51 protein-coding genes (2 of these 51 cut by a window edge) are annotated in these 57671 nt (G+C 60.6%); 45 read left to right on the plus strand and 6 right to left on the minus strand.

The genetic code is table 11. The annotated features are described in order from the left end of the window. The 9 genes from L7A20_RS05585 to L7A20_RS05625 form a co-directional block, all read left to right on the plus strand. Positions 1 to 667 carry the 3' portion of a type 1 glutamine amidotransferase gene (locus L7A20_RS05585; protein WP_272878546.1) on the plus strand. The gene continues 113 nt to the left of window position 1, outside the view, so 667 of the gene's 780 nt are visible here — the last part of the coding sequence; its start codon lies off the left edge, out of view; it ends in the stop codon at positions 665 to 667. Between the two features lie 61 nt (positions 668 to 728). After that, entirely contained in the window at positions 729 to 1487 is a 759-nt protein-coding gene (locus tag L7A20_RS05590; protein ID WP_237210490.1) for a YebC/PmpR family DNA-binding transcriptional regulator, read from the plus strand. Positions 1488 to 1509: 22 nt separating this feature from the next. Beyond that, entirely contained in the window at positions 1510 to 2181 is a 672-nt protein-coding gene (ruvC, locus tag L7A20_RS05595) for a crossover junction endodeoxyribonuclease RuvC (protein ID WP_237222705.1), read from the plus strand. A gap of 238 nt (positions 2182 to 2419) precedes the next feature. Next, on the plus strand, positions 2420 to 3037 hold the full coding sequence (gene ruvA, locus L7A20_RS05600) for a Holliday junction branch migration protein RuvA (protein ID WP_237193875.1): 618 nt from the start codon (positions 2420 to 2422) through the stop codon (positions 3035 to 3037). Between the two features lie 7 nt (positions 3038 to 3044). Beyond that, on the plus strand, positions 3045 to 4082 hold the full coding sequence (gene ruvB / locus L7A20_RS05605) for a Holliday junction branch migration DNA helicase RuvB (protein ID WP_185174666.1): 1038 nt from the start codon (positions 3045 to 3047) through the stop codon (positions 4080 to 4082). A gap of 108 nt (positions 4083 to 4190) precedes the next feature. Continuing rightward, positions 4191 to 4538, plus strand: coding sequence for a preprotein translocase subunit YajC (locus L7A20_RS05610; protein ID WP_237206584.1), 348 nt, complete (start codon positions 4191 to 4193; stop codon positions 4536 to 4538). 86 nt (positions 4539 to 4624) lie between these two features. Then, on the plus strand, positions 4625 to 6370 hold the full coding sequence (gene secD / locus L7A20_RS05615) for a protein translocase subunit SecD (RefSeq protein WP_237222706.1): 1746 nt from the start codon (positions 4625 to 4627) through the stop codon (positions 6368 to 6370). Then, a complete protein-coding gene (gene secF, locus L7A20_RS05620) occupies positions 6363 to 7439 on the plus strand; it encodes a protein translocase subunit SecF (RefSeq protein WP_237222707.1) in 1077 nt (358 codons plus the stop codon). Before secD ends, secF begins: the two co-directional genes overlap by 8 nt. A gap of 130 nt (positions 7440 to 7569) precedes the next feature. Continuing rightward, a complete protein-coding gene (locus L7A20_RS05625) occupies positions 7570 to 9948 on the plus strand; it encodes a RelA/SpoT family protein (protein WP_237222708.1) in 2379 nt (792 codons plus the stop codon). Here the strand turns inward: L7A20_RS05625 and L7A20_RS05630 are convergent. Continuing rightward, positions 9945 to 10703 (minus strand): type IV toxin-antitoxin system AbiEi family antitoxin, encoded by a 759-nt coding sequence (locus tag L7A20_RS05630; RefSeq protein ID WP_237222709.1) that lies wholly within the window; start codon positions 10701 to 10703, stop codon positions 9945 to 9947. The two genes, L7A20_RS05625 and L7A20_RS05630, sit on opposite strands and share 4 nt — an antisense overlap. 159 nt (positions 10704 to 10862) lie before the next feature. Then, positions 10863 to 12152: a DUF349 domain-containing protein gene (locus L7A20_RS05635; protein WP_237222710.1), complete on the minus strand. Its 1290-nt coding sequence runs from the start codon at positions 12150 to 12152 to the stop codon at positions 10863 to 10865. Between the two features lie 299 nt (positions 12153 to 12451). On the opposite strand from L7A20_RS05635, the gene hisS reads away from it, so the two are divergent. From hisS to L7A20_RS05785, 30 genes are all read left to right on the plus strand, one after another. Beyond that, positions 12452 to 13804, plus strand: coding sequence for a histidine--tRNA ligase (gene hisS, locus L7A20_RS05640; protein WP_237210497.1), 1353 nt, complete (start codon positions 12452 to 12454; stop codon positions 13802 to 13804). Between the two features lie 108 nt (positions 13805 to 13912). Then, a complete protein-coding gene (gene aspS / locus L7A20_RS05645; protein WP_237193856.1) occupies positions 13913 to 15685 on the plus strand; it encodes an aspartate--tRNA ligase in 1773 nt (590 codons plus the stop codon). A 134-nt stretch (positions 15686 to 15819) separates the two neighbouring features. Beyond that, positions 15820 to 16254 carry a D-aminoacyl-tRNA deacylase gene (gene dtd, locus L7A20_RS05650; protein WP_237222711.1) on the plus strand — a complete coding sequence of 145 codons (435 nt, stop codon included), beginning with the start codon at positions 15820 to 15822 and terminating at the stop codon, positions 16252 to 16254. 69 nt (positions 16255 to 16323) lie between these two features. Next, a complete protein-coding gene (locus L7A20_RS05655) occupies positions 16324 to 17673 on the plus strand; it encodes a replication-associated recombination protein A (protein WP_237222826.1) in 1350 nt (449 codons plus the stop codon). Between the two features lie 376 nt (positions 17674 to 18049). Further along, entirely contained in the window at positions 18050 to 19159 is a 1110-nt protein-coding gene (locus tag L7A20_RS05660) for a hypothetical protein (RefSeq protein WP_237193849.1), read from the plus strand. Positions 19160 to 19559: 400 nt separating this feature from the next. Then, positions 19560 to 20192 (plus strand): 30S ribosomal protein S4, encoded by a 633-nt coding sequence (gene rpsD / locus L7A20_RS05665; RefSeq protein ID WP_083091092.1) that lies wholly within the window; start codon positions 19560 to 19562, stop codon positions 20190 to 20192. 143 nt (positions 20193 to 20335) lie between these two features. Beyond that, complete coding sequence (locus L7A20_RS05670) at positions 20336 to 20761, plus strand: DUF948 domain-containing protein (RefSeq protein WP_237222712.1); 426 nt, start codon at positions 20336 to 20338, stop codon at positions 20759 to 20761. Next, positions 20762 to 21232: a peptide chain release factor 4 gene (locus tag L7A20_RS05675; RefSeq protein WP_237222713.1), complete on the plus strand. Its 471-nt coding sequence runs from the start codon at positions 20762 to 20764 to the stop codon at positions 21230 to 21232. 46 nt (positions 21233 to 21278) lie between these two features. Next, complete coding sequence (gene alaS, locus L7A20_RS05680; RefSeq protein WP_237222714.1) at positions 21279 to 23966, plus strand: alanine--tRNA ligase; 2688 nt, start codon at positions 21279 to 21281, stop codon at positions 23964 to 23966. Between the two features lie 28 nt (positions 23967 to 23994). After that, entirely contained in the window at positions 23995 to 24513 is a 519-nt protein-coding gene (gene ruvX / locus L7A20_RS05685) for a Holliday junction resolvase RuvX (protein WP_237222827.1), read from the plus strand. Beyond that, positions 24506 to 25723 carry an endolytic transglycosylase MltG gene (gene mltG / locus L7A20_RS05690; protein ID WP_237222715.1) on the plus strand — a complete coding sequence of 406 codons (1218 nt, stop codon included), beginning with the start codon at positions 24506 to 24508 and terminating at the stop codon, positions 25721 to 25723. Before ruvX ends, mltG begins: the two co-directional genes overlap by 8 nt. Further along, on the plus strand, positions 25723 to 26652 hold the full coding sequence (locus L7A20_RS05695; protein ID WP_237222716.1) for a shikimate dehydrogenase: 930 nt from the start codon (positions 25723 to 25725) through the stop codon (positions 26650 to 26652). The genes mltG and L7A20_RS05695 overlap by 1 nt, the downstream gene beginning before the upstream one ends. A gap of 101 nt (positions 26653 to 26753) precedes the next feature. Then, entirely contained in the window at positions 26754 to 27968 is a 1215-nt protein-coding gene (gene aroC / locus L7A20_RS05700) for a chorismate synthase (protein WP_237222717.1), read from the plus strand. A gap of 2 nt (positions 27969 to 27970) precedes the next feature. Continuing rightward, the gene (locus L7A20_RS05705; protein WP_237222718.1) at positions 27971 to 28591 is read left to right on the plus strand and encodes a shikimate kinase; all 621 of its coding nucleotides are present in this window, start codon (positions 27971 to 27973) and stop codon (positions 28589 to 28591) included. Next, positions 28588 to 29682 carry a 3-dehydroquinate synthase gene (gene aroB, locus L7A20_RS05710; protein WP_237222719.1) on the plus strand — a complete coding sequence of 365 codons (1095 nt, stop codon included), beginning with the start codon at positions 28588 to 28590 and terminating at the stop codon, positions 29680 to 29682. The genes L7A20_RS05705 and aroB overlap by 4 nt, the downstream gene beginning before the upstream one ends. Positions 29683 to 29789: 107 nt before the next feature. Then, complete coding sequence (gene efp, locus L7A20_RS05715) at positions 29790 to 30353, plus strand: elongation factor P (RefSeq protein ID WP_237193834.1); 564 nt, start codon at positions 29790 to 29792, stop codon at positions 30351 to 30353. A 5-nt stretch (positions 30354 to 30358) separates the two neighbouring features. Then, a complete protein-coding gene (gene nusB, locus L7A20_RS05720; protein ID WP_237222720.1) occupies positions 30359 to 30769 on the plus strand; it encodes a transcription antitermination factor NusB in 411 nt (136 codons plus the stop codon). A gap of 176 nt (positions 30770 to 30945) precedes the next feature. Further along, on the plus strand, positions 30946 to 31566 hold the full coding sequence (gene pyrR / locus L7A20_RS05725) for a bifunctional pyr operon transcriptional regulator/uracil phosphoribosyltransferase PyrR (RefSeq protein ID WP_237222721.1): 621 nt from the start codon (positions 30946 to 30948) through the stop codon (positions 31564 to 31566). A gap of 2 nt (positions 31567 to 31568) precedes the next feature. Then, positions 31569 to 32552, plus strand: coding sequence for an aspartate carbamoyltransferase catalytic subunit (locus L7A20_RS05730; RefSeq protein ID WP_237222722.1), 984 nt, complete (start codon positions 31569 to 31571; stop codon positions 32550 to 32552). 21 nt (positions 32553 to 32573) lie between these two features. Beyond that, positions 32574 to 33881: a dihydroorotase gene (locus L7A20_RS05735; protein WP_237206597.1), complete on the plus strand. Its 1308-nt coding sequence runs from the start codon at positions 32574 to 32576 to the stop codon at positions 33879 to 33881. A 15-nt stretch (positions 33882 to 33896) separates the two neighbouring features. Further along, positions 33897 to 34427 (plus strand): hypothetical protein, encoded by a 531-nt coding sequence (locus tag L7A20_RS05740; RefSeq protein WP_237206598.1) that lies wholly within the window; start codon positions 33897 to 33899, stop codon positions 34425 to 34427. Positions 34428 to 34479: 52 nt separating this feature from the next. Further along, entirely contained in the window at positions 34480 to 35643 is a 1164-nt protein-coding gene (gene carA, locus L7A20_RS05745) for a glutamine-hydrolyzing carbamoyl-phosphate synthase small subunit (protein WP_237222723.1), read from the plus strand. A 12-nt stretch (positions 35644 to 35655) separates the two neighbouring features. Further along, the gene (carB, locus tag L7A20_RS05750) at positions 35656 to 38961 is read left to right on the plus strand and encodes a carbamoyl-phosphate synthase large subunit (RefSeq protein WP_237222724.1); all 3306 of its coding nucleotides are present in this window, start codon (positions 35656 to 35658) and stop codon (positions 38959 to 38961) included. Then, a complete protein-coding gene (gene pyrF / locus L7A20_RS05755; RefSeq protein ID WP_237222725.1) occupies positions 38961 to 39803 on the plus strand; it encodes an orotidine-5'-phosphate decarboxylase in 843 nt (280 codons plus the stop codon). Before carB ends, pyrF begins: the two co-directional genes overlap by 1 nt. 242 nt (positions 39804 to 40045) lie before the next feature. Continuing rightward, positions 40046 to 40360, plus strand: a complete 315-nt coding sequence (gene mihF, locus L7A20_RS05760; RefSeq protein ID WP_237205257.1) for an integration host factor, actinobacterial type — start codon at positions 40046 to 40048, stop codon at positions 40358 to 40360. Positions 40361 to 40368: 8 nt separating this feature from the next. Then, entirely contained in the window at positions 40369 to 40944 is a 576-nt protein-coding gene (gmk, locus tag L7A20_RS05765) for a guanylate kinase (RefSeq protein ID WP_237222726.1), read from the plus strand. Positions 40945 to 41099: 155 nt separating this feature from the next. Beyond that, entirely contained in the window at positions 41100 to 41486 is a 387-nt protein-coding gene (rpoZ, locus tag L7A20_RS05770) for a DNA-directed RNA polymerase subunit omega (RefSeq protein ID WP_423817080.1), read from the plus strand. Positions 41487 to 41499: 13 nt separating this feature from the next. Beyond that, the gene (gene coaBC / locus L7A20_RS05775) at positions 41500 to 42798 is read left to right on the plus strand and encodes a bifunctional phosphopantothenoylcysteine decarboxylase/phosphopantothenate--cysteine ligase CoaBC (protein WP_237222727.1); all 1299 of its coding nucleotides are present in this window, start codon (positions 41500 to 41502) and stop codon (positions 42796 to 42798) included. Positions 42799 to 42803: 5 nt separating this feature from the next. Continuing rightward, complete coding sequence (metK, locus tag L7A20_RS05780; RefSeq protein ID WP_237222728.1) at positions 42804 to 44009, plus strand: methionine adenosyltransferase; 1206 nt, start codon at positions 42804 to 42806, stop codon at positions 44007 to 44009. A 14-nt stretch (positions 44010 to 44023) separates the two neighbouring features. Next, positions 44024 to 46108 carry a primosomal protein N' gene (locus L7A20_RS05785; protein ID WP_237222729.1) on the plus strand — a complete coding sequence of 695 codons (2085 nt, stop codon included), beginning with the start codon at positions 44024 to 44026 and terminating at the stop codon, positions 46106 to 46108. A 52-nt stretch (positions 46109 to 46160) separates the two neighbouring features. Here L7A20_RS05785 and L7A20_RS05790 read toward each other — a convergent pair whose 3' ends face one another. Both L7A20_RS05790 and L7A20_RS05795 read right to left on the minus strand, forming a co-directional pair. Further along, positions 46161 to 47273 (minus strand): glycosyltransferase family 4 protein, encoded by a 1113-nt coding sequence (locus L7A20_RS05790; protein ID WP_237222730.1) that lies wholly within the window; start codon positions 47271 to 47273, stop codon positions 46161 to 46163. 1 nt (position 47274) lies between these two features. Then, positions 47275 to 48192 (minus strand): alpha/beta fold hydrolase, encoded by a 918-nt coding sequence (locus tag L7A20_RS05795; protein ID WP_237222731.1) that lies wholly within the window; start codon positions 48190 to 48192, stop codon positions 47275 to 47277. Between the two features lie 233 nt (positions 48193 to 48425). Between L7A20_RS05795 and leuS the strand changes: the two genes are divergently transcribed. The 6 genes from leuS (at position 48426) to holA (ending at position 56588) form a co-directional block, all read left to right on the plus strand. Continuing rightward, entirely contained in the window at positions 48426 to 50864 is a 2439-nt protein-coding gene (leuS, locus tag L7A20_RS05800; RefSeq protein WP_237210454.1) for a leucine--tRNA ligase, read from the plus strand. Positions 50865 to 50989: 125 nt separating this feature from the next. Next, positions 50990 to 51898, plus strand: coding sequence for a DegV family protein (locus L7A20_RS05805; protein WP_237193805.1), 909 nt, complete (start codon positions 50990 to 50992; stop codon positions 51896 to 51898). 180 nt (positions 51899 to 52078) lie between these two features. Beyond that, on the plus strand, positions 52079 to 53011 hold the full coding sequence (locus L7A20_RS05810) for a ComEA family DNA-binding protein (RefSeq protein ID WP_237222732.1): 933 nt from the start codon (positions 52079 to 52081) through the stop codon (positions 53009 to 53011). Positions 53012 to 53379: 368 nt separating this feature from the next. Beyond that, on the plus strand, positions 53380 to 54600 hold the full coding sequence (locus L7A20_RS05815) for a ComEC/Rec2 family competence protein (RefSeq protein WP_237222733.1): 1221 nt from the start codon (positions 53380 to 53382) through the stop codon (positions 54598 to 54600). Beyond that, complete coding sequence (locus L7A20_RS05820; RefSeq protein WP_237222734.1) at positions 54597 to 55526, plus strand: ComEC/Rec2 family competence protein; 930 nt, start codon at positions 54597 to 54599, stop codon at positions 55524 to 55526. Before L7A20_RS05815 ends, L7A20_RS05820 begins: the two co-directional genes overlap by 4 nt. A gap of 54 nt (positions 55527 to 55580) precedes the next feature. Further along, positions 55581 to 56588 carry a DNA polymerase III subunit delta gene (holA, locus tag L7A20_RS05825; protein ID WP_237222735.1) on the plus strand — a complete coding sequence of 336 codons (1008 nt, stop codon included), beginning with the start codon at positions 55581 to 55583 and terminating at the stop codon, positions 56586 to 56588. Between the two features lie 101 nt (positions 56589 to 56689). On the opposite strand, the gene rpsT is transcribed toward holA, so the two are convergent. Then, on the minus strand, positions 56690 to 56953 hold the full coding sequence (gene rpsT, locus L7A20_RS05830; RefSeq protein ID WP_185172890.1) for a 30S ribosomal protein S20: 264 nt from the start codon (positions 56951 to 56953) through the stop codon (positions 56690 to 56692). Positions 56954 to 57345: 392 nt separating this feature from the next. Beyond that, positions 57346 to 57671 carry the 3' portion of a type II toxin-antitoxin system PemK/MazF family toxin gene (locus L7A20_RS05835; protein WP_237210424.1) on the minus strand. It continues 313 nt past the right edge of the window, so only the last 326 of its 639 coding nucleotides appear in the window; the start codon falls outside the window, past its right edge; it ends in the stop codon at positions 57346 to 57348.

Genomic DNA, 57671 nt, shown 5'->3' on the forward strand with positions numbered 1-57671 from the left:
CGGGGACTGGGGCAACACCCTGTCGCTTTCCCGCCGGGCCCAGGCCCACGGTTTCACCACCGAAATCGTTGACTATAACCCCGGTGATGAATTCCCGCTCGATGGCGATATCTTTGTGGGTGGCGGCGGCCAGGATTCAGGCCAGTCCGTGATTCAGGACGATTTGCTCGCCAACGCTGAAACCCTGCGCATGCTGGCAGAAGACGGCACCCCCATGCTGGTCATCTGCGGTTTGTACCAGCTCTTCGGTAGAGAGTTCAAAACCGTAGGCGGCGTCACCCTCAACGGTATTCGCGTCTTTGACGCTAAAACCGTCGGCGGCGAAGAACGCCTGATCGGCAACATCGTAGAGGAATCTGAAGAGTTCGGCACCATCATCGGGTTCGAAAACCACTCGGGGCTCACCTATCTTTCCGGCGACACCAAGCCCCTGGCCACCGTCACCAAGGGCGAGGGCAACAACAAGGAAGATTCCGGCGAGGGCGCCCGCGTCCACAACGTCATCGGAACCTACCTGCACGGCTCCCTGCTGCCCAAGAACCCTGCCATCTCGGACTTCCTCATCAAGCAGGCAGCAATCAAGAAGTACGGTGAATTCACCCCCGTCGTTATTGACGACACCCTCGTGGAAAAGGCGCGCGCCTCAGCGTCCGCCCGTCCACGCTAGAATAGTACGAGGTACATCGCGCCCGCCCGCGTGCGGGCGCACCAGACGAACAAGGAGAATCATGTCAGGTCACTCCAAATGGGCCACTACCAAGCACAAGAAGGCTGCCATCGACGCCAAGCGCGCCAAGGCCTTCGCTAAGTACATCAAGGCAATTGAAGTTGCAGCTCGTATGGGTGGCCCCGACCCGGCAGGTAACCCCGCCCTCGACCTTGCAGTCTCAAAGGCCAAGAAGAACTCGGTTCCCAACGACAACGTTGAGCGCGCTATCAAGCGCGGCGCCGGCCTGACCGGTGAAGCCGTTGACTACACCGAAATCATGTACGAGGCCCGCGGCCCCCAGGGTACCGCCCTCTACATCGAATGTCTGACCGACAACCGCAACCGCGCAGCCGCCGAGGTTCGCACCGCCGTCACCCGCAACGGCGGCACCATGGCAGACTCCGGCTCCGTAGCCTTCCTCTTCGAGCGCAAGGGCGTTGCCGAAGTTGCTAAGACCGAGGGTCTGACCGAGGACGACGTCCTCATGGCAGTGCTCGACGCCGGCGCTGAGGAAGTCATCGACGAAGACGAGATCTTCACCGTTGTCTCCGAGGCAACCGACCTGCCCGCCATCCGCAAGGCTCTGGAAGAGGCCGAGCTCGAGTACAACAACGACGACCCGGTCTTCCGCCCCACCATGCAGGTAGACCTCGACGCCGAAGGTGCTAAGAAGTTCCTCAAGCTCGCTGACGCCATCGAAGAACTGGATGACGTACAGAACGTCTACTCCAACGCAGACATCAGCGAAGCCGTTATGGCCGAGCTCGAAGCTGAGTAACCAGCAGGGAAAGGAGGAGCGCGTGGCCCCGGCTCACGGCACCTCACACCAGCGCCCGGAACCCGCCCCGCGAGTTCCGGGCGCTGCCCGCATTCTGGGGGTCGATCCGGGCCTCACCAGGTGCGGTTTCGGTTTGGTCGATATGACGGCCAACCGCAAGGCCCACTTCGTCAACGTGGGAGTAGCAGGTACCGCCGCTTCGGAGAGTCTGGACGCCCGCATCCTCAAGATTCTGCGCGCTGCCGAGGCCTGGCTCGACACCTACCAGCCCGACGCCCTGGCAATTGAGCGAGTTTTTGCCCAGGAGCAGGTCAATACCGTGATTGGTACTGCCCATGCCTCCGGCGTGGTAATTGCGGCTGCCGCTGCGCGCGGCGTGCCGGTGCACTTCCACACGCCCTCAGAGGTGAAGGCTGCGGTGACAGGTTCAGGACGCGCCGACAAGGCATCGGTGGGGCGCATGGTTACCCGCATTTTGGGGCTTGACGCCATGCCCAAACCGGCGGACGCGGCGGACGCCCTCGCCCTTGCTATCTGCCACGGTTGGCGTGGCGGTGGTATCGGCTCCGGCATCAACATGGCAGCCACTACTCAGACTCATCAGGGGTCGAATCCGGCGGCAGCACGGCGAGCGTCCCAGCTTACCCCCGCCCAGCGGGCCTGGCTGGAGGCGGAGGCCAGGGCACGAAGATAGGGCAGGGCTGTTTGGGTAAGCGGTGGACTCACAGCGAAGCTGCTGGCTCGATGTAGTGAGCGGGTGTGGCAGTACGCAAGAGCGAACGGAATCCGCCGTTAGGCGGGGCGTGAATCGCGTAACGAGCGCAGCGAGTCGCGTGAGAGGGTCGGCAGCGAGCGTGAGTCCGCCGCTTGCCCGTAACATACAAGACGCACGCTTCTTGTATTAGTACATATATTCGAATAGAATTGGTTTCATGATTAGCTCACTGACCGGTACCGTGACCCATCTGGGGTTGGAGACCGCTGTTATCGACGTTAACGGTTTTGGCATGCTGGTGCATCTCAATGCCCGTACAGCTTCGCAGCTGCGCCTGGGGGAGAAGGCTACGGTTCTGACCACCATGATTGTGCGTGAGGACTCCATGACCCTCTACGGCTTTGCTGAGCCTGCTGAGCGTGAGGTCTTTGACATGATGCTATCGGTGTCGGGTATCGGCCCGCGCATTGCCCTGGCCGTGTTGGGCGTGCATACCCCGGCTGAGGTTGAGCGTGCTGTGGCAACCGGTGACGATAAGGCTTTCACCAAGGTTCCCGGTATTGGCCCTAAGGGGGCGCGCCGCATCGTCCTTGAGCTTGCTGGCAAGCTGATTTTGGCGGACGGCGCTACCGACCAGCTGCCTATCGACCAGGGTGTGAGCTGGAAGCCCCAGGTACAGGATGCTCTGACCAGCCTGGGCTGGAACGAGCGGGACGCCGTGAGCGCTATTGAGTCCTTCATTGAGCACAACCCGAAGGCTGAAACCATGGGCGTTGCCGAAGCTCTGCGGGCTGTACTAGCTTCGCTGGGGAACCAGAATACAGTGGGGCGATAGGTAGAGTATGAGCCAGTTCCCTCACGCCGATGGCCAGATTCCCGGCCAACGCCTGGTTTCGATGGATGAAGAGCCAGAAGAAAAAATGATTGAGGCGGCCCTGCGCCCCAAGTCTCTTGATGACTTTGTGGGGCAGCAGCGCGTGCGTCAGCAGCTGTCGCTGGTGCTTGAGGCATCGAAGATGCGCGGACGCTCGGCCGACCATGTGCTCCTGTCGGGTCCTCCCGGTCTGGGTAAGACTACCCTGGCGATGATTATTGCTGCCGAAATGGACGCCCCCCTGCGTATCACCTCCGGCCCGGCTATTCAGCACTCGGGTGACCTGGCTGCGATTCTTTCGTCGCTCACCCCCGGCGAAGTGCTCTTTCTTGATGAAATTCACCGTATGAGCCGCCCGGCTGAAGAGATGCTCTATATGGCCATGGAAGACTTCCGTGTGGATATCGTGGTGGGCAAGGGTGCCGGGGCAACCTCTATTCCCCTGGAGCTGCCGCCCTTCACCCTGGTGGGGGCAACCACCCGCGCGGGTCTGCTGCCCGGGCCCCTGCGTGACCGCTTCGGCTTTACCGGCCACCTGGAGTTCTACTCGGTTACCGAGCTAGAGAGTGTAATCCGCCGGTCTGCTGGCCTGATGGAACTCAACATTAGCCCCGAGGGCTTTGCAGAGATTGCGGGTCGGTCCCGGGGTACACCCCGAATCGCCAACCGCCTGCTGCGTCGCGTGCGCGACTGGGCTCTGGTCAACGGCATCGACCGTATCGAGGCCTCAGCGGCAGCAACAGCCCTCAACATGTACGAGGTCGATGAGCGCGGCCTGGACCGCCTAGACCGTGCGGTGCTTGAAGCTCTGATTACCAAGTTCGGCGGGGGACCGGTGGGCCTCTCCACCCTGGCTATTGCGGTGGGCGAAGAGACCGAAACCGTTGAGACCGTCGCCGAGCCCTACCTGGTACGCGAGGGCCTGATCGGGCGAACCCCCCGTGGGCGAGTTGCCCTACCCGCTGCCTGGGAGCACCTGGGGCTAGAGGCACCCGAGCTGCCCTAGCCGTCCGCCCCTGTAATATCAGAGGGTAACCAGCCAACTGCAAGGAACTTGGCATAGAATGGGGACTTAGTTTGTTCACCCCCACCAACTACGTTAAGAGGGATTCTCGTGCAGTCAGGCTCACCCCTGTTTATGCTCCTACTTCTGGGCATCATGATGCTGGTGCTCATCGTGCTACCGGCCCGCCGCGCCAAGAAAGCCCAGCAGCAGATTAAGGAACGTCAGGACGCCATGGTGCCCGGCACCCAGGTCATGACTAACTTTGGTCTCTACGGCTCTGTTGTCTCTATCGACAAGGAAGCCAACACCGCCCACCTGGAAATCGCTCCGGGCACCGTGGCTAAGGTTCACCTTATGACTGTCACCAGCATCGAGGAAGACACCGCTACCGCACCGGTAGCCGACGCCGAGCGTCCTGTCATCCAGGGTGAAGTCGCAGACGATCCCAAAAACTAAACCACAGCTTAGGGTGCGCTACCTCTAGATTCAGAGGTGGCGCGCTTTTTCACGTTTCACGAACCCACTCACCTGAAGGGGCACCGATGGCTCAACCATCCAACGTCACCAAAGCCAGAGGGGCACTTGCCTCGATGGCCCTGGTGCTGCTCTTACTCGCCGGAGGAATCTTCGGCACCACCTTTTCCGGGGGCAGCTGGCTGCCCAAGCTGGCCCTAGACCTCTCTGGCGGTACCCAGCTCATCCTGTCACCCGAGGTTAACGACTCCTCGGGCGAAGCCATTACCACTGAGCAGCTCGACCAGGCTGTTGAAATTATCCGCCAGCGCGTTGACGGCGCGGGTGTAGCGGAAGCAGAAGTGACCACCCAGTCGGGCCAGAACGTCGTGGTTTCTGTACCCGGCACTTTGAGCTCCGAAACCCGTGACCTGATTCAGACCTCGGCGCAAATGAGCTTCCGCGCGGTCATTAACGCTGGCACCCCGCAGGCGGTTGCGGCGGACGCTGCCGCTGCCGAGGACGCCCTACCCTCACCGACGGCTGAACCCACCGACGGGTCGGACTACAACTGGGTTACTGGCGACCTCTGGCGCCAGTACGAGCAGCTGGACTGCACCGTACCCGCCAACGTCGATACCTCTAACCAGGACCCCAACTCCGCCATTGTCGCCTGTGCCTCAGACGGAAGTGAAAAGTACATCCTGGGCCCCATCGAAATTGAGGGTACCGATATCGATACAGCCTCCTACTCCCAGGTGGCTAGCTCAACCGGTTACGCGACCGGCCAGTGGGGTGTGAACATCGTCTTCAACGAGGCTGCTACCCAGACCTTTAAGGACGTCACCACCCGCCTGAACGCTATTCGCGGCACTAACGCGTCCGACCCCCGCGCCCGTTTCGCCATCATGCTGGACGGTCAGGTGCTCTCTTCCCCCGTTACCCAGGCAGTGATTACCAACGGCCAGCCCCAGATCACCGGTAACTTTACCGAAGAAGAGGCAGCCAACCTGGCTGAGCAGCTCAAGTACGGTGCCCTGCCCATTAGCTTCACTATCCAGTCAGAACAGCAGATTTCTGCAACCCTGGGTGCTGACCAGCTGAAGATGGGTCTGATTGCCGGTCTGATTGGCCTGCTGCTGGTGTTTATCTACTCCCTCTTCCAGTACCGCCTGGTGGGCCTGGTCAATATCACCTCGATTATCGTGGCTGGCCTGCTCTCCTACGGTGTGATCGTATTGCTGGGTCACCTGATGAACTACCGCCTGTCGCTGGCGGGCGTGGCCGGTCTGATTGTGTCAATCGGTCTGATGGCAGACTCCTTTATCGTTTACTTTGAACGTATTCGCGATGAGATTCGTGCCGGCCGCACCATCCCTGCCGCTATCGACCACGGCTGGCTGCGGGCCAAGCGCACCATCATGGCCTCCAAGGCCGTGAACCTGCTGGCCGCTGTAGTGCTTTACTTCGCCTCGGTTGGTAACGTGCGCGGCTTTGCCTTCACCCTGGGTCTCACCGCTATTTCAGACCTGATTATCACCTTCCTCTTCATCCACCCGCTTATGGTTCTGCTGGGCCGCAAGGACTACTTCCGTAACGGCGGACGCTTCTCTGGCATGGACCCGGTAGCCCTCGGCTCAACCCCGCTCTACCGGGGTGCGGGGCGCGTCCGCACCCCTGAGGAAGCCGAAGGTTCCCTCTCTCTGGCTGAGCGTAAGCGCCGCGAGCGCCTTGCCGCTGAGGCGGCTGAAGCCGAAGCGGAGCAGGGGAGTGCTGATGCGGAGCCCCTGCCTGCCGCATATTCCACCACTACCGAGGAGACCCGCCGTGGCTAATAAACTTGCTCAGTTCGGTAATGAACTGCATTCTGGTCAGCGGTCGTTTGGGTTTGTGCCTAAGCGTCGTTTGTGGCTGACGATTGCCCTGGCCCTGGTTGTGCTGGCGGCCCTGGTGCCGGTGGTGCGCGGTGGCTTCAATCTGGGTATTGAGTTCCGCGGTGGTTCTGAGTTCACCGTGTCGCAGGTGGCTGATACCGATATTTCTATCGGTCAGCAGGCGATTGCGGACGCCGCCCCCGAGGCGACCGACGTGCGCGTCACTAATATCGCTGCGGGTACCGTACGCGCTCAGATGAGTGAGCTGACCGACGATGAGACTCTGGCTGTGGGTCAGGCCCTGCAGTCGGCCTACGGCGTGAGCTCTGACCAGGTGACCTCGTCCTTCGTGGGCCCCACCTGGGGTGCCGGGGTGACTCAGCAGGCTCTGGTGGGTCTGGTCTGGTTTATTCTGCTGGTGATGATCGGTATGGCCCTGTACTTCCGTACCTGGAAGATGTCGGTCTCGGCAATTGCTGGCCTGATCTTTACCATCGTGACTACCGTGGGCCTGTACGCTCTCATCGGTTTTGAGATTACCCCCAGTGCGATTATCGGCTTCCTGACCGTGTTGAGCTACTCTCTCTACGACACCGTGGTGGTTTTCGATAAGATTCGTGAGAACACCGAGGGGCTAGTGAAGCGCCGCGACACCACTTTCGCTGAGCAGGTGAACCTGGCGGTTAACCAGACCCTGGTGCGTTCTATCAACACCTCGATTGTGGGTATTTTGCCGGTGGGATCGATTCTCTTTATCGGCGCCCTGCTCTTGGGGGCGGGTACCCTCAAGGATCTCTCCCTGGCCCTCTTCGTCGGTATCATCATCGGTACCCTGGGCACCCTCTTTGTAGCGGCTCCTACCTACGCTGCCCTGCGCCTGGGCGAGAAGGGCGTGCGTGAGCATACCGAGCTCGTCCGCCGTGCCCGCCAGGGGCAGGTTGAAGCGGGCGAAGAGCGTGAGGACGCCAGCGGGCAGCAGGATGCCCCGGTGATGGTCACCGTGCATTCGGTTAACCTCGATAGCAAGTAGACCAAACAGCTAGGCGTTTTACCCTAGAAACGGGAGTGGATGACAGTCCGCTCCCGTTTTTGTTACGCGCAGTGTGGAATTAATCTAAGATAGTCCCACACGAGTATTTCAGTTTGAGGGGGAATTGGGCATGAGCCGGTCAGAAGAGAGCAGCCAGAAGGATTCTCGCGCAGAGGGTAAGCGGCCGGTTCGCGGGTCGCACCGGGTCATGTCTGCTTCGGGGCGTGTGCCGACCCGCCTGGTGTTTGGGCGGGAGCAGCAGGAGGGCCCCGCCCCGCGTTTTTCTCCGGTGCTAGCGCCGGTGATTCGCACCGTCAAGAAGTACCACCCCGATGAAGACCTTGAGGTGCTGCAGCGGGCTTTCCAGGTCGCTAACCACTACCACCGGGGGCAGAAGCGCAAGAGCGGGGACCCTTACATCACCCACCCGGTAGCCGTGACGACCATTCTGGCTGAGATAGGTGCTACCGGCCCCGTGCTGGTTGCTGGTCTGCTGCACGATACGGTCGAAGATACCGAGTACACCCAGGAGCAGCTCACTGCTGATTTCGGTACCGAGGTCGCCTATCTGGTTGACGGTGTGACCAAGCTTGATAAGGTCAGCTATGGTGACAACGCCCCCATTGAGACAATTCGCAAGCTGGTTATCTCGATGTCGCAGGATGTGCGCGTGTTGCTCATCAAACTGGCTGACCGCCTGCACAATGCCCGTACCTGGCGGTTTGTCTCCGGTGCCTCCGCGGCGCGTAAGGCCGAAGAGACCCTGCAGATCTATGCCCCACTGGCCCACCGCCTGGGCCTGAACACCATCAAGTGGGAGCTGGAAGACCTCTCCTTTGCCGCTATGAGCCCCGATATCTACGCCGAGATTGTGCGGATGGTGGGCGAGCGTACCCCTAAGCTCGAAAAGTACCTGGCCGAGGCCCGCGTGACGATTGAGGATCGCCTGGCCCAGGTAGGTATTGAGGCCACCGTAACGGGCCGCCCCAAGCACTACTACTCCATTCATCAGAAGATGAAGACCAAGGGTAAGAGCTTCGACGACATCAACGATATTCTGGCCGTGCGCATCATGGTCGAGGACGAGAACGATTGCTACACCGCCCTGGGGCACGTGATGTCCCTGTGGATGGCGGTTCCTGGGCGCTTCAAGGACTACATCAAGCAGCCCAAGCACAACCACTACCAGTCACTGCACATGACGGTGCACGGGCCCGGCGGCCTGCCCCTAGAAATCCAGATCCGCACCTACAAGATGCACGAAGAGGCTGAGTACGGTGTGGCTGCCCACTGGCGGTACAAGGCTGCCTCCCGCGGTGAAAAGGTAGACCTTTCACCCAAGGAACCTAGCACCCAGACCGCTGCCTTCAACATCGGCATTTTGCAGTCGATTTCTGAGATTTCGAACTCCAACCCCGAGTCTGAGCAATTCTACCAGCAGCTGTCTGAGCGGCTTGAGACCGATGAGATTGTGGTGCTGACTCCGCAGGGTAAGCCTATTAGCCTGCCGGTGGGCTCAACCCCGGTTGACTTTGCCTACGCTATCCACACCGAGGTGGGGGACCGCACCATTGGCGCTAAAGTCAACGGTAAGTTGGTGCCCCTGCACACCGAGCTCGAAACAGCCTCAACGGTTGAGATTCAGACGACTAAGGACGAGAACCACGCCCCGAGCGAGGACTGGCTCAAGTTCGTGCGCACCAGCAAGGCGCGCACCAAGATTCGCCAGCACTACGCCAAGGGTCGCCGTCTCGAAGCCATGAACCGGGGCAAGGAGCGCGTAGTGAAGGCCATGCGCCAGCACGAGCTGCCCCTGACCAAGATGATGACACCGGAGCTCATGCTGCAGGTGGCCCAGGATCTCCACAAGCACGATGTCGCTACTCTTTACCACGCTGTGGGTGAGAACGAGGTAGAGACCCAGGCCGTTATTACCTCCCTGGTGAACCTCTACTACGGTGAGGACGATGTCGATCAGACCCTTGAGCTCGATAGCTTCGACGCCTCACTGGTATCTAACCGCCGCTCGGTCGGTGACGACAATGGTGTGGTTGTTCCCGGTGCTGAGGGTATCTTGACCAAGATTGCCCGCTGCTGCACCCCCGTACCGCCCGACGACATTGTCGGCATCGTCACCCGCTTGCAGGGTATCTCGGTGCACCGTACCGACTGCCCCAACGTACTGAGCCAGGCTGACGACCCCCGCCAGACCGCGGTGGAGTGGGCATCGCACGGTAACTCCGTCTACCGGGTTTCGATCCAGGTGGAGGGCATCGACCGTAAGGCCCTGCTCTCAGACACCATCCGGGTTATTTCTGAGGCCGGTTGCAATATCGTGGACGCCAAGGTTCACACCAGCGACGAACGGTTTGTGGTCAACCGCTACACCGTAGAGCTCTCTGACCGCTTCATGATGGAGCACCTGCTGAACCAGATTCGCAACGTCCCCGGCATCTATAATGCCTACCGCCTGACCGGCTCGCGTCCGCTCATGAACCAGCAGGACTAGACCCCGGCTATTTCTGCCGCCTCAAGCTGGTGGGCCAGGTGCTGGGCCCTGAGCAAGGCTGTAGCTTTAAGGCTCATCTGCTCCCGGGCACTCTGGAGCAGAAGCTCAGGAGTAACACTGTTCTGGCTATCGAGCAGGATTGCTTTGACGATAGCCAGGTCGCCCTCATCGACCGAGTGGGTAATGATATCTAGGGCCGTTTTCAGTGGCGTGGTCAGACGAATCGGCCCAATAGTCATGGTGTCATAGGGACGAAGCTGGGCCTGATGGGTGGCAAAGTCTGCCCGGTAGGAGCGGGGGAGATTGCACCGGTTATCGCGGTCGTAGTCTACATGCAGTCGCCCTTCGGGTAGCTCGGGCAGGTAGCCCAACACCCAGGCTGCGGTGGTTCTGCAGTAGCGAATCCGATGGTGGTAGCCTGCCGGGGTAAGTAAACCCAGGCTGGCTGCCCGCATAAGCGGGGTGGGCTCGTCGTCAGCCTGCCTGTAGATGCCCCGGTGAAAATGCACTAGTTCGCGTTCTTTGATGAACTCACGCCACTGCTGAGCGGGTAGCCCCGTGGTCTGCTGTGAGTAGAGGCGGACGAGTGTGTACGGCTCCTGCGTCGTATCGGCTTCATCCTGTGTGAGGTGAGCCGGGGCGTAGGAGGTACTATCGCAGGCAACGACGTTGAGGGAGTGGGGTGCGGCCCCGGGCGCTGGAGCCAGAGGGAAGGGGAGCTCAGAGAGGGCACCGAGTGAGTTGAGATGTTCCATGACTACGTTTTAGCACATCAGATGCAGGTGCACGATAAAAAGTTGTCAGGCTGTGGATAACTTTCCCGCCTAAAATTACTTATCCACAAAAATCCCCCGTCTACCGGCCGGTAGACGGGGGATTCTGCGTCACAAAGACGTCACAGATAAAGCTGAGGTTTAGGCGCCAAACTCAGCAGAAGAAACCTTGAGGGTCTCAAGCCACTGCTTGCGGGCGTCCAGGGCTTCCTGGGCCTTCTTGATCTTCTGGGCGTTGCCGCTGGCCTCAGCCTTGGCCAGGTCGGCTTCAAGACCGGCGATGGCGTCCTCCAGCTGGGTCAGCATGGAGTTAGCGCGAGCCTGCTTAGCCGGGTCGGTCTTCTGCCACTTGGCGTTCTCGGCGCGGTGGATTTCGTCCTGAACCTTACGCAGCTCCTGCTCAACGCGGCGCACCGAGTTGCGGGGCACGCGTCCGATAGCTTCCCAGCGGTCCAGAATACCCTCAAGGGCCTTCTTAGCCGCAGCGATATCGGTAACGGGCAGAATGCCGCGGGCCTCTTCCAGCAGGGCTTCCTTAGCCTTCAGGTTCGCCTCAAATTCCTTATCCAGCTCAGCGTTCACCGCGGTGCGGGCGTCGAAGAAGACGTCCTGGGCTGCACGGAAGCGGGCCCACAGGGCGTCATCTTCCTTGCGGGTGCCGCGGGGGGCTGCCTTCCACTGGTCCATCAGATCGCGGTACTTAGCGGCGGTAGCTGCCCAGTCGGTGGAGTTCTGCAGAGCCTCAGCCTCAGCGATGAGGGCTTCCTTCACGCGCTTAGCCTTGGCATTAGCCTCATCGAGCTGGGAGAAGTGGGCACGGCGGCGGCGGTCAAAGCTGGTGCGGGCAGCGCGGAAACGCTTCCACAGCTCGTCCTCGATGCTCTTGGCCAGGTGGTGTTCTTTCTGGGTCTTCTTCCACTCTTCGAAGAGCTCGTTCATGCGGGCGTGGGAGTTCTTCCAGTGAATAGCGGAGTCGTCCTTAGCCACGATAGCCTCAGCCTCAGAAACGATAGCTTCGCGGGCTTCGAGGGCTGCCTGGCGAGCTTCGGCGCTCTCGGTCTTCTCTGCTTCCTCACGCTCATTGATCTTGCCAACCAGGGCAACCAGGCGTTCCTGCAGGGCGGCGTAGTCGCCCACCATGTTGCGCACAGCAACCTGCTGACCCAGGTGGGCAGCTGCCTTCTGCAGGTCAGCGGCCTTGGCCTTGCGCTCTACGCGCTCTTCGAGCAGGGCAACCTGGGCTTCAAAGTTCTCAAACTTGCGAGCAAAGTAGCCGAGGGCTTCGTCGGCAGATGCGCCGGGTACCTGGCCTACTGCGTATTCTTCACCGTCAACGATAACGAAAACGTGGCCGTCCTCGTCCACGCGGCCGAATTTGCGGGCCTTGTCGAGGTCTACGTTGAGGGTGGTGTCGTCGGATTGGGTAGTCACCGCTATAACTCTTTTCGCATCAGTAGTGGGGGCGAACCCCCGTTTAAGTAATGAAAAGTGCACCAGACCGGGCCGTGTCGATAGGGCTGGTTGCTGCTTCGCGAAGAGACAGCAATAATCTATCGGGCGCAGGTGGCGCAGTTACCAGCATAGCGTGTTTAGGGCGAAAGCGGGTGCAATTACCCGGCAGGTGCGCCTTCGGTCTAGTATTAAAGGGACTGTGCTCTGCTGTGAGACCGCTTGTTTCGCGAGGGCACGTAACCTACTTCGACCGTTTTCAACCGATAAAAGGGGAGCACATGGCTCGCAAACAATCGCTTTCTGGTTTTCCGGAGCACCTGCCCGAGGAACGCCTGGTAGAGAATTTTGTTCTCGATACTTTGCGAGAGACCTTTGAGCTTCACGGTTTTTCGTCGATTGAGACCCGTTCGGTAGAGACCATCGAGCAGCTACTGCGTAAGGGAGATATCGATAAAGAGGTCTACGCGGTCTCCCGTCTGCTGGACGATGCGGACGAGGCCCGGGGCGGCAAGAAGGAAAAGCTGGCCCTACACTTTGACCTAACCGTGCCCTTTGCCCGCTACGTGGTAGAGAACGCCGGCTACCTTTCCTTCCCCTTTATGCGCTACCAGATTCAAAAGGTCTGGCGCGGTGAACGCCCCCAGGAGGGCCGCGCCCGCGAGTTTACCCAGGCCGACGTAGACGTCGTGGGCGATGGTGCCCTGCCCTTCCGCTACGATGTCGAGCTGGCTCTGGTCATCGTTGACGCGCTCTCCAAGCTCCCCATTCCCGACTTCAAGCTGCGGGTGAACAACCGCAAGCTCTCTGAGGGTTTCTACCTGGGCCTTGGCTTGACTGATACCGCCGGGGTGCTGCGCAATATCGATAAGCTTGAAAAGATCGGTGCGGACGCCGTCGCCCAGCTTCTTAAGGACGAGGTCGGTGCTACCGATGAGCAGGCCGCTGCCGCCCTGAAGCTTGCCAGTATCCGCGCTGAAGATACCTCCTTTGCTGATCAGGTACGTGCCCTGGGCGTCACCCATGACCTGCTCGAAGAGGGCCTAGCTGAACTGACCGAGGTTATCGGTGAGGCAGCTAAGCGCGCCCCCGGCAAGGTAGTAGCTGACCTTTCCATCGCCCGCGGTCTGGACTACTACACCGGCACCGTCTACGAGACCGTGCTGGTAGGCCATGAACAGCTGGGTTCTATCTGCTCCGGTGGCCGCTACGAGTCCCTGGCCTCAAACGGCAAGAAGACCTACCCCGGTGTGGGCCTGTCCATTGGCGTGACCCGCCTGGTGGCCCGCATCCTGTCCCAGGGCTTTGCCGAAGCAACCCGCAAGGTGCCCACCGCCGTCCTCATCGCCCTCACCAACGACGATATGTGGTCAGGTGCCCAGGACGTCGCCGACGCCCTGCGCGCCCGCGGTATCGCCTGCGAGGTCTCAGCCACCGCCGCCAAGTTCGGTAAGCAGATCAAGTACGCCGAAAAGCGCGGCATCCCCTTCGTCTGGTTCACCTCAGCGGGGGAGAACGGCGAACTCACCCACGAGGTGAAAGACATCCGCACCGGCGAGCAGGTAGCTGCAGACCCCGGCACCTGGGCCCCGCCCGCCGACGACCTGCACGTGCGCGTGCTCCCTACCGCCTAATTCACACCCGTCCAACCGGTGCCAGGCGCACCACAACACGGTAAAATCGGGAGCAAACTGAACTTAAGACAGTGCCACCCGGTACCGTGCCCCATCGAAAGGAACTCAGTGCTACGCACTCACACCCTCGGCGAACTAACCGCCGAGAACATCGGAGAAACCGTTACCCTCTCTGGCTGGGTAGCCCGCCGTCGCGACCACGGTGGCGTGGCCTTCGTTGACCTGCGTGACCGCGAAGGCGTCACCCAGGTTGTCTTCCACAACGAAGCCGACTTCGAGCACCTGCGCAACGAGTACGTCCTCAAGGTCGTGGGCGAAGTAACCCGCCGCCCCGAGGGCAACGAAAACCCCAACCTCACCACCGGTGAAATCGAGGTTATGGTCAAGGAGACCGAGGTGCTCAATACCTCAGCCCCCTTGCCCTTCCAGATTGATGAGCACGTTGAAGTGGGTGAAGAAGCCCGCCTCAAGTACCGCTACCTCGACCTGCGCCGCCCCGAGCCTGCCCGCCTGATGCGCCTGCGCTCAGAAGCAAACCGCGCAGCCCGCGAGGTGCTGCACGGCCAGAACTTCACCGAGGTTGAGACCCCCACCCTGACTCGCTCCACCCCCGAAGGTGCCCGCGACTTCCTGGTGCCCGCCCGTCTGGCACCCGGCTCCTGGTATGCCCTGCCCCAGTCACCCCAGCTCTTCAAGCAGCTGCTGCAGGTGGGCGGTATCGAGAAGTACTACCAGATTGCCCGCTGCTACCGTGACGAGGACTTCCGCGCTGACCGTCAGCCCGAGTTCACCCAGCTGGATATCGAGGCTTCCTTCGTTGACCAGGAAGACATCATCGACCTGGGCGAGCGTATCGTTGAGGCCGTCTGGAACCTGATTGACGTCAAGGTGCCCCGCCCCATCGAGCGTATTACCTACAAGGACGCCATGGAGAAGTACGGCTCTGACAAGCCCGACCTTCGCTTCGGCCTGGAACTCACCGAGCTGACCGACTACTTCAAGGACACCACCTTCCGCGTCTTCAAGGCACCCTACGTCGGTGCCGTTGTGATGCCCGGTGGCGCCTCCCAGGCCCGCCGCACCCTGGATGCCTGGCAGGAATGGGCTAAGCAGCGCGGTGCTAAAGGTCTTGCCTACGTGCTGATTCAGGAGGACGGCGAGCTGACCGGCCCCGTTGCTAAGAACATCACCGATGCTGAGCGTGAGGGCCTGGCTGAGGCTACCGGCGCCAAGCCCGGCGACTGCATCTTCTTCGCAGCCGGTGAGGCAAAGGCCTCCCGCGCCCTACTGGGCGCAGCCCGCGTTGAGATTGGCCACCGCACCGGCCTGATTAAGGACGGCGACTGGTCCTTCGTCTGGGTGGTGGATGCCCCCATGTTCGAGTCAGCAGCTGACGCAACCGCGTCCGGCGACGTCGCCCTGGGCCACTCAGCCTGGACTGCTGTACACCACGCCTTCACCTCACCCAAGCCCGAGTACCTGGACTCCTTTGACGAGAACCCCGGTGAGGCTCTGGCCTATGCCTACGACATCGTCTGCAACGGTAACGAAATCGGTGGCGGTTCAATCCGTATCCACCAGCGCGACGTGCAGGAACGTGTTTTCAAGGTTATGGGCATTACTGAGGAAGAGGCCCAGGAGAAGTTCGGCTTCCTGCTGGAGGCCTTCAGCTTCGGCGCACCCCCCATGGGCGGTATCGCCTTTGGCTGGGACCGCGTGCTACAGCTGATCGGTGGCACCGACTCTATCCGCGACGTCATCGCCTTCCCCAAGACCGGTGGCGGCTACGACCCGCTGACCGCAGCCCCTGCACCGATTACCGCGCAGCAGCGTAAGGAAGCAGGCGTGGACTTCAAGCCTAAGAAGGACGGCGAGAAGTAACCAACCCTTCCCGGTAGGTACCATTTAAACCAGAAATACCCACGAACTAGGTGGGTATTTCTGGTTTTTCTGGTCTTTTCTAGGGCGGTTGATAGGCTAGAACCGTCAGCCACCCTTCAGACAAAGGAGCACCCATGCGCGCAGTTCTTCAACGGGTTACCTCAGCCGCCGTCACTGTCGACGGCCAAACAGTAGGGAAAATTGACAGGCCCGGCCTGCTGGTTCTGGTAGGCATTACGCATACGGACGGCCCCGCTCAGGTAGCTAAGCTGGCAGATAAAACCGCTAACCTTCGCCTCTTAGAAGGGGAGCGGTCTGTGCTCGATGAGGGTGCCCCGGTGCTGGCGGTCAGCCAGTTTACCCTCTACGGGGATGCGAAGAAGGGGCGGCGTCCGTCCTGGTCGGCAGCTGCTCCCGGCCCGGTCAGCGAACCCCTCTTTGAGGCCTATGTGCAGGCCTTGCGTGACTTGGGTCTGACGGTTGAAACCGGCCTCTTTGGAGCCAATATGCAGGTCAGTCTAACGAACGACGGCCCTGTGACCCTGATTCTCGATACCGATTCCCTCTAAGGTAAGTTGACCGTGGAACCCTCCCTCTTCTTTTTTGACGATTCTCAGCCAGATACCGATAGCGAGCAGGTGACACGTCGACGGGAGCGGGCTCCGCTGGCCGTGCGTATGCGCCCCCGCACTCTCGATGAGGTGGTAGGGCAGAAGCACCTGCTGGGCCCGGGCTCACCCCTGCGGGTTCTGGCGGGTGAGGGGGGCGGGCCTGCGGGGCCGAGCTCGGTTATTTTATGGGGCCCGCCCGGTACAGGCAAGACCACGCTGGCCAACGTGATTGCCGGGGGAGCCGGGCGTAAGTTCGTTGAGCTCTCTGCTATTACTGCCGGGGTGAAGGACGTCCGCGCTGTCATGGATCAGGCCCTTGAGGACCGCGATTTTCGCGGACTTACTACCGTACTTTTTCTTGATGAGATTCACCGTTTCACTAAGGCCCAGCAGGACGCCCTCTTGCCGGGCGTCGAGAATCGCTGGGTGGTGCTGGTAGCGGCAACCACCGAGAACCCCTCATTTTCGGTGATTTCACCCCTGCTGTCGCGTTCTATTCTGTTGACCCTGCAGGGGCTCACCGATACAGATATTGCTGAACTGCTCCAACGGGCGGTCGCCGACGCCCGGGGTTTTGCCGGTGTGATTTCTCTGGAAGACGAGGCTGCTACGCACCTGGTCAAAATGGCCAATGGGGACGCCCGCAAGGCTCTGACCTCTTTGGAAGCTGCTGCTGCTGTAGCTTTTGGTGAGGCTGAGGACGCCGGGGTTGAGTATTCGGTCAGTCAGCCCCTGCAGGTGACGGCTGAACACGCGGCTTTAGCTGTTAACAGGTCAGTTGTGCGCTACGACAAGCAAGGGGACCAGCACTATGACGTCACCAGCGCCTTCATTAAGTCCATTCGGGGCTCAGATGTTGATGCCGCCCTACACTATCTAGCTCGAATGATCGAGGCAGGGGAGGATCCCCGCTTCATTGCCCGCCGCTTGATTGTGCATGCCAGTGAGGATATCGGAATGGCCGACCCCACAGCCCTGACCGCAGCGGTGAACGCTGCCCAGGCGGTGCAGCTAGTGGGGCTGCCCGAGGCTCGGCTGAATTTGGCCCAGGCAACCATTCACCTGGCATCTGCCCCTAAATCCAATGCTGTCTATCGGGCAATCGACGGAGCTTTGGCGGACGTCCGCGCCGGCTTGGCTGGGCCGGTGCCCCTGCACCTGCGCGATGGGCATTACCCGGGAGCTGCTGCCCTGGGGCACGGCAGGGGCTATATCTACCCCCACGATGAAAAGAACGGGGTGGCCCGCCAGCAGTATGCCCCTGATGCACTTGTAGGTATGGCCTATTACAGACCAACAGTCTTTGGGGCGGAAAAGGAGCTGGGAGAGAGGCTGCGACGAGTGGAGCTTCTACGTAAACCTGATAATAATCAGTAGACAGGTAGGTGTTTTGAGCTAAGTGTTGATAAAATTTACGGACGGCTATAGGTGATTTGTCGCACATAAATTGGGTTTTGTGGGATAAAAAGTGGAAAACAACTTTGGGCGAAAGTGAAGGTTGGGGATAGAAATCTTCACTCTGGCTAGTAGGAATGTGTGTAATCTGGGTCTATCTAATGGCCTGTTCGGCAAAAGCGCATATTTTTGCTTTGATAATTAGGCCTGCCTAAATATGCGTGCGGGGATTTGAAGACCTGCACTCTTTGTCTTTCTTCCGTATAATAAATTTAGTTTCCATTGCGAAGGGCGGTTCGCACTAGGCTGCCGCGATGGTGACACGTCTTTTTTACCCCCTTATATGAGGAAAACATACATGACTCACAATGTTTCTCGCCGTACCCTGGCTAAGGGTGCTGCTTGGGCAGCTCCTGCAGTCGTTGCTACCACTGCAATCCCTGCTTACGCTGCTTCACCCGCAACCTGCGATGAGACCAAGGCAGCTGTCACTAAGGCATTCGCTGACTTTGCAACAGCAAACGTGCCCGACCTGAGCGACGTCAACCTGCGCTACGTTTTCGCAGGTCCCTCCCACTACAACGGTGCAGCTAATGATCCCTCTTTGCGTGTGCAGTTCACGGGCCCCTCACATAAGCTGGCTGAACTGGCAAAGCTCAAGTACGAGCTGGGCATCAAGAATGTTGACACCTCAGTAGCTGTCAATACTCTCTTCAATGGCATGAACCCCGTTTCTAAATTCAAGAACGTCACCATGCCCTACCCCTACCCTGCCTCTGCCAACTGGGATACCCGTAACGGTACCGTCCGTGGCGATGCTCCCCGTCTGGTAGGCGTTGCAGATAACCCCCGTGATGCCACCTTCGGCTCCTCCTTCCTGATCTGGGACGGTGCAGCTGACGGCGCACTCGCGCAGGAGCAGGAATTCTCGGGCACCGGCGCAGACTACGTCTACTACACCGGCACCCTGCGAGCAGACTCCGCTTTGAAGAAGGGTCGCCTGGAGGACCTAATTCACCTTGGCTTCCGTGACGGTGCCCACGCTGGTGGTCGTATCTACCAGTCAGTTGCTAACCGCTTCGTAGCCATCGCAGCCCCCACTATGGATCAGGCTCGTGCGCTGATTCCTGGTACCGTTGATGAAGCCTGCTTCATCGAGGCTTACAACGCTGAGGTGCTCAAGTGGGATACCAACAAGACCGGTCTGGGTGGTCTGACAGCATCCTATGCTCAGTGGGCTAACGGCGCTGTTTCTGACATCGTTGTTGCTGCTGATGAGTTCGCCTGGTCACATGAGCTGGGCAGCTTCCACTCAGCATACGTAGCTGATGAGGGCCGCGGTCTGGTTCTGGGTCCTCAAAACCGAACCGATCCCCTGGACTTCTTCAACGGCTTCGCTGGTGGCCTCTGGAATGCTGCGGAAACCGCTTTCGCCACCCAGCTGCGCTACCGCGACGGTATCTACTAAGCCGTATCGCTGTTCCTAGCGTCATGCTAGATTGATATAGCTACGAGTCGCCCCTCAGAGGTTACCTCTGGGGGGCGACTTGTTGTGTACAAAACCACATCATTTATTGAAACAATACTGGTGTTGCCAAACCTTTGAGCACGGTAAGCTTAAAGCTTGGCTGGCAGACTACCCAAAACGCAGCGTCCCACCCCGGTAACGGGGCAGAAACTGATCACCGGGTAGCTCGTAGTACCGAGAGTGCGGCTGCTCTCTACTCTCCACCGCCCAAACCGTGGGCGGCCCACCGGAGGCCAGACCACCAGAACAATGGCACACCCACACCCGTGGGAAACGCTCAGCACACCACCGTATATGCGTTACGAGCCGTGCCAACCGCTAAAGAAAAGGAATACGAACTGTGGCAAACCACAACCGTACCCGCCGTACCGTGCGTCAGTCACGTGCCCTCGGCATCGCACTGACCCCCAAGGCAGAAAAGTACCTCGAGCGTCGTCCTTACGGCCCCGGCCAGCACGGCCGCAGCCGCAAGAAGGCTGACTCAAACTACGCCGTACAGCTGCGCGAGAAGCAGCGTCTGCGCGCACAGTACAACATCCGTGAAGCACAGATGCGCCGCGCCTACCTCGAAGCTAAGCGCATCGAAGGCCAGACCGGTAAGAACCTGGTCGAGATCCTCGAAACCCGCCTGGACGCCCTCGTCCTGCGCTCAGGTTTCGCTCGCACCATCGCACAGGCACGTCAGCTCGTCGTCCACCGCCACATCATGGTAGACGGCATCCGCGTTGACCGCCCCTCCTTCCGCGTCAAGCCCGGCCAGCTCATCCACGTTCACCCCAAGTCAGAGAAGATGGCACCCTTCCAGGTTGCAGCCACCGGCGCACACCAGGACGTCCTGCCCGACACCCCTGCCTACCTGAACGTAGAGATCGAGAAGCTCCACGCAAAGCTCGAGCGCGCACCCAAGCGTGAAGAAATCCCCGTGACCTGCGAAGAGCAGCTCGTGGTTGAATACTACTCACGCCTGGCCTAATCACGCCAAGCTTAACCAGCCCGCCCACCTGCACCCACACGGGAACAGGGGAGCGGGCTGGCTCCTTAATGCCGTGTAAAGTAAGATTGTTATCAAATCGTGTCCTTTAACAGCCGGGTAACTCGGCAGAAAGCAGGAAAGCCATGAGCGGAGCAGACATCGCGGGCCTCATAGCCGCAGGCGTATTCGCGATTCTCGTAGCCCTGCTAGCCCTGCCCATCATCAAACTCGGCAAGGTCTTCGACGAACTCACCGCAACCATTCGGTCCCTCAATAACGAAACCACCCCCCTCATCGGTGAAGTCACTAAAACCGTCGCCAGCACCAACGCCCAGATCGAAAAGGTCGATAACATCACCAGCAACGTTTCTGATGCCTCAGCAAACGTTTCTGCCCTCTCATCACTGGTCACCTCAACCGTAGGTCAGCCCCTCATCAAGGTCGCAGCCTTCTCCCACGGCATCCGCAAGGCAGTCAAGGGGGACGGCGCCGCTGCAACCGGTTCACGCCCGGCAGCCTCAACCGCCGCAGGGCAGGAGCGCCCCGGAACCTCACCCGAAGGTCACTAAATGGGACTGCTCAAAAACGTACTCCTCATAGCGGGTGGAGCCGCCGCAGGCTACCTAGCCACGCGCACCCGTACCTCAGCACCGGCGTCCACCGACCTTGAAGTCTCAGCGAATCGTCCCCTGCAGCGCTTCACAGCAGAAGGTAGCACCATGGCTCAATTCTTTGACTCAAAATACGGCGCCCCCTTCAAGGGTGCAGCCCTCAAAGCCATCGGCTTCGCCGCGACCGTCAAAGCGGGCATGGACGAAAAAGAAGCAGAACTCAAAGACCGCTTCGACGCCCAGGCCAAGGACGCCCGCCCCGGCTCCCTCGACACCTGGCAGCAGGGGAGCGAGCCCCAGCAACTAGCGGGCGACCAGCTCATCGAATCTGTTGCCCTGCCACAGGCCGGATGCCTGGAAGAACGAGAAGCCGATATCAGGCGCCGCCTAGAGCGCGATGCCGAACTCGGCAAAGACTTCTTCGCATAAGCGAACCACCCCAAGATTTACTACCAACCGAAGGAAGAAAGCCTCGATGCTCTCACAGGAAATCTCAAAGCGCTGGATCGAATTCTTCGAAAAGCGCGGGCACACCGTAGTACCCTCAGCGTCACTGGTTTCACACGAACCCGGTGCAATGTTCACCATCGCGGGCATGGTCCCCTTCATTCCCTACTTCCTGGGCCGTGAAACCCCCAAGTTCTCCCGCGCAGTGAGCGTGCAGAAGTGCATCCGCACCCTCGACATCGACGAGGTCGGCAAGACCGCCCGCCACGGCACCTTCTTCCAGATGGCCGGTAACTTCTCCTTCGGCGACTACTTCAAGAAGGAAGTCATTCCCTGGGCCTACGAGCTGCTGACCTCATCCATCGAAGACGGCGGCTACGGCCTCGACCCCGAACGTCTCTGGGTTACCGTCTACGAGGGCGACGACGAAGCCTACAACATCTGGGTCAACGACGTGAAGTTCCCCGCCGAGCGCATCCAGAAGATGGGCATGGCAGAGAACTACTGGTCCACCGGCCAGCCCGGACCCGCAGGTCCCGACTCCGAAATCTTCTACGACCGCGGCCCCGAATACGGTAAGGAAGGCGGCCCCGCAGCCGACGACGACCGCTACATCGAAATCTGGAACCTGGTCTTCATGCAGTACCAGCGTGGCGAAGGTACCGGCAAGGACAGCTTCGAGATTCTGGGTGACCTGCCCAAGAAGAACATCGACACCGGCCTGGGCGTAGAGCGCCTGGCCATGCTGCTACAGGGCGTAGAGAACTTCTACGAAACCGACCAGGTACGCCCCGTCCTCGATGCCGCAGCCAAGCTCTCCGGCAAGAAGTACCACGGCTCCGAAAACGCCAACGACGAAGGCTACGAAGACGACGTGCGCATGCGCGTGGTAGCCGACCACATCCGCTCCTCCCTCATGCTCATTGCAGACGGCGTAACCCCCTCCAACGAGGGCCGCGGCTACATCCTGCGCCGCCTCATGCGCCGCGCTATCCGCGCCATGCGCCTGCTGGGCGTGACCGAGCCTTGCCTGCCCGTTCTCTTCCCCGCCTCCAAGGACGCCATGTCCGGCGCCTACCCCTACGTAGCCGAAGACTTCGAGCGCATCTCCCGCATCGCCTACGCCGAAGAGAAGGCCTTCCTCAAGACCATCGAATCAGGCACCACCCGCCTGGAAGAGGCTGTTGCCTCAGCCAAGGCCTCCGGTAAGGGCGAAGTCTCAGGTGCAGACGCCTTCACCCTGCACGACACCTACGGTTTCCCCATCGACCTGACCCTCGAAATGGCTGAAGAATCCGGCGTGAAGGTGGACGAAGCCCAGTTCCGTGCCCTCATGGAAGAACAGCGCCACCGCGCCCAGGCCGACGCTAAGGCCAAGAAGGGCAGCATGGCCGACCTCTCAGTCTTCCGCGAACTGGCCGACGAACGAGGCTCCATCTTCACCGGTTACGACGAGCTGCGCACCGAAACCACCCTGCGCGCTATCCTGGTCGACGGTGTTTCCGTCCCCGCAGCGTCCGCTGGCCAGAAGATTGAAGTAGTGCTCGACGAAACCCCCTTCTACGCTGAGGCCGGTGGCCAGGCAGCAGATACCGGTGTCATCACCGGCAACGGCTTCACCATTGACGTGTCAGACGTCCAGCAGCCCGTCAAGGGTCTCTCTGTGCACCGCGCGGTTGTGCGCGAGGGTGAAGTTGTCGCAGGTACCCCCGTTGTTGCCCAGGTTGACGTACAGCGTCGCCGGGACGGCGAAAAGGCCCACTCCGGTACCCACATCATCCACGCAGCCCTGCACCAGGTACTCGGTAACGAAGCAACCCAGCGCGGCTCCTTCAATAAGGAAGGCTACCTGCGCTTCGACTTCGCCTGGGGCGAGGGTCTCTCCGACGCTGCCAAGCAGGAAGTTGAAGAGGTAGCTAACACCGCTATCCGCGACAACTTCCAGACCATTACCCGCGAAATGCCGCTGGACGAGGCCAAGAAGCTCGGCGCCATGAGCCTCTTCGGCGAAAAGTACGGCGACATCGTGCGCGTGGTCGAAATGGGCGGCGACTTCTCCCGCGAACTCTGCGGTGGTACCCACGTCGGTTCAACCGCTCAGATCGGTTCGCTGACCCTGCTCACCGAGCAGTCCGTCGGTTCAGGTAACCGTCGCGTTGAAGCCCTGGTCGGCCTGGACTCCTTCAACCACCTGGCTGCCGAGCGTACCCTGGTCAACCAGCTGACCGGTCTGATGAAGGTGCAGTCCTCCACCGAACTGCCCGAGAAGATCAACCAGACCCTGACCAAGCTCAAGGAAGCCGAGAAGGAACTGGCAAAGCTTCGCAAGGAAAAGCTGCAGGCTGAGGCCGGTAAGCTGACCGAAAACGCCCAGATGGTGGGCTCCGTCCGCACCCTTCTGCACAACGCAGGGGAACTGGACGCCAACGCCGTGCGCGAACTCGCTCTTGACCTGCGCTCACGCCTGGGTGAGGACGCTGCTACCGTAGCAGTTGCCGGTGTGAACAACGGCCGTCCGGTTATTCTGGTTGCCACCAACCAGGCCGCCCGCGATGCCGGTGTTAAGGCGGGCGCCCTCGTCCGCGTCGCTGCCGGTGTGCTTGGCGGCGGCGGCGGCGGTAAGGACGACGTCGCCCAGGGCGGCGGCCAGGACGTCACCAAGATCGACGAAGCCTTCACCGCTATCCGATCCACCATTTCAGAGCTGGGGGCCTAACCCAGTGACCTTCACCAGAGGCCGCCGCATGGGAGTCGACGTGGGTAATGCCCGCGTCGGTCTGGCCCTGTGCGACCCCGACGGCATACTCGCAACCCCCCTCAAGACCCTCCGCCGCGACCTGAAAAAGAACTCAGACCGGCGGGTACTTCGCAAGCTCATTGAGGTTAACGAAGTCACCGAAGTCTTTGTGGGGCTACCCAAGACCATGCGCGGGGGAGAGAGCTCCTCGACCCTCATGGCCCGCGAGTATGCCGAGGCCCTGGTGCAGGAACTTGCTGCCGACGACGCCTCCGTGCCCGTGTGGCTGGTCGATGAGCGACTCACCACGGTGAGCGCCCACCGCTCGCTCCACGAGGCCGGAGTATCGAGCAGAGAATTCAAGACCATGGTCGACCAGGTAGCTGCCGTCAATATCCTGCAGCACGCCGTCGACACCCTCAAGGCTGGTCAGCATCTGGCCGGTTACCGTGTTGAGCTCACGATTCCTCACGATGAGCTTGATTCCAGCACCTCCAACGACGAAACGGAGAACCCGAATGTCTGAGAACTCGAGTTCTAGCCGCCCGCCGCGCCGCCGCACCAAGAACCAGCAGACCGACCTTGACGGCCTGCTGGGCTCAACCGAAGACGGGGCTAACGGTGGGTTCTTCACCGCCGTCGACGAAGATGAATACACCGCAGCAGACCGTGACCGCACCCGCCGTCGCTCCCGCAACTTTGTGATTTCCGCAGGCCTTGTGTTTGCGGTAGCCCTGGTGCTGGTCGTATCGATTCTGGCCCCCCAGTACGGCTGGTTCGAACGTAAGGATTACGCGGGCGAGGGCAACGGCACCGAAGTCACCTTCACTATTCCCGAGGGCGCATCGGCTATTAGCATCGCTAACTCTCTGGAAGAGCAGGGCATCATTGCAAACGCCGACCGTTTCTTGCAGGAGTACTCAGATAAAGGCCAGGACCAGTTCTTCCAGCCCGGTGAGTACACAATGCAAGAAGAAATGAGCAGCGCTGCTGCTCTGGGTGAGCTCCTGCGTTTTGACGAAGCCAACACCAACTACGTAGCGGTTGCCCGTACCTGGCGTATGGATAAGACCTTTGAAGCTCTTGCTACGGGCACCGGTATTAGCGCCCAAGAGTTCAAGGCATTATCAACCGACCCCACCCGCTTCGGTATTCCTTCACAGTTCCCCACGATTGAGGGCTTCCTCTTCCCGGGCGAATACCGCTTCCCCAAGGACGCCGGTGCTGAAGAAATCCTGCAAATGATGGTTGATAACACCTTCAACGCTCTAGAAGAGGCCGGTGTTTCTGGCGATGACCGAATCTTCCACGTGATTACCGTTGCCTCAATCCTGGAGTTCGAAGGTCGCGAGGCTGACTACTACCCAATTGCCGGTGCTATCGAGAACCGCCTGAATAACCCAGATGGCGAAACCAGCGGCTACCTACAGTCAGACGCAACCGTAGCCTACGGTCTGGGCATTCAGAGCTACCATATCTCTAATGAACAGAAGCAGGACGCCAGTAACAAGTACAACACTTTCTACTACAAGGGCCTGCCCGAAGGTCCTATCGGTTCACCCGGTCTAGCGGCTATTAAGGCAGCTGCCAACCCTGAGAAGAACGACTACTACTTCTGGGTCACCGTTGATCTCTTCACCGGTGAGACTCTCTTCGCTAAGACCTACGAAGAGCACCTGAAGAATGTTGAAGTATACGATGAATTCTGTAAAGCTCACGAGGGTGTCTGCTCCTAATGAGTAAGCAGATTACCGAGTGCCCCAAGGCTTTTGTCTTGGGGCACCCCATTAAGCACAGTAAATCACCCCTGCTGCATCTGGCCGCCTACCGGGCTATGGGGCTTGAGATGGGCTACGACCGGCTAGATACTCGCGAGGACCAGCTGGCCGACGTTTTTGCCCGCTACACTCCCGAGCGGGGCACCCGCGGCTTTTCTGTCACCATGCCGCTGAAATCAGCGGTCAAAGAGCAGCTGGACTATCTGACCCCGTTTGCCCAAGCGGTCGGTGTGGTCAATACCGTCTACTGGAAGCACGAAACTGATGGCCGGCTGGTCTCCTGGGGCGATAACACCGATGTGTCGGGTATCGTCAATGCCCTGCGCCAGGCCGGTTTCGTCGGCAAGCCTGCTCGTGCTGCGATTATTGGTGGCGGTGGTACCGCTACCGCAGCCCTCGCTGCCCTGCGTGCGATGGGGGCGGACGGCGTCCGCGTCTTTGTGCGCGATGCTGGCCGGGCTCAGGGGGTTGCGGACGCCGCCACCCGCCTGGGCCTGCACCTTGACTTCCTGCCCATCGATATCTTCGCTATGAGCTACGCGGAATTCGATGTGACCGTCTGTACCCTTCCTGCGGGAGCAGCCGACGGGCTACTGGCTACCGCAGAGCAGGGTGAATCTGCGGGCTATCTGCTTGATGTCTCCTATGACCCCTGGCCCTCGGTTCTAGCGGGGGAGTGGGAAGCCCGCGGCGGTACCGTGACCAGCGGCCTTGAGATGCTGATGTACCAGGCAGTAGACCAGGTCAAGCTCTTTACCGGCCACGACAGGAGCCGCCCCTTACCCCGGCAGGACGAAGTGCTCACCGCCATGCGTCAGGCGGTAGGGCTACCGGTTACAGACTTTGAACCCGAATCGGTGAACGAATCAGCCTGGCTCACACGCTGAGACTACTCGTACCGAATCGTGAAGTAGCGGTTTGCTATCGACCGCTATTTTTGGAAATCTTAGAACACAAGACCCACAGGCAAACGTAAAGAAGGTTAGAGATGCTACGTTGGCTCACAGCCGGTGAATCCCACGGTGAAGCCCTGGTAGGAATTATTGAAGGCGTACCGGCAGGTGTCGAACTCACCAGCGAGATGGTGCGCGATGCTCTAGCCCGCCGCCGCCTCGGCTACGGCCGTGGTGCCCGTATGAAGTTCGAAGAGGACCGCGTGCGCATCCTCGGCGGTGTCCGTCACGGTAAAACCCAGGGCGGGCCCGTAGCCATTGAAATCGCCAACACCGAATGGCCCAAGTGGGTTGACGTCATGTCATCAGACCCCGTTGACCCCGCACTGATTGAAGGGCGTGCCCGCAACGCAGCCCTCACCCGACCCCGCCCCGGCCACGCAGACTTCGCCGGTATGCAGAAGTACGGCTTCGACGAGTCCCGCCCCGTCCTTGAACGCGCCAGCGCCCGCGAAACCGCAACCCGCGTAGCCCTGGGCGTCGTTGCGGCCCAGATTCTTAAGGCTCTCGGCGTAGAACTGGTCAGCCACACCACCGCTATCGCTGAGGTAGCATCCCCCGCCGACGCCCCGCGTCCTACCCCTCGCGATGTTGCTGCCCTCGACGCCGACCCCCTGCGCTGCTTCGACGCCGCAACATCCGAAGCCATGGTCGCTACCGTCGATAAGGCCCACAAGGACGGCGAAACCCTGGGCGGCGTGGTAGAAGTTCTCGCTTACGGTCTTCCCCCGGGACTCGGCTCCTACGTGCACTGGGACCGCCGCCTCGACGCCCGCCTGGCCGCAGCCCTCATGGGTATTCAGGCCATCAAGGGCGTAGAAGTTGGCGACGGCTTTGAAACCGCAAAGCGCCCCGGCACCCGCGCCCACGACGAAATCGTACCCGGTGAGCACGGCGTCCAGCGCGTCTCAAACCGCGCAGGCGGTATCGAAGGTGGCATGACCATCGGTGACCTGCTACGCGTACGCGCCGCCATGAAGCCCATCGCCACCGTACCCAAGGCACTGGCCACCATCGACACCTCCACCGGTGAAGTTGCCCGCGCCCACCACCAGCGCTCAGACGTCTGTGCTGTGCCCGCAGCCGGCGTTGTAGCAGAAGCCATGGTCGCCCTGGTGCTGGCAGAAGCAGCCCTCGAAAAGTTCGGCGGCGACTCCATCACCGAAACCCGCCGCAACATGGACTCCTACCTGGCAGCCATCCCCGAATCCCTGGCCTGGGAATCCAACGTAGCAGGGTGGGACGCCTAATCATGACCCCCCGATCACGTAACCACGCGATCGACATGACCGAGGTGCTCGCACCCAACCAGGTGCGCGAGGTGCAAGAAACCTATATCGAAAAATCCCGCCCGGTCGTGATCATCGGCCCCATGGCGGCGGGAAAATCGTACATAGGCACGCACCTCGCGCGCTTCTACGGCTACGAGTTCCTCGACTCTGACCACCTCATCGTCGAAAAATACGGTGAGGTGTCACAAATCTTTGCCGACTACGGCGAAGCTGAGTTCCGCCGTATCGAGGCTGAAGTAATCCGTGAGGTGCTCACTTCACCTGCCCGGCGCAACACCATCTTCTCCCTGGGCGGGGGAGCACCCATGACGCCGGAGGTAGCCGATGTGCTCAAAGACGAGACCGTTATCTACATCAAGGTTGACGCCGAGACCGTAGCCCCGCGCATCCAAAACAGCAAAACCCGGCCCCTGCTCCAGCCCAACCCGGTGCAAAAATGGACCGAAATATTTGAGGCCCGGCGGGACCGCTACGAAGAGCTCGCCAGCTACACCCTGGACGCCTGCGGAGGCCGGGGAATAGCCGACATGGCAGCTGAAATTCAGAACTTCATCATCAAGAACCGAAAGGGTCAAGCGTGAGCGACCAGGCCACCACCGTCATACCCGTCACCGGCACCCAGCCTTCAGAAAACTACGACGTTTATGTAGGCCATAACCTGCTCGGTACAATCCCCGAAATCCTGGGCAACCGAACCCAGCGCATTCTCGTTGTCCACCCCCGCGCCCTGCGCTCCACCGGTGAGCTGGTGATGGAGCAGATGCGCACAGCGGGGTTTGAGGCCTACTCGGCAGAAATTCCGGACGCCGAAGAGGGCAAGCACATCCAGGTCGCCGCTTTCTGCTGGCAGGTGCTGGGCCAGAACGACTTCACCCGCACCGACGCAATTATTTCCGTAGGTGGCGGCGCCGTCACCGACCTTGCTGGCTTTGTGGCAGCGACCTGGCTGCGCGGCGTCCGCGTTATCCACATCCCCACCACCCTGTTGGGCATGGTGGACGCCGCGGTCGGCGGCAAGACCGGCATCAACACCGCAGAGGGCAAGAACCTGGTGGGGGCCTTCCACCCGCCCGCTGCCGTCCTCTGCGAACTGGGTGTGCTGCGCACCCTACCCGAACACGAGCTACTCACCGGTATGGCCGAAGTGATTAAGTGCGGCTTCATCGCAGACCCGGTGATTCTCGACCTGATTGAAGCGAACCCCGGCAAGATTCGGGACTCCCAGTCTGAGGTAGTGCGAGAGCTCATCGAGCGCTCTATCCGGGTTAAGGCTGAGGTGGTGTCTGAAGACCTGAAGGAGTCGGGCCGCCGCGAATTCCTGAACTACGGGCACACCCTGGGCCATGCCATCGAGCACGCAGAACGCTACCAGTGGCGCCACGGGGCTGCCGTAGCTGTGGGCATGGTCTTCGCTGCAGAACTGTCCCTCGCCGCTGGCTACCTTGATGAGGCAACCGTCGAGCGAACCCGTGCCATCTGCACCGCCCTCGACCTACCCACCACCTACCCGGCAGACCGCTGGCCCAAGCTGCTTGAAACCATGCGCCGCGACAAGAAGGCCCGCGGCAACATGCTGCGCTTCGTCGTGCTGGAAAGCCTGGGCAAGCCCCGTATTTACGAGGTCCCCGACGACTCCATCCTGTTTATGACCTACCAGGAAATTGCCAGCTAGGTGTGAAACTCGCTAACTAATAGCGCAAAGCGGCGGGGGAGCCGGTAGACTGGTCTACGGTTTACCCCGCAACGCTTATTGAAAATTTCAGTTTAGAGGAGAGTCTGTTGGCTACTACCGCAGATATCAAGAACGGTGTCGTTCTCAAGATTGACGGCAACCTCTGGTCCGTCATCGAATTCCAGCACGTCAAGCCCGGCAAGGGCGGCGCTTTCGTCCGCACCAAGCTGCGCAACGTCACCTCAGGTAAGGTAGTTGATAAGACCTTCAACGCCGGCGCAAAGGTTGATACCGCAACTGTTGACCGCTCAGACTACCAGTACCTCTACCAGGACGGCACCGACTACGTCTTTATGGATCTGAAGACCTACGACCAGATCAACGTTTCTGAGGTCACCGTTGGCGACGCCGCCAAGTACATGCTCGAAAACCAGACCGCAACCATCGCCATGCACGAAGGTTCACCCCTCTACATCGAGCTGCCTGCCTCCGTCGTCCTTGAAATCACCTACACCGAGCCTGGCCTGCAGGGCGACCGCTCCACCGGTGGCACCAAGCCTGCAACCGTTGAAACCGGTGCTGAGATTCAGGTGCCCCTCTTCCTCGAAACCGGAACCAAGGTCAAGGTCGATACCCGCACCGGTGACTACCTCGGCCGCGTCAACGACTAAGCACCGTGAATTCAAGAACCAAAGCTAGACTTCGCGCCCTCGAAGTCCTGTTTGAGGCAGACCAGTGCGGCGACGACGTCATTGACGTCTTGATTCGTCGCCGCACCTACACCTCAGCGCAGATTTCGCTCTACTCCGAGCAGATCGTTCGTGGCGTCCGCGACCACGATGAAGAGATTCGCGAGTACATTGAAACCTACGCCCAGGACTGGACTATGGACCGCATGCCCAGCGTGGACCGTGTGGCTCTGCGCCTTGGCGCTTGGGAGCTTCTCTTCAATGACGAGATTCCCGACGCCGTGGCGATTTCAGAGGCTACTGGCCTGGTTCGCCTGCTGTCGACCGACGATTCACCCAAGTTTGTGAATGGTCTGCTCGACCGCCTGCGCCAGGTGAAGCCCACCCTGCTGGCCTAGGCCCATAGGTACCATCTAAATCAGAAAAACCCACCTCGTTGGTGGGTTTTTCTGATTTAGATGGTACCTACTGAAAACTGTCTCAAATTCAGCCGCGGTGAGGGGCGGACGTGATACATTGAGGTGTGACAGCAACCTTTAAGTCCGTCCTGTGAGGCGGGGAAGGAGGCCGGCACATGACCGATACCACCGGTGTACCCACCGACGTATCTGCAGGAGCCCACCGGGTCATCCTGGAGTCAGCCGACATTGAGCGAGCTCTTACTCGCATCGCCCATGAAATTCTTGAAGCCAATAAGGGCAGTGAGAACCTGGTTCTACTAGGTATTCCGCGCCGCGGCTTCCCATTAGCCGAGCGTCTGGCAGCAAAGATTGCCCAGACCGACTCTGGCTTCAATCCCGCTTTTTCTCTGGGGCAACTCGACATCACCATGTACCGTGATGACCTGCTCTCAAAACCTGGGCGGACGCCTGAGCCCACCCGCCTGCCCGCAGCGGGGATTGAGGGGCGCACCGTCGTCCTCGTTGACGATGTACTTTTTTCAGGGCGCACTATCCGCGCCGCCCTCGATGCCCTCAAGGACTACGGCCGCCCCGACGCCGTCCGCCTCGCTGTGCTGGTTGACCGCGGCCACCGCCAGCTCCCCATCCGCGCAGATCACGTGGGAAAGAACCTTCCCACCAGCACCCATGAATCGGTTAAGGTGCTGCTCTCATCCATCGATGGTGAGGACGACAAGGTAATTATTGCCCAGCCCGCCCACTCCACCACCTCAGCCCAGGAAGGAGGGGAGTAGCCGTGCGTCACCTGCTCGATACCAAGGATCTCTCCCTTGACGACGCCCTCAACATTCTCGATACCGCCGACTACATGGGTGAGGTCGGCCAGCGCGAAGTCAAGAAACTCCCCGTGCTCCAGGGGCGCACTGTGGTCAACCTCTTCTTCGAAGACTCGACCCGCACCCGCCTGTCCTTCGAAGCTGCCGAAAAGCGTCTGTCTGCCGACATCATCAACTTCTCGGCCAAGGGCTCATCTGTCTCTAAGGGGGAGTCGCTCAAAGACACCGCCCAGACCCTGGCAGCAATCAACGCCGACGCCGTGGTGATTCGCCACAGCGCATCGGGTGCCCCCCAGCGTCTGGCTGAAGCCGGCTGGATTGACGTGCCGGTGCTCAACGCCGGTGACGGCACCCATGCCCACCCCACCCAGGCCCTGCTGGACGCCATGACCCTGCGCCAGTTCAAGGCCCAGGTTGAGGGGGTAACAACCCGCGGCCTTACCCTAGAGGGTCTGCGAGTAGCGATTGTGGGCGATATCCTGCACTCCCGTGTGGCCCGCTCCAACCTCTGGCTGCTTCACACCCTGGGAACAACCGTCAAGTTCGTTGCCCCGCCCACCCTGCTCCCGGTAGATATCGAAAGCTGGCCGGCAGAGATTTACTACAACCTCGACGATGCTATCGAGTCGGGAGTTGACGCGGTGATGATGCTGCGTATCCAGAAAGAACGCATGAACGCGGCCTTCTTCCCCTCATCCGAGGAATACTCCCGCCTGTGGGGGCTTACCCCCGAGCGCTTTGCCCGCCTCGACGCGTCCGCCCACGAAACCGCTATCCTGCACCCCGGCCCCATGAACCGCGGCCTCGAAATCTGCGCCGAAGCAGCAGATTCGCCGCGGTCCTGGGTGCTCCGTCAGGTCACCAACGGTGTGTCCGTCCGCATGGCCGTACTGTACCTGCTCATGACCGGTGGCTCTGCCAACGATTTCTACCCCGGCTCCTAAGCCCTGCACGAAAGAGAAACAATGACTGAATCTGTTTACCTCATCAAGGGCGCCTCACTGCTTGGTGAGAAGACCGCCGATATTCTGATCAAGGGCGGCACTATCGCCGAGATTGGCGAAAACCTTGAGGACGCCGCAGCTCGGGTTGTTGAGGCGCAGGGGCTTATCGCTCTACCCGGCCTGGTAGATTTGCACACCCACCTGCGCGAACCCGGCCAGGAAGACGCCGAAACCGTCGAAACCGGTACCCGTGCCGCAGCCCTGGGTGGCTACACCGCCGTTTTCGCTATGGCGAACTCCAACCCCGTTGCCGATACTGCCGGCGTGGTGGAGCAGGTCTACGAGCTGGGTAAGAACTCCGGCTGGGTCAAGGTGCAGCCCATTGGCGCTGTCACCGTTGGTCTGGCGGGGGAGCGCCTCTCAGATATCGGGGCCATGGCTGAATCCCGCGCCCAGGTTCGTGTTTTCTCAGACGACGGCATGTGCGTCTGGGACCCCGCCCTGATGCGCCGCGCCCTTGAATACGTCAAGACCTTCAACGGTGTCATCGCCCAGCACGCCCAGGAACCCCGCCTGACCGAGGGCGCCCAGATGAACGAGGGTAAGGTTTCTGCCGAGCTCGGTCTGGCTGGTTGGCCCGCTGTCGCTGAAGAATCCATCATCGCCCGTGACGTGCTGCTGGCAGAACATGTTGGCTCCCGTCTGCATATCTGCCACCTTTCAACCAAGGGTTCGGTTGAGATCGTGCGCTGGGCTAAGGAGCGCGGTATCAAGGTAACCGCTGAGGTCACCCCCCACCACCTGCTGCTGACCGACGAGCTGGTACGAACCTACGACCCCGTCTACAAGGTCAACCCGCCCCTGCGCACCGAAGAGGACGTACTGGCCCTGCGCCAGGCTGTTGCCGACGGCATCATCGACATCATTGGTACCGACCACGCACCCCACCCCGCAGAATCCAAGGATTGTGAGTGGGCCTGCGCTGCCAACGGTATGACCGGCCTTGAGCAGGCACTGTCCATCATCCAGAAGACCCTGGTTGATACCGGCTACATTACCTGGGCCGACGTTGCCCGCATTATGAGTACCAAGCCCGCCGAAATCGGTCTGGCAGCCGACCAGGGCCGTCCGCTCGAAGCGGGGGAGCCCGCCCACCTGGTCTTGGTTGACCCCGCAGCCACCCGCGTCATTGACCCTGCCGCTCAGGCAACCAAGGGTAAGAACAACCCCTACCGGGGCCTGGAAGTACCCGGCGCGGTCGTAGCCACCTTCTTCGGCGGCCACCCCACCGTGCTCGACGGTAAGCTCAACACCCCGACCGCAAACTAATCGCTAGGAGCGCCCGTGTCTGACAAGCTGATTCCCACCATGATTTTGGCCCTCATCGCAGCCCTCATCTTTTGGGCTATGTGGCAGGGCTGGAAGAACAGGAAACAGCGTCAGATCCACACGGGCACCCTACTCGATGTGCCCGAACGCTACGACGACGCCGAATCCCTGCTTGCGGTACCCGGCACCTACGTTGCCACTACCGTCATGGGGGACTGGCTCGACCGTATCGCCACCAACACCCTGGGCGTGAAATCAACCGGTGTCTTCTTCGTCTACGAGGACGCCGTCATCATCATGCGCAACGGCTCCCAAGATATCTGGATTCCCGCCAGCGACATTATCGGTGTGCGCACCGAAGCCGGTATGAACGGTAAGTTCGTCGAGAAGGACGGCCTGGCCGTCCTCTCCTGGTCACTCAACGGCAACCCCGTCGATACCGGCTTCCGCACCCGCTATGCGGCTGACAAAAAATCAATCCTCGATGCCGTTGCAGCTATCGCGCCCCAGGCAACCGTCGGCCACGACACTCTGGCCCGCCCCTAAGTTTCCACCTGCTGATTGCAGGTGACTACACCAACCAACAGGAAGTGTGTGAATGTCCCACCCAGCACCCACCCCACGTGCAGCAGTACTCGTCCTTGAAGACGGTACCTTCTACCGCGGCGAAAGCTACGGCGCTACCGGCAAGACCCTTGGCGAAGCGGTCTTCTCAACCGGCATGACCGGCTACCAGGAAACCCTGACCGACCCCTCCTACGCGGGGCAGATCGTGGTTCAGACCGCACCCCATATCGGCAACACCGGCGTTAACACCGAGGACGCCGAATCCCGCAAAATCTGGGTTGCGGGCTACGCCGTGCGCGACGCTGCCCGCCGCCCCTCTAACTGGCGCTCAGAGCGTTCCCTCGACGAGGAGCTGGTAGAGCAGGGAATCGTCGGCATCCAGGGCATCGACACCCGCGCCCTGACCCGTCACCTGCGTAGTGCTGGTTCCATGCGCGCCGGTATCTTCACCGGTGCAGACGCTGAGCTGCCCCTGGCAGACCTGGTTGCCCAGGTACAGGCAGCAGCCGAAATGAAGGGCCAGAAACTGGCTGATTCAGTTTCTATCGAAGAGGCCTACATCGTAGAACCCGCTGACCAGGGTTGGGAGGGCGACGTCAAGGCTACCCTGGTTGCCCTCGACCTGGGTATCAAGGCAATGACCCCGAAGCGCTTTGCCGAGCGAGGCGTCCGCGTGCACGTGCTGCCCGCAACCGCCACCCTCGAAGACATCACCGCCCTCAACCCCGACGGTGTCTTCTTCTCCAACGGCCCCGGCGACCCCGCAACCGCAGACGACCAGGTTCAGCTCCTGCAATCCGTCCTGCGCACCGGTACCCCCTTCTTCGGTATCTGCTTCGGCAACCAGCTGCTGGGCCGCGCCCTGGGCTTTGGCACCTACAAGCTGCCCTTCGGCCACCGCGGTATCAACCAGCCCGTCATGGACCGCACTACCGGCAAGGTAGAAATCACCGCCCAGAACCACGGCTTCGCCGTAGACGCCCCGCTGGACGGCGCCGTCACCGCCCCCAACGAAGAATTCGGCCGAGTCGAGGTCTCCCACGTGGGCCTCAACGACCAGGTGGTCGAAGGCCTCCGCTGCCTCGACATCCCCGCCTTCTCGGTGCAGTACCACCCCGAAGCAGCCGCTGGCCCCCACGACGCTGCCTACCTCTTTGACCGTTTCATCGATCTCATGCTCGAGAAGAAGAACTAAGGACACCGAACCATGCCGAAGCGTAACGATCTCAACTCAATCCTCGTCATCGGTTCTGGCCCGATCGTCATTGGTCAGGCCGCCGAATTCGACTACTCGGGCACCCAGGCCCTGCGCGTTCTCAAAGAAGAAGGCGTGCGCGTCATCCTGGTCAACTCCAACCCGGCCACTATCATGACCGACCCCGAGTTTGCCGATGCAACCTACATCGAACCGATTACCCCCGAGGTCATCGAAAAGATTATTGCCAAGGAAAAGCCCGACGCCATTCTGCCCACCCTCGGTGGCCAGACCGCCCTCAACGCGGCTATCTCCCTCGATGAGCAGGGCATTCTCGACAAGTACGGCGTAGAGCTCATCGGCGCCAACATCGAAGCTATCAACCTGGGCGAAGACCGCGAAGCCTTCAAGGGCGTCGTCGAGCGTGCTGGCGGCGAATCTGCCCGCTCTGTCATCGTGCACACCATGGAAGAAGCCCTCGAAGCCGCCAAGGAACTGGGCTACCCCATGGTAGTGCGCCCCTCCTTCACCATGGGCGGCCTGGGCTCGGGTATGGCCTACAACGAAGAAGACCTGCACCGCATCGCCGGTGCCGGCATCCAGTACAGCCCCACCAGCGAGGTCCTGCTCGAAGAATCCATCCTGGGCTGGAAGGAATACGAGCTGGAAATGATGCGAGATAAGAACGATAACGTGGTTGTCGTCTGCTCCATCGAAAACTTCGACCCCGTGGGCGTCCACACCGGTGACTCCATCACCGTAGCCCCCGCCCTCACCCTCACCGACCGCGAATACCAGAAACTTCGCGACATCGCCATCAACGTGATTCGCGAGGTCGGCGTTGACACCGGCGGCTGTAACATCCAGTTCGCCATCGACCCGGCAACCGGCCGCGTCATCGTCATCGAAATGAACCCCCGAGTGTCCCGCTCGTCCGCCCTGGCGTCTAAGGCAACCGGCTTCCCGATTGCAAAGATCGCCACAAAGCTCTCCCTGGGCTACACCCTGGACGAGATCCCCAACGACATCACCCAGAAGACCCCGGCATCCTTCGAACCCACCCTCGACTACGTCGTGGTCAAGGTTCCCCGCTTTGCCTTCGAGAAGTTCCCGGCAGCGGACCCCACCTTGACCACCACCATGAAGTCGGTGGGCGAGGCCATGGCCCTGGGTCGCAACTTCACCGAAGCCCTGCAGAAGGCCATGCGCTCCATGGAGCAGAAGGGCTCAACCTTCCGCTTCGACAACCCCGAACTCGGTGCGGACGAACTGGCCGCCCTGATTGAGCAGAGCAAGACCGCTACTACCGACCGTATCTTCCAGGTCCAGCGAGCCCTGCTGGCTGGTGCTACCGTCGAGCAGATGTACGAGGCGACCGCCATTGACCCCTGGTTCCTCGACCAGCTGGTGCTCCTCAACGAGGTTGCCGCAGAAATCGCCGCCTCTAAGACCCTGGACGAGCGCACCCTGCGCCTGGCCAAGCGTCACGGTTTCTCCGATGCGCAGATCGGTGAGATTCTTGGCATGAGCGAGGCAGTAGTGCGCGGTATCCGCCACGCCCTGAACATCCGCCCCGTCTTCAAGACCGTCGACACCTGCGCTGCCGAGTTTGAGGCCTTCACCCCCTACCACTACTCTTCCTACGACCAGGAGGACGAGGTGGCCCACCACGAGAAGCCCTCGATCATGATTCTGGGCTCCGGCCCCAACCGTATCGGCCAGGGTATCGAGTTCGACTACTCCTGCGTGCACGCCTCCATGGTGCTGCGCGAGGCCGGTTACGAGACCGTCATGGTCAACTGCAACCCCGAGACCGTATCAACCGACTACGACATCTCTACCCGCCTCTACTTCGAGCCCCTCACCCTGGAAGACGTGCTCGAAATCGTTGAGGCTGAGCGTCGTACTGGTGGCCTGCTAGGCGTCTTTGTGCAGCTCGGTGGCCAGACCCCGCTCAAGCTGGCCCAGGAACTCAAGGCCGCTGGCATCCCGATTCTGGGCACCTCACCCGAGGCTATCGATCTGGCTGAAGACCGCGGCGAATTCTCCCGCGTGCTGGAAGAAGCCGGCCTGATTTCCCCCAAGAACGGCACCGCCTACACCTTCGAGAACGCCAAGAAGATTGCGGACGAAATCGGCTACCCCGTGCTGGTGCGCCCCTCCTACGTTCTGGGCGGACGCGGCATGGAAATTGTCTACTCAGAGGCCCAGCTGGCCCGCTACCTAGAGAACGCGACCGAGGTTTCCCCCTCCCAGCCCGCTCTGATTGATAAGTTCCTTGAGGACGCCGTCGAAATCGACGTCGATGCTCTCTTTGACGGTGAAGAGCTTTACCTGGGCGGTGTCATGGAGCACATCGAAGAGGCCGGTATTCACTCGGGCGACTCTGCCTGCACCCTGCCCCCCATCACCCTAGGCCCGGACGTCATCGAGCAGGTCAAGGAGGCAACCTACAAGATTGCCGCCGGCGTGGGCGTACGCGGTCTGATCAACATTCAGTTCGCTGTAGCTTCTGAAATTCTCTACGTGATTGAAGCTAACCCCCGCGCCTCTCGTACCGTTCCCTTTGTTTCGAAGGCAACCGGTGTGCAGATGGCTAAGGCAGCGGCTCTAATCGGTACCGGCAAGACCATTGCAGATCTCAAGGCCGAAGGCTACCTGCCCGCAAACATGGACGGCGCCACCCTGCCTGCCGAAACCGCCATCGCGGTCAAGGAAGCTGTGCTGCCCTTCAGCCGCTTCCGCACCCCCGAGGGCATCGTGGTTGACTCCCTGCTCGGCCCCGAAATGCGTTCAACCGGTGAGGTCATGGGCCTGGATCGCCACTTCGATACCGCTTTCGCCAAGGCTGAAGCGTCTGCAGGTTCTAAGCTGCCGACCGAGGGTAAGGTCTTCGTTTCTGTAGCTAACCGCGACAAGCGCAACTCCATCATCTACGTGAAGATGCTGCAGCAGCTGGGCTTCGAGATTGTCTCCACCGGCGGTACCGCAGACGTTCTGCGCCGCAACGGGGTGGAGTCCCTGGTTGTTCCCAAGATTGCAGAAACCAAGGACGGGGAGCGCTCCATCGTTGATATGGTGCGCGATGGCGACATCGACCTGATTTTCAACACCCCCTCCGGCGGACAGGCTCGCGGCGATGGCTACGAGATCCGCGCTGCTGCCACCTCGGTAGGCTGCCCCGTGATGACCACCGTCTCTGAATTCGGTGCAGCCGTTCAGGGTATTAACGCCCTGCGCGAATACAGCTGGGACGTCATGAGCCTGCAGGAACACGGCGCCTCCATTGAGGCTGCCCTGAAAGCTCGGGAGGCCTAATGTCACGCGGTTTTGGTGATCGCCTGGCTGCGGCCATGGGGGAGAAGGGGCCCCTCTGTGTGGGCATTGACCCCCACCCCGCCCTGCTCGATGCCTGGGGGCTGCCCGACACCGCGGCGTCCTTAACCACCTTTGCCTCGACCGTACTTGAGGCCTGCGGTCGGGTAGCCGCAGCCCTCAAGCCCCAGGTGGCGCTCTTTGAGCGCCACGGTTCGGCGGGTCTCGCTGCCCTCGAGCAGCTGCAGCGGGATGCTGCGGACACCGGTGTTCTGGTTGTTGCCGACGCCAAGCGCGGCGATATCGGCTCGACCATGGCAGCCTATGCGGACGCCTGGCTGGGGGAGACCTCACCGTTGGGCACCGATTCAGTGACCCTGAGCCCCTACCTGGGTTTTGAGTCCCTCCGCCCTGCTCTAGACCTCGCTGACCGCAATAACCGAGGTACCTTCGTTCTGGCACTCACGTCTAACCCCGAGGGTCAGACAGTTCAGCATGTGGGTGGAAGTTCATCGGTGGCATCCCTCATTATTGAGGCAGCTCGTTCTGAGAACGATCAGCGTCAGTGGGAAGCGATGGGTCCCTGCGGTCTGGTGGTGGGAGCAACCGTAGCAGACGCCTTGAAGAAGCTAGAGATTGACCTCTCAACCTTCAACGGCCCTATCCTGGCACCGGGTTTCGGTGCTCAGGGAGCTACGGCACGTGATCTCTACACCGTATTTTCTGGTATTGAGAGCCAGGTTCTAGTCAATTCAAGCCGCGGTGTGCTGGCTGCAGGTCCGTCCGCTCCTGGGCTACGACTAGCCGCCGAAAAGGCTCGTGACGTGCTTGTAAACGCCCGGTAGCGTCTTTACCAACAAGAAATGGTGGGAATTTGAAACAATTCCCACCATTTTTCTTTAAAAAAGGTTACCGCTGGGTAACTATCTTCCATAACCGTTTCTGACATGCTATTTTGTAATTGTTGGTTCGCAAATAGATAAGCAACAACCCCCAAGAGTGAGCGAAGCTGCTCGGTTGCCTGTTTATTCCAGCACACCCCACCCCCTTTTGCCTCACACGGCATCTCGCACAGAAGGATTAGAACATGCCTCTTCAGCCTCTCACCGAAGAACAGCGCGCAGCAGCCCGAGATAAGGCCAAGAAGGCCCGGGTCGCCCGCGCCGAAATCAAGGACGCCGTTAAGAACAAGCAGATTACTATCGCAGAAGTTCTCAAGCGCGCCGAAACTGACGAAGCAGTCGCTAGACTGAAGGTAACCGACCTGCTCACCTCCCTGCCGGGTGTGGGCGAGGTTCGTACCGAGAACATTTTGAACGAACTGAACATTGCTGCGTCCCGCCGTCTGCGTGGTCTTGGTATCCACCAGCGTAAGGCACTCATCAATCTTCTTGACCGATAAGGGAAACCATGGCTGAACAGACCGCCGCACCTAAACTGACCGTGCTAGCTGGCCCCACCGCCGTTGGCAAGGGAACCGTTTCTGCTTACATTCGTGAGCACTACCCCGAGGTGTGGTTCTCTGTCTCCGCCACTACCCGCGACCCCCGTCCGGGCGAAGAGGACGGCGTGCACTACTACTTCGTCTCAGACGAAGAGTTTGAGTCGATGGTAGAGAATCGCCAGATGCTGGAATGGGCCACCGTGCACAACTCCTACAAGTACGGCACGATTCGCTCTATGGTGCAGAAGCAGCTGGACGCCGGTAAGCACGTCCTGCTTGAAATTGACCTGCAGGGTGCACGTCAGGTCCGTAACGCTATGCCCGAAGCGCAGCTCATTTTCTTGGCTCCTCCCAGCTGGGACGAACTGGTATCCCGCCTCATTGGCCGCGGCACCGAATCTCCCCAGGAGCAGGAAGCCCGCCTGGACACAGCCAAAATTGAGCTGGCTGCTGAGCCCGAGTTTGATTACACCGTCATCAATGAAACCGTGGCAGAAGCGGCTGAGGAAATCGTGCGCCTCATGGGTGCAGACCGCTCATAGCCTCTGCGCCTGCTAGGGCGGCGGTTTAGGGGAATATCACCCCTGCACCGTCGCCCTTTTGCGTGACAAAAAATCGGTTGACCGATAGTATAGGTAGAGTTTTATGCCACCGGTAGCGCCGGTGGTGAGCAAGCATAGTTAAGATGGAGTCTTACGTGGCAAACGCACACAACGATGAAGGTATCATCAATCCCAGCGCAGACGCTCTGATCCAAAAAGCTGAGTCGAAGTACGGTCTGGTGATTTTTGGTGCTCGCCGTGCTCGCCAGATTAACGCCTACTACTCACAGCTTCACGAGAACCTGTACGATCACGTTGGCCCCCTGGTAGATTCTGAGCCCAACGAAAAGTCGCTCTCTGTGGCTATGCGTGAAATCAATGAAGGCCTCATTGAGGCCCGCCATATTACCGATGGCCAGTTCGATGAAAACGGCACCCTGCTGCACGACGAAGAGCCCAGCGCCTTCCTGGCCGGTGGCGATTTCTACATCGACGAGCCTTTCGTTGAGTACGTTGACGCTGAAGACGCAGATCAGGCCTAATCTGCAGTAGCTCATGCGAGTTGTTATTGGCATTGGAGGGGGCATTGCTGCCTATAAGGCGGCAATGCTCCTTCGTCTTTTTGGTAAAGCCGGGCACGAGGTTATAGCCGTGCCCACCGAAGCTGCCCTCAAATTTGTAGGTCAGCCCACCCTTGAAGCTCTGAGCGGCAACCCCGTATCGGTGGATGTTTTTGAGCGGGTTCCCGAGGTCAACCACGTTCGCCAAGCTGAAGAGGCTGACGCTGTTATTGTCGCCCCGGCAACGGCTGACCTCATGGCCCGTTTAGCGGCAGGGCGGGCAAATGACCTGCTGACCGCAACAGTACTCACCACGCATGCCCCGGTAATTCTTGCACCGGCTATGCACACTCAGATGTGGGAGCATCCGGCTACCCAGGCCAACGTAGCGACCCTGAAATCCTATGGCTACCACGTCATCGAGCCTGCCGTGGGCCGTCTGACCGGCCCCGACTCCGGTGTGGGGCGCCTACCTGAACCCGAGGATATATATGCCCAGGCTCTAGCCCTTTTGGGCTGGGACCAGGACGCCGCGGGGGAGAGCCAATCGGTTGAGGCAGGTGAGCTCCCCCTAGCTGGGCAGCGCCTGCTCATTACAGCTGGTGGTACCCGCGAAGCGCTTGACCCGGTACGCTTCTTGGGCAACCGCTCTTCGGGAAAGCAGGGGATCGCACTGGCTACCGCAGCCAGCGAGCTCGGCGCCCAGGTACACCTCATCGCAGCTCATGTGGAGGTTGAGATACCGGGTAACTTGCACAGGGTCACCCGGGTATCAAGTGCCCTACAACTGCGTGAGGCCGTGTTTGAGCACCTAGCAGCCTCAGACGTCCTGATCATGACGGCAGCGGTAGCCGACTTTAGGCCGGCTGACTATGTTGGTACCAAGATTAAAAAGACGGACGACCCCGCCCAGGATCCTGTCATACAGCTGGTCCGTAACCCCGACGTCCTCAAAGAAGCTGTGCTCTACCGCCAGAGCAGCCCTCAGCAGAGCCCCCACACCATTGTCGGTTTTGCTGCTGAGACCGGGGACGCCACCACCAGCCCAATCGAGTATGGCCGAGCGAAACTGGCCCGCAAGGGATGCGATTACCTGGCTGTGAATACCGTCAGCGAAACCCAAGGCTTTGGCGCAGAAGATAATGCCATCACCCTGCTATCGAGTAAGGGCGGGCGTGAGGTAAGCCTGCAGGGCAGCAAGCTTGACGTCTCCCGTGCAATGCTTCGTCATATAGCGCAAGAATTCAACAATCATTCACCAAGTAGCCCCGATGGGCCGAGAGAAGTACAGTAAAAACCGTGACAGAAAAAAACCATCTTCGTTTATTCACCAGTGAGTCCGTCACCGAGGGCCACCCCGACAAGATTTGTGACCAGATCTCGGACTCTATTCTGGATGCCCTGCTGACCGTAGACCCCCTCTCTAACGTGGCAGTTGAGACCCTGGTAACCACCGGCCAGGTCCACGTAGCTGGCGAGGTAACCACCAACGGCTACGTTGATATTCCCAGCATTGTTCGCAAGACCATCTTGAACATCGGCTATAACTCCTCAACCCACGGCTTCGACGGCGAATTCTGTGGCGTTTCGGTTTCGATTGGCGAGCAGTCACCCGACATCAATTCGGGTGTCTACAACTCCCTCGAGGCCCGCCAGGGTACCGCCAGCGACGACCTGGACCGCCAGGGCGCGGGTGACCAGGGCATCATGTTCGGTTACGCCACCAACGAGACCGAAGTGCTCATGCCCGCTCCCATCTACGTTGCCCACCGCCTGGCTGAACAGCTGACTAAGGTACGTAAGGACGGCACCCTGCCCAACCTGCGCCCCGACGGCAAGACCCAGGTAACCCTGGGCTACGACGATAACTTCAAGCCCGTCATGATCGACACTGTAGTTGTATCAACCCAGCACACCGCTGATTACGACCTGGACCAGCTTGCTGCCGATATCAAGCAGTACGTGATTGAACCTGTTCTAGCCAGCTTCGACTTCGACTCGTCCAAGGCTAAGTTCATCATCAACCCCGCAGGTCGCTTCGTTCAGGGTGGCCCTGTAGGTGACGCTGGCCTGACCGGACGCAAGATTATTGTGGATACCTACGGCGGCATGGCCCGCCACGGTGGTGGTGCCTTCTCGGGCAAGGACCCCTCAAAGGTAGACCGCTCAGCTGCCTACGCGATGCGCTGGGTTGCCAAGAACATCGTTGCTGCCGGCCTTGCCGACCGGGCAGAGGTCCAAGTTGCCTACGCTATCGGTCAGGCCGCCCCCGTAGGAATCTACGTTGAGACCTTTGGCACCGAAAAGGTTGAGATTTACAAGATTGAACAGGCTATCCGTGAGGTCTTTGACCTGCGCCCGCTGGCCATTATCCGTGACCTGGAGCTCCGCCGTCCTATCTACGCCAAGACCGCAGCTAACGGCCACTTCGGACGTGAAGACCGCGAGTTCACCTGGGAACGCACCAACCGCGTGAGCGAACTCAAGGCGGCCGTAGGCCTCTAAGCTAAAATGTCTGTATGACAACGGCACCCACCCCCGAATCCCTGCAACCAGATTTGTTGCAGGGATTCGATATACCCGATGCGCACCTGGTCGGCTCCACGGCAGCCGAGGACGCTGCGGTGCAGCTGCCGATTGCCCGCGTGCACATCGACACCCACGTGCCCCACCTCGATAGGCTCTTTGACTACCGGGTGCCAGCGGCTCTTGATGAAGAGGCCCAGCCCGGGGTACGGGTGCGGGTTAAGTTCGGAGGGCGGGAGGTTACCGGCTGGCTGCGGGAGCGGGTAGAACATTCGGACGCCCCCGCCCGCCTGGTACCCCTGCACAAGGTGATTTCGCCCCTGCCTGTTGTTACCCCTGAAGTCTTTGAGTTAGCTGACGCCCTAGCGGAGCGCTACGCGGGGCTGGTGCCCGATGTGCTCCGCCTGGCTGTGCCCCCGCGGGTTGCTAGCGTTGAGAAAGCTTTTATAGAGGCCGAAGACCCGGCTGAAGCGCCCATTCCAGACTGCCCCGACCTCACCGGCTTTACCGACTATGCCCAGGGGGCTGAGTTCTGTGAGGACCTACTTGCTGGCCACCAGACCCGGGCGGTGATGGCCGTGCTGCCCTCCCACCCTGAACGGAGCTGGGAGCAGCTGCTGGCGTCCGCCCTGGTCGCTACCGCCTCCACCGGCAGGGGAGCCCTAGCCGTGGTGCCAGACCATAAGAGCCTTGACCGACTCACAGCCGCCCTCGAAGAACTCGTAGACGAGAGCGCCTTCGTGCGGTTGACCGCCAACGATAAGCCCACCCCCCGCTACCGCAGTTATCTGAAAACCCAAAGCGGCCAGGTGCGTATCGTGATCGGTACTCGTTCAGCCGCCTACGCTCCCGTAGCCAACCTGGGGCTGGTTGCCTGCTGGGACGACGGGGACTCTTCCCTGGTTGAGCAGCGGGCCCCCTACTGCCAGGCCCGTGACGTTCTTCTGCTACGAGCCACCCTCGAAAAGGCAGCGGCCCTCTTCATGGGCTATGCGGTCTCTAGCGAGGCTGCCCGCCTGGTCCGCACCCGCTGGGCTAGCTTCCTGGGGGCGGACAGAGCCCTGGTCAGGTCTTTTACTCCCCGGGTCATGCCCACCGGCGACGACTATCAGCTTGCCCGCGACCCCCTGGCAGCTATTGCCCGCATACCCCACCAGGCTTTCGCCGTAGCCAAGGACGCCCTCGCTACGGGGCCCGTGCTAATCCAGGTGGCCCGTGCCGGCTACATCCCCGCCCTGGCCTGCCAGCGCTGCCGCATGCCCGCCCGCTGCGATAACTGTCGCGGCCCCCTGACCCAGCCCACCGGGGGAAGTGCCCCCCAGTGCGGCTGGTGCGGCCACCTGGCCCACCACTGGCACTGTCTTGACTGCGGGTATAACCGCTGGCGTACCGGTATCGCCGGTGCCCTGCGAACCGCAGAAGAACTGGGCCGGGCATTCCCAGGCGTCCCGGTGATCACCTCCAGCGGCGAGAACATCAAAACCAGTATCGGCCCAGAACCGGCCTTGGTCATTGCCACCCCCGGCGGCGAACCGGTAGCTGAGGGCGGTTATGCAGCCGCCCTGCTGCTCGATGCCGACCGGATGCTGCAGTTCGACTCCCTGCGCGCCCCTGAAACCGCCCTTCGGCGCTGGCTCAACGCGGCAGCCCTGGTGCGCTCCTTTGCCGTGGGCGGCCGCGTCGTCACCACGGCCAGTCCCTCGGCAGCTCTTGAAGCCCTGGTGCGCTGGGACCCCATGGGCTTTGCCCTCTGGGAGATGGACGAGCGTGCCGAGATTGGCCTGCCCCCGGCCGTCCGCACCGCCGCCATTACCGGTAGTGAGCGTGCCGTGCAGGTCTTTTTGGAGGCTATTACCCTGCCCGATGAGGCCCGCGTCAACGGCCCCATGCCCCTGGCCGATTCAACCGGCTACTACGAGGGGGAGGTCGACAGCGACCTCTACCGCGCCATTATCTTCTTCCCCTATGCCGTGGGTGCCAAACTCACCCACCACCTGCGCTCTATCAAGGCTTCACTAGCTGCCCTGAAAAAGAGCGAGCCCGTGCAGATACGCTGCGACGGGCTCGATATCCTCTAGGTCTGCTCGGTGACCGGGGCAGCTGGGGCAAGCGCCTGAGGCGGTTAGGTTTCTACTGCCGATGCAGGGAAGAGGCCAGTTCCAGCAGGGTGAGGGCGCTCTGTTCCCAGGTGTAGCGGGCGGCGTCCGCAAGACCGTTCACAATGCTGGTCTGCTGGACTTGCCGGTCTTCTAGGTCGCGCACCGCCTGCGCAAAGGCAAAGGGGGAGCTGGTCTCAGCAAAGCGGGCTGAAGGGGCAATTTCCCGGAAAATCGGGATATCCGACAGCACCACGGGGCAGCCCGCCGACTGGGCCTCCACCACAGGCAACCCGTAGCCTTCTTCCCTCGAGGCGGTGAGCAGGGCGGCGGCGGTGCGGAGCAGCTGGCGGTAGTCTTCATCGCTGGTTCCCCCGTGGAACACCACGTTTTCTCCCGCGAGAGGTGCAAGTTCTTCCAGGCGCGCCGGGGCTGCCTTGGAGAGTAGGTGCAGGCGGTAGTCCGGCAGGAACTTCATGGCCTGCAGCAGGGTTTCAACGTTCTTGTAGGGCATGAAAGAGCCCATGTAGATCAGGTCTTGAGTGCGCGCCGGGGCTAATTCGAGCGCCTGCTCCTGGGTCACAAAATCCTTAGCCTGGGGGGCATTGGGTATCACCGTGATGGGGTTGGTGGTCAGCTCGTGCTCCCGCATCAAAGCCGCCGTGGTCTGCGAGACCGTAGCGACGGCGTCCGCCCGGTTCAGCAGGTAGCGCTGGGGTGCGTAGGTGGTGTGGAAGACCCGCCAGCCCAGCTGAACCGGCAGGGGGAGGAAGCCCGGCGGCGTGGGGTGGGAGTAGTAAATCAAATCGTGCAGGGTCAGGATCAGCTTGAACTGCCTGCCCAGCCCGCCCAGTCCGATGGTTTGCATGGGCGAGAAGACCACGTCGGGTAAGTAGCGGTTGAGCTGCAGGGCGGCGGTGGGTTCCAGAGCGGACGTCGGTGCACAGATGTGCACGTAGGGCAAGTCGGGGAGCATCTCAAGCTGACGTTCATCGCTGATGACCATGGTGAGCTCAAGGCCATCTGGAAGTCGCCGGTCGCCGGCGTCCGCTAGCTCCTTGAGAGCAAAGAGTAAGGACGCCGTGTAGCGGCTAATGCCGTCGTGAAAACCGATACGGGTATAGCGGGCATCGATAAAAAGTTTCATGCTACCTGCCCTCCTTCAGGTCTTGGACGTGGAAGTCAGCAATTAGGGAGGCAGCCCGTAGGGGAGTTTCGTAGTGAATCAGATGGCCGACCTCTGGAATGATATCGAGCCGCCCCAGCTGGAGTTTCTTAGCCATGGCCTGCTGGAATTCCAGGGTGCCCAGGTCGTCCTTTTCTGCAACGATCAGCTGAACCGGCAGGGGCAGGGCCGGGGTGAAGTCGGCTGCGGTGGAACTGATAGAAGCCCGGTAGGCCTGTAGAACCGCCTCGCGGGAGGCAAAGGCACCGAAGTAGGCATCGTGCTGGCCGTTGATGAACCGGCGCAGGGCGGGGTCGTGATTTTTCATCATGAACTCACTGCTCAATCTGGTCACCAGGCGGGAACGCAGCAGGGCAAAGCCCAGGGAAGCAGGTAGGGCAGCTCCCGCACCGTAGTAGAGCTCAGCCAGGCGACTCATCACCTTTTGGTCACCCTCAAGGGCAGGCTGGCAAATGGGGTTAATCAGGGTCAAACGCTCTACCAGGTGGGGGCGCACCAGGGCGGTATAGGAGCTTACAATCGACCCGAAAGAGTGACCCACCAGGTGCACCGGGCTGCCCACAGCGGTCTCAATGAAATCAACCAACCAGGCAGCATAGGTACTCACCGTATGCTCAGCGCCCTCAATCGGGGCAGTTTTGCCGAAGCCCGGTAAATCAGGAATATAGACACAAAAATCTTTCAGACCGGCTGCAATGATTTCCAGGCCGTGGTGATCTCCCCTAAACCCGTGTACCAAAACCAGGGGAGCGGCGTCCTGATTCCCATACACCCACCAGCGACTATAGGTGCCACCGACCCAGCCCTCATGGCGAGTCCCAGCAGGAACCTGCCGAGGTACCGGCTCAAACACATCGCTAGGGTGGGGGCTTGCAGACATCCTGACTCCTTCTCTCTACCCCCACCACTGTACCGCCTCACCGGACGCTTCTCAGAGGGTAAACCGCAACCGGGCAAAGCTGGCCCAAGCGCGGTACACTAGGAAGCAAACTATTGACAGCTCAGACTCGTGCGCGCCCAAAAAGCGCAAGCACCACTCGACAGACAGGAAACACGGTGACTGCTGAGGTAGAACCTACCGAACAGAACGAAACCACCTGGGACTTCCGCTCCATGGAAGCCAAGTGGCAGCCCTACTGGGAAGAAACCAAGGTTTTTGAACCCACCAACGAAGAAGGCAAGGAAACCCGCTACGTAGCGGACATGTTCCCCTACCCCTCCGGCGACCTCCACATGGGCCACGCCGAAGCCTTCGCCATTGGCGACGTCACCGCCCGCTTCTGGAAGCAAAAGGGCTACGATGTGCTACACCCCATCGGCTGGGACTCCTTCGGCCTGCCCGCAGAAAACGCAGCCATCAAGAACAACACCCACCCCAAAGAGTGGACCTACAAGAACATCGAGACCCAGGCCGGCTCTTTCAAGCGCTACGGCATTATGACCGACTGGTCCCGCCGCCTGCACACCTCTGACCCCGAATACTACAAGTGGACCCAGTGGCTCTTCCAGCAGTTCTACAAGAAGGGCCTGGCCTACCGTAAGTACTCCCAGGTTAACTGGTGCCCCAAGGACCAGACCGTGCTGGCCAACGAGCAGGTTGTCAACGGCGAGTGCGAACGCTGCCACACCCCCGTGACCAAGAAGTCTCTGAACCAGTGGTACTTCAAGATCACCGACTACGCCCAGGAACTGCTGGACGACATGAAGGAGCTGGAGGGCCACTGGCCCGACCGCGTGCTGGCTATGCAGCGCAACTGGATCGGCCGCTCCGAGGGTGCCGAGGTTACTTTTGAGGTTGAGGCTGCCGGTAACAAGCCCGCCACCACCGTAGACGTCTTCACCACCCGCCCCGATACCCTCTACGGCGCAACCTTCTTCATCGTGGCAGCCGACGCCGACCTGGCCCTCGACCTGGTAACCGACGACCAGCGGGAAGCCCTGGAAGCCTACCGCGAAGAGATCAAGGTTCTATCGGATATCGACCGCCAGTCCACCGACCGTGAGAAGACCGGTGTTTTCCTGGGCCGTTACGCCATCAACCCCCTGACCGGCGATAAGCTGCCCCTGTGGGCCTCGGACTACGCCCTGGCTGACTACGGCACCGGTGCGCTGATGGCGGTTCCCGCCCACGACCAGCGCGACCTGGACTTCGCCCGTAAGTTCGACATTCCTGTCATCACCGTTCTCGACACCGGTGAGGACGACCCGGCAGAAACCGGCGTCGCTACCACCGGCGATGGCGTGCACATCAACTCCGGCCCGCTGGATGGCCTGAACAAGGCTGACGGCATCTCAAAGGCCATCGAGATTCTTGAAGAGAAGGGTGTAGGCACCGGCAAGGTCAACTTCCGCCTGCGTGACTGGCTGCTCTCCCGCCAGCGCTTCTGGGGCTGCCCCATCCCCGTCATCCACTGTGAAGAGCACGGTGAACAGCTGGTTCCGGAAGAGCAGCTGCCCGTCCTGCTCCCCGACAACCTGGCCGGTGAAGACCTGGCACCCAAGGGCCAGTCACCCCTGGCAGCTGCTACCGACTGGAACACCGTTCCCTGCCCCGTCTGCGGTAAGGACGCCAAGCGCGACTCAGACACCATGGACACCTTCGTGGATTCCTCCTGGTACTTCCTGCGCTACGTCTCACCGAATTACGACCAGGCTATCTTCGACCCCGAGCAGATGAAGAAGTGGAACCAGGTCGATATGTACGTCGGCGGTGTTGAGCACGCGATTCTGCACCTGCTCTACGCCCGCTTCTTCACCAAGGTCATCCGCGACCTGGGCCTGATTGAACACTCTGAGCCCTTCAAGGCCCTGATGAACCAGGGCCAGGTGCTCAACCAGGGTAAGGCTATGTCCAAGTCACTGGGTAACGGTGTTGACCTGGGCCAGCAGCTCGATAAGTTCGGCGTCGATGCCGTCCGCACCGTCATGGTCTTTGCCTCCCCGCCCGAGGACGATGTCGACTGGGCCGACGTTTCCCCCGCAGGTATGCAGAAGTTCCTGGCCCGCGCCTGGCGCGTTGCCCAGGACGTCACCAGCGAGATGGGGGCGGACGGCGCAACCGGCGACGCTGCCCTGCACAAGCTGGTGCACCGCACCGTTCACGACGTCGATGCCCTGGTAGAGAACGGCAAGTTCAACGTTGCCGTGGCCAAGACCATGGAGCTGGTCAACGCTACCCGCAAGGTCATTGACTCCGGTGCAGGTGCTGCCGATCCGGCCGTCCGCGAGGCTGCTGAGACCATCGCCATCCTGCTCTCCCTCTACGCCCCCTACACCGCAGAAGACGCCTGGCACCTGCTCGGCCACGATACCCCGGTACTGACCGCGGGCTGGCCTGAAGTTGACCCGGCCCAGCTGGTAGACGATACCGTCACTGCAATCGTGCAGGTCAAGGGCAAGGTCAAGGACCGCCTGGAGGTCGCCAAGGATATTTCTGAAGCCGATCTAGAGGCCCTGGCTCTGGGGTCAGAGGCCGTTCAGCGAGCCCTGGGCGACGCTGAAGTACGCAAGGTCATTGTGCGTGCCCCCAAGCTGGTCAACATTGTGATCTAGCGAGATCTAGATAGAGATCATCGGGTGCTCCTTCCATAGCGAGGGGCACCCGATTTTTCTATCTTTTGGGTGATTGCTATGGACTGAGTCACTCCAAGGGCTTGGCTAGGCGGTAGAGTAGTGAGGTGCGTTCTATAGCCCTGGTCACCGATTCATCTGCTGCCCTGCCCGCCGCTACCCTTGAAGAGCTCAAGGCCGAAGGCGGGTTTATTCTGGTTGACCTACCGGTCACCGTGGGCGACCGTGCTTTGAATGACCTACCGGCCGATCAGATAGATGCCGCTATCGCTTTAGCTCACGTTCAGGGGGAGCAGGTGCTGACCTCCGGCGTTGCGCCGGGTACCCTGGTGGACGCCTACGAGCAGCTGGCAGCCCAGGGCTACACTGCGATTATCTCGGTTCACTTATCGGGGGAGCTGTCGGGTACCTGCGATGCGGCCCGTTTAGCGGCGCAACTGGTCGATGTGCCGGTGGTGGTGGTTGACTCGCTCAACTTGGCGATGGGGCTGGGGGAGCCCGTGCTCCGCCTGCACCGCCTCCTTACCCGCGAGCAGGACTTAGAGCAGGCTACCGCTGTAGCCGAGGAGCTCTGTGCTTCTACCGAGCTCTTTTTCTTTATCCCTACCTTGGACGCTCTTAAGCGGGGCGGACGCGTCAGCCCCGCTCTAGCTATGGTGGGCCAGATGTTTCAGATTCGGCCTGTGGCTACCGTGCTCGATGGCAAACTGCACTACGTTGAGCGCCCCCGCACTACAGCTAAGGCGATTGAACGGCTTGCAGCTTTGACCGAACAGGCCAGTGCCGAGCGGGCCGGTGAATTACCGCTAGATGTGCCGCTGAAGGATAGGGAGTCAGCCAACCTGCTCAGGCGCCAGGGGCAGGTGGTTGCCATCCATTACAGCGGTAATGAGGAACAGGCGCGGGAGTTTCAGCAGACCCTGGGGTCTATCGCCTCTGGGGCCGTGCTGACGCCCCTGCCCCCGGTGCTCTCTGCCCATGCGGGCTTAGGGGCCCTGGCAGCCGTTATTTTCTAGAGTTATGTTCACGATGGTGCAGAGACCCTGTGGATAGGGGCCTGAGTCGCGTCATCTTGTGACTCGGCTGCACCACCTACGAGGTTTTTGGGGCTAATTTCCGCAGGTTGGTGGGAGGGGCTTTATCCACAGGTACCTTTGGCCTTGGCCTAGCCGCTCGGAAGCTCTTAGCCTGGGGCCATGTCTCAGAACTCTAGGTACCCCGCTGATACCCTACCGTCTGTTTCGGTTGAACCTGCCGATGTCGATTCAGGTCAGCCGGGTCAGACCGATTATCTTTTGCGCAGCAGGCGCCACGGCCCTGCTTCTGCGAGCGCCACACGGAGCCCCCGCCATCGGGCGCTTCTTGAGCGCGCTTTGGCGTCTTCCGGTTCGGAGGCTCCCGGCCTTGGCCCGCAGGCTTCGGTGACCCGGTGGCGGGTGCCTACGGGGGCTCTGGTTATTCTTGCTCTTGTCCTGGGTCTTGTTGCTCTGTGGCCTGTGGTGTTTTCTGGTGGCGGCTCGTCTGTGTCGGCGGTTCCTGTGGCCCCTTCTGGGGGAGCCGTGGTGCCGACTGATGGGGGTAGCCCGGTGCAGGGCGATGAGGCAGGGCAGGGGGTGAGCACCGGGGCGGCCACTACTTCAGTTGCCGCTCATGAGGGAAGTGCGCCTGTGGTGGTTCATGTTGCCGGCGCGGTGCAAACTCCGGGAGTCTACGAGCTGGATTCTGGGAGCCGGGTAAACGATGCGGTCACAGCTGCCGGTGGGCTTAGGGACGATGCTGATACGTCGGCGATTAACCTGGCAGCCCCTGCCAGTGACGGGAGCCAGGTCTATATTCCGGTGCAGGGCGAAGCACCACCTAGTTCGGCGGGTGGCGTCGAGGCCGCTCAGGGGTCGGCTGGCACGTTTCCCGGTACAGAGCGGGGTACGGACGCTGCCGGGCTAGTGAATATCAATACGGCAAGCGCTGAGGAACTTCAGACCCTGCCGAAGGTCGGCCCGGTGCTGGCTGCATCGATTATTAGCTGGCGGGAGCAGTACGGGGGTTTCAGCTCGGTGGATGAGCTGGACCAGGTTTCGGGCATTGGGCCAGCCACTCTTGAAGCTCTCCGCCCGCTGGTGACGGTATGAAAAGGGTTCTGGCTGTTGGTCGGAGCTGGCAGCAGGCACAGGCTGAACGGGCCGAACATCGGCGGGTGCAACCGCGTCTGACCGATGCCCGCCTTGTGGTACCTGCTGTGGGGCTCTGGTGTTTTACTGCTCTGTGGATTCTTGCCGGGGCCCGGTGGGCGCTCTGGGCTGGGGCCCTGCTCGCTTGTCTTGCTCTGGGCTCCTGGTGCGGCGCCCAGATTTTAGTTCGGAAAAGTATTGCGAAGGCGAAAGGTCCACTGACCCAGGTACCGGTGTTTGTGTCGCATACCCTGGCGCTAACCTGCCTGCTCGCTGCCTTACAGACTGTTGCCCTTCACGCCCGGGGTTACCCTCAACAGTGGGAGCTGATGCAGGCTCTGAACGGGCAGGGAATACGAGTGACGGCTGAAGTAACTGAGGCCCGGCCTGCTCCGACGGGTGGGTATAGGTTGCAGGTAGAAACCGTGGAGATAAGGCAGGCTTCAAGGACCTGGAGCCAGCGGGTACCGCTCAGCGTCTATACAGATAAACTTTTTATTCCGGGGAGCACTGTCAGCGCGGTGGGGGAGTTGAAGGTCAGCGGAACCTACTACCGTTTGCAGGGAGCTGTGAGCCTGCTGGAGCACCCGGCTTCTGTAGCCCCTCTCTTCGAACTTAAGAGCGGGTTGCGCGATAGGGCAGTGGACCATCTGGGCGCCGAACGGGCTGGCCTGCTCCTGGGTATGGCCTACGGCGATGATTCTTCGCTGCCTGCACCGGCTCTTTCATCTTTGCGGGTGGCCGGTCTAACACACCTGACAGCTGTTTCGGGGGCTAACATTACCCTGATTTTTGTCGTCGCCTACCGTCTGCTCTACCCGTTGTGGCCCCGGCGCCCTGCCCTCATAGCAGTCGGAGTGGCCGCGTCATCGGCCTACGTCGTGCTGGTAGGGCTTGACGGTTCTGTACTCAGAGCCTGGGTAATGGGGCTGCTGGGAGCTCTAGGTCTGATTCTTGGCCACGGAGCCTACCGTCTGGCTTTCCTCTCAACCTGCGTAATGGCTCTTCTTCTGGCAGCGCCACCCCTTGCCACCCACTACGGCTTTATTCTCTCGGTCGTGGCTACAGCTTCCCTCCTGATACTGGCACCGGCTCTCTCGCGTCTCCTCAGTAGAGCGCTGCCCCTTCTGCTTGCTGATCTGGTAGCCCTACCCTGTGCAGCTAGCCTCTGGTGCGCGCCGGTTATCCTGATACTTTCTGAGTCCATCTACCCCTATACGGTCCTAGCTAACCTTCTGGCCGCCCCTTTGGTAGCGCCCATTACCGTGCTGGGGTTACTTGCCCTCATCGGCTACGCCCTGGGGCTAGCCCAACCCCTACTCGATGCCCTCATGAATCTCGGTGGCTTTCTTACCCAGGGGCTGCTAGCGGTTGCTGCCTGGTGCTACAAGCTACCTGCAAGCCAGCTACCTCTTGCGCTTTCACCTTTCACTCTAGGGTTGACCCTGCTGATCGTTGTGGGTAGCAGCTGGCTGGTTCTCTCAGCAGACAGGTCTCTCAACTCCCTGCCCCCGGCCCGCTTGCCTCGACTGCTAGGGGGCAGGCCGTGAACCGCAGGAGAAACAAAAGCCTGGTTGATCTTGCCCTCCTAGTGCTCGTGATAGGTCTAGCGGTTTTCCTGCTCCACGACCGTTGGCCAGCTTCTCACCGGGCCCCTGACCACTGGCAATGGATTACTTGTGATGTAGGCCAGGGGGACGCCCACCTAATCCGCACCGGCCAGCAATCGGCCTATCTTCTTGATACCGGCGACGATTACTCGGCTCTCAAGTCCTGCCTAGACTGGGCTGGCGTAGATCAGCTGGAAGCTGTGCTTATTACCCATGCACATAGCGACCACGATGGGGCGCTACAACAGGTTCAAGAGGACTTCGCCCAGCCGACGCTGGTGACGTCTCCCCATTACAGCAGACAAGGGGAACAGACCCCGGGCGAGCAGGGAGCTATTGCCTATCGGCTTGCTGCGGGCTCGACCTTCCCCACAGAGTCTGTTACAGCAGAGCGGCACGAGGTGGCCGATCAACCCCTGGGCCGGGTGCTGTGGCCCCCCGAGCAGACCCAGCGGATTCCCGGTAAGACTGGTTCCTCTAGCTGGATCAACAATTCCTCCCTCGTCATCCACTGGTCCCTGCCTGCCAGAGAGACCGGCCAGAGGCAGCTGACCGTGCTCACTACGGGGGATCTCGAGGCGGACGCCGCCCACCGGCTTCTTGCCGAATCGGCGGGGCAGGTGCCTGCCGACGTCCTTAAAATTGCCCACCACGGTTCGGCGGGCAGTGGCACCGACTTGATCATCGCAGTCAGCCCCTCCCTAGTGCTCATCCCTGTGGGAGCCGGCAACAGTTATGGGCACCCGCACGATGATATTCTCACCTTCCTGAACCGGGGTTCTATCCCCGCTGCCCGCACAGACCTTTCGGGGCATTTGGCACTCACCACCAGCGACCGGGGGATTGAGGTGACTTCATCGGGGTAAACCTGCACAAAAGCGCTTTATCTGACAAGATAGAAAGGCACCCAAGGAGGATACATGGCACGCTCACCCCGCAACCGCTCAGCTGGCCCAGATAACGGCTGGCGATCGGTCCCGCTTGCTCCGCTTGTTTTGCTGTACGGGCCCGAAGAATACTTTGCCTCCCGGGCAACCCAGCGGCTTCGCCAGCTCTTTGCAGAGGCCCACGGCAGCTATGAACTCACCAGCCTCTCGGCCAAAGATTACCGGTCCGGACAGCTAGACGTCCTTGCCAGCCCCTCACTCTTTGATGAACCCAAAATCATTGAGGTCACCCAGGTAGCTTCCATGAGCGACGCCTTCTTACAAGACGCCATCACTTATGCCGCTGCTCCCCACGACTCCACCCTGGTGATTCTTCACCACGCAGGCGGCAATAGGGGTAAAAAGCTCATTGATACCATCAAGGCCAATAAGGCCTACCCGGTGGTCGAATGTAAAGCCCTCAAAAACGAACGCGACCGGCTGGACTTCGTGGTGTATGAGTTCCGGTCAGCTCAGCGCTCTATTGACCCGCCCGCAGCGGCAGCTCTCGCGGCAGCAACCAGTGATATCTCAGAACTAGCCTCGGCTGCCCGCCAGCTTATTGCAGATGAGCCGGGTACCATCACTGTAGATACCATCGACCGCTACTTTGGCGGCCGTACCGAGGTCACCGCCTTTAAGGTGGGCGATGCTGCGGTAGCGGGCAACAGCAGGGAAGCTATTAAACTGCTCCGCCAGGCGATTGATACCGGGAGCGACCCTATCCCTATCCTGGGTGCTCTGGCCGCCCGTATGCGTAACATTGCCAAAGTGCACGGGGTGCGTGGCAACTCAAACCAGCTGGCGGGCGACCTTAAGATGGCTCCCTGGCAGGTAGAAGCTGCCCAGCGGGATTCCCGCAGGTATGCGCCTGCCGACCTGGCCCGCGTCCTGGCCCTGCTGGCCGATACCGATGCCCAGCTCAAGGGCGAGAATCTTGACTCTTTCTACCCCTTAGAAAAAGCCGTTCTGGCTATTTCCCAGGCCTCCCGCAACCACTAGCGACAGGGCAAGAAAGCACAAGGCCCCGCTCCCAGGAAAGGGAGCGGGGCCTTGCGTCACTTCGCTCTTAGACGCCGGCTAGAGGTGCCGGAATATAGAACTTAGGAAAGCTTGTTGACGAGAACGGTCAGACCGGACTTCTTGTTAGCTGCGTTCTTCTTGTGCAGAACACCCTTAGAAACAGCCTTGTCCAGCTTGCGGTTCGCAACACGAAGAGCTTCAGTTGCTGCTTCAACGTTCTGAGCTTCAACTGCCTCGTTGACCTTACGGATGGAGGTCTTGAGATCTGACTTGATTGCGTTGTTGCGCAGACGAGCCTTCTCGTTGGTGAGGATGCGCTTCTTCTGGGACTTGATGTTAGCCACGATTAAAAACTTTCTGTTTTTGTCTAATTGGTCGGTGAGGGCTGCGCTGACCGGTCATCGACTGAGCGGCGTGGGGATGCCTATGGCAACCAGTCAGCAGTGCCCGATGACCATCGGACACACAAGGGTTAACTTTATCAGCTCCGCCCCAGCTTAGGGCAGAGATATAAGCAACAATTTTTCTTAGTCTACGTCAGGTTGAGTGGAGCAGGCTCGCAGCGAAGCTGCTGGCTTCGGGGCTGGCGTGAATCGCCGGTGATGAGCACCGAGATTCCGAGCTCGCGAGGAAAATAAATCTCGGTGCGAATCTGGCGAGCTTGCGAGCCAGCTAGTGAACCAGCGAGAGGGTCGGCAGCGAGCGCGAGCCTGTGTAACCCCTTTGAGCAAGTCTCTTAGCGACGGCGGTAGGCTTCGGCGATGAAGTCGAAGGTTGCACGGTCCATGATGGCTCCTTCACGGCGGATACCGTTCGGGTTGAGCTGGATGACCCGGTTGAGCTTGACCTCGGAGTCTCGCCCTTCCTTGTCCCATACGCCTGCGCCGATGTCCAGGTAGTTGGGGTCGACGGTGCGGGAGTTGGAGTGGTCCTTGCTGGTGAGCATCAGCCCTAGAAGGTAGGAACCGGAGCGTCCGATGACCAGGACAGGGCGATCCTTGCCCTGGCTGTAGTCCTCTTCGAAGGGGACCCAGGCCCAGACGACTTCGCCGGGGTCGGCGT

The organism is Rothia nasimurium (assembly GCF_928381415.1).
Classification (GTDB): domain Bacteria; phylum Actinomycetota; class Actinomycetes; order Actinomycetales; family Micrococcaceae; genus Rothia; species Rothia nasimurium_H.

Coding starts and splice junctions, on each gene's coding strand:
- L7A20_RS05735 (WP_237206597.1), top strand. CDS start 32,574: ATGACTGAATCTGTTTACCTCATCAAGGGCGCCTCACTGCTTGGTGAG.
- L7A20_RS05590 (WP_237210490.1), top strand. CDS start 729: ATGTCAGGTCACTCCAAATGGGCCACTACCAAGCACAAGAAGGCTGCC.
- L7A20_RS05695 (WP_237222716.1), top strand. CDS start 25,723: ATGAGTAAGCAGATTACCGAGTGCCCCAAGGCTTTTGTCTTGGGGCAC.
- aroC (WP_237222717.1), top strand. CDS start 26,754: ATGCTACGTTGGCTCACAGCCGGTGAATCCCACGGTGAAGCCCTGGTA.
- L7A20_RS05675 (WP_237222713.1), top strand. CDS start 20,762: ATGGGACTGCTCAAAAACGTACTCCTCATAGCGGGTGGAGCCGCCGCA.
- leuS (WP_237210454.1), top strand. CDS start 48,426: ATGGAAGCCAAGTGGCAGCCCTACTGGGAAGAAACCAAGGTTTTTGAA.
- L7A20_RS05815 (WP_237222733.1), top strand. CDS start 53,380: ATGCAGGCTCTGAACGGGCAGGGAATACGAGTGACGGCTGAAGTAACT.
- ruvA (WP_237193875.1), top strand. CDS start 2,420: ATGATTAGCTCACTGACCGGTACCGTGACCCATCTGGGGTTGGAGACC.
- L7A20_RS05705 (WP_237222718.1), top strand. CDS start 27,971: ATGACCCCCCGATCACGTAACCACGCGATCGACATGACCGAGGTGCTC.
- L7A20_RS05785 (WP_237222729.1), top strand. CDS start 44,024: ATGACAACGGCACCCACCCCCGAATCCCTGCAACCAGATTTGTTGCAG.
- L7A20_RS05630 (WP_237222709.1), bottom strand. CDS start 10,703: ATGGAACATCTCAACTCACTCGGTGCCCTCTCTGAGCTCCCCTTCCCT.
- pyrF (WP_237222725.1), top strand. CDS start 38,961: ATGTCACGCGGTTTTGGTGATCGCCTGGCTGCGGCCATGGGGGAGAAG.
- pyrR (WP_237222721.1), top strand. CDS start 30,946: ATGACCGATACCACCGGTGTACCCACCGACGTATCTGCAGGAGCCCAC.
- L7A20_RS05670 (WP_237222712.1), top strand. CDS start 20,336: ATGAGCGGAGCAGACATCGCGGGCCTCATAGCCGCAGGCGTATTCGCG.
- coaBC (WP_237222727.1), top strand. CDS start 41,500: ATGCGAGTTGTTATTGGCATTGGAGGGGGCATTGCTGCCTATAAGGCG.
- carA (WP_237222723.1), top strand. CDS start 34,480: ATGTCCCACCCAGCACCCACCCCACGTGCAGCAGTACTCGTCCTTGAA.
- L7A20_RS05660 (WP_237193849.1), top strand. CDS start 18,050: ATGACTCACAATGTTTCTCGCCGTACCCTGGCTAAGGGTGCTGCTTGG.
- L7A20_RS05790 (WP_237222730.1), bottom strand. CDS start 47,273: ATGAAACTTTTTATCGATGCCCGCTATACCCGTATCGGTTTTCACGAC.
- carB (WP_237222724.1), top strand. CDS start 35,656: ATGCCGAAGCGTAACGATCTCAACTCAATCCTCGTCATCGGTTCTGGC.
- ruvX (WP_237222827.1), top strand. CDS start 23,995: ATGGGAGTCGACGTGGGTAATGCCCGCGTCGGTCTGGCCCTGTGCGAC.
- hisS (WP_237210497.1), top strand. CDS start 12,452: ATGGCTCGCAAACAATCGCTTTCTGGTTTTCCGGAGCACCTGCCCGAG.
- dtd (WP_237222711.1), top strand. CDS start 15,820: ATGCGCGCAGTTCTTCAACGGGTTACCTCAGCCGCCGTCACTGTCGAC.
- L7A20_RS05810 (WP_237222732.1), top strand. CDS start 52,079: ATGTCTCAGAACTCTAGGTACCCCGCTGATACCCTACCGTCTGTTTCG.
- L7A20_RS05795 (WP_237222731.1), bottom strand. CDS start 48,192: ATGTCTGCAAGCCCCCACCCTAGCGATGTGTTTGAGCCGGTACCTCGG.
- L7A20_RS05625 (WP_237222708.1), top strand. CDS start 7,570: ATGAGCCGGTCAGAAGAGAGCAGCCAGAAGGATTCTCGCGCAGAGGGT.
- mltG (WP_237222715.1), top strand. CDS start 24,506: ATGTCTGAGAACTCGAGTTCTAGCCGCCCGCCGCGCCGCCGCACCAAG.
- gmk (WP_237222726.1), top strand. CDS start 40,369: ATGGCTGAACAGACCGCCGCACCTAAACTGACCGTGCTAGCTGGCCCC.
- secD (WP_237222706.1), top strand. CDS start 4,625: ATGGCTCAACCATCCAACGTCACCAAAGCCAGAGGGGCACTTGCCTCG.
- alaS (WP_237222714.1), top strand. CDS start 21,279: ATGCTCTCACAGGAAATCTCAAAGCGCTGGATCGAATTCTTCGAAAAG.
- ruvB (WP_185174666.1), top strand. CDS start 3,045: ATGAGCCAGTTCCCTCACGCCGATGGCCAGATTCCCGGCCAACGCCTG.
- holA (WP_237222735.1), top strand. CDS start 55,581: ATGGCACGCTCACCCCGCAACCGCTCAGCTGGCCCAGATAACGGCTGG.
- mihF (WP_237205257.1), top strand. CDS start 40,046: ATGCCTCTTCAGCCTCTCACCGAAGAACAGCGCGCAGCAGCCCGAGAT.